This is a genomic window from Mesorhizobium sp. BHbdii (genome assembly GCF_053848045.1).
In genome coordinates this window covers 107,891-162,941 of sequence record NZ_JBSPKX010000006.1, presented here as the reverse complement: position 1 = coordinate 162,941, position 55,051 = coordinate 107,891, and the positions used below count along the sequence as shown (strand labels likewise).

Sequence of the window (55,051 nt, the reverse complement as noted above, 5' to 3'; positions counted from 1 at the left end):
TCGGCGACGACGGCGACCATATCCTGATCCACGATCCCTGGGTCGAAGACGAGAGACAGGAGACCATTCTTGATGCCGCCAATATTCCCGTGCCTTACGGCATCTTTATGAACATGGCGCAGTTCGGCCGCGACGGATTGCGTGCCGCCATTACCCTCGGAAAGCGCGACAGACAATGACCTGGGTCATCCTTACCGGCCGGCAGAACGATCTCGATCAGGTGGCGACACCGCACAAGATCATCACCAATCGCGACTACCTTGCCCATCCGGCGCTGTTTCGCGGCCAGCGGCCGAAGGTCATCAACCTGTCGAACAATTACGGCTATCAAAGCCGCGGCTACTACGCCTCGCTGCTCGCCGGCTCGCGCGGACACAAGGTCATCCCGACGGTCGAGACGATGATCGACCTGTCCGAGCGCAAGCTCTACGATCACGCGCTGCCGGAGCTGGAACTCGCGCTCAACAAGTGCCGCAAGGATCTGGGCGGCGCCTTTCCGCAAAAAGTCTGCATCTTCTTCGGCATCGGCCCGTCGAGGATATGGGATCGCTTTGCCAAGCTTTTGTTCGATTGGTTTCGCGCGCCGGCACTGGAAGTCCACATCACGGACAGCTCCGAATGGGCGTCGATCCGCAAGATCGGCTTCCATCCGCTGGCCAGGATGACCGAGGAGGAAGAAAAGCGCTTCCTTCAGTGCCTCGAGACCTACACCAACCGCGAGTGGCGTGACACCAAAGGCCGCACGCCGGCGCGCTACACCTTCGCCACGCTGGTCGATCCGCACGAGGAGTTGCCGCCATCGGAGATCTCGTCGCTGCGCTACTGGGCCAAGATCGCCGAAAAGATGGGCGTCGAAATCGAGCCGATCACCAAAAAGGATTTGGCCAAACTCGCCAACTACGACGCGCTGTTCATCCGCGAGACCACTTCGATCTCCAACCACACTTATCGCTTCGCGCGCCGCGCCCAGCAGGAAGGCATGCCTGTCATCGATGATCCTCTGTCGATGATCCGCTGTACCAACAAGGTCTACCTTAACGAGCTGATGACCTACAACAAGGTTCCGGTGCCACCGACGGTGATGATCGCCGGCACCTCGGATCTCGAAGTCGCGGCGCAGACGCTGGGCTTTCCGCTGGTGCTGAAGATCCCGGACTCGTCGTTTTCACGCGGCGTCAAGAAATGCGCCACCTTCGAGGAGCTGAAGACGCTAGCCACCGAATGGCTGGAGGATTCCGATCTCTTGATCGCGCAGAAATTCATTCCGACCGAATATGACTGGCGCGTTGGCGTGCTCGGCGGCCAGCCTCTGTTTGCGGTGCACTATCTGATGGCCAAAAAGCACTGGCAGATCGTCAACCATAAGGCCAACGGCAAGCCCGACCAGGGCGGCATCAAGACCTTTACCTTGAAAGAGGCGCCGGCCCATGTCATCGAGACGGCGGTGAGCGCCGCGCGCTGTATCGGCGATGGCCTCTACGGGGTGGACCTCAAGGAGACCAAGGACGGTGTTTTCGTCATCGAGGTCAATGACAATCCCAACCTCGACCATGGCTGGGAGGATTCCGGCGAAAAAGATGAGGTCTGGGTGCGGCTGACGCAGTGGTTCCTGGAGCGGCTCGACCGGCCGGGGCGATAATCATCCGAGTGGGGGACAGAGATGCTGTTTTTTGTGACCGAGGATTTTCGCGGCTGTGATCGCAAGGAGATCTACCGTCGCTTCCGCGACCAGGGTCGCCTGAAGCCGGACGCGCTTCTTGTGCACCACAGCTGGATCGCGGCGGATATGAGCCGCTGCTTCCTGCTGGTAGAGGCCGATGACGTCACGCTCCTGCAACAGTGGGTCGTCGAATGGGCGGATCTGGTCGAATTCGAGATCGTTCCTGTGGCGACGAACAAGGACATGGTAGAGGCATTGCGCGGACACCTTTGACTGGCTCGTCTGGCCTGTCGCACTCAGCCGGATTGCCTGATCGCGGCGCGCGACTTCGGCAGGGGATTGATGTCCGCCGCCTTCGACGGTGCGCCGATCAAATAGCCCTGGGCCTCGACGCAGCCTTCCCTGCTCAGGAACTCCAGCTGAGCTTCGGTTTCGACGCCCTCGGCGGTGACGGTGATCCCAAGTTGGGCACCGAGGCCGATGACCGTCCGCACGATCGCGGCCGTGTCGCGCTTGTCGATGTCGCGAATAAAGGAGCGGTCGATCTTGATCTTGTCGACCGGGAAGCGGCGGAGATAGCTGAGCGACGAATAACCGATGCCGAAATCGTCCAGCGCGATACGGATGCCGAGGTCGCGCAACTGGCTGAGCGTCTTGAGCACGGTATCGCCCTCATCCATCAGCACTGTTTCGGTGATTTCCAGTTCAAGCCGATCGGCCGGCACGCCGGAATATGCCAGCGCGGAGATCACGCTGCGGGCAAAGGTGCCGCTTTTGATCTGCACAGCCGAGACATTGACCGCGATACGCAGCCCATGCGGCCAGCCCGCCGCAACTGTGCAGGCGTTCCTCAGCGCCCATTCTCCCAGCGGCACGATCAGCCCAATCTCTTCGGCGACCGGGATGAAGTCGTCTGGCGGCACCAAGCCGCGTGCCGGCGAGTGCCACCGCATCAGGGCTTCGGCGCCGACGATTTCGCTGGAAGCGATGTTCATGATGGGTTGGAAGTCGAGCTCGAATTCCTGCCGCCGCAGCGCTGCCTCCAGATCGGTTTCGAGTGCGCGTCGTGCCCGCACCATCGCATCCATGCCTGGCTCGAAGAAGCGATAGACGTTGCGTCCTTCGCTTTTCGCCCTGTAGAGGGCCATGTCGGCGTTTTTCAGCAGCGTGTCGGCATCCCTGCCGTCATTGGGGAAAAGGGCGATGCCAAGGCTGATGCCGATATGCATGTCGCGGCTTTTGTCGCGAAACGGCCTTCCGATGATGTCGACAATGCGTCTTGCCAGTTTTTCCGCGTCGCCGGCACCTTTGGTATTGGACTGGATGATGACGAACTCATCGCCGCCGAAACGAGCGACTACGTCCGTTTCGTTGCGTAGGGAACGTTGCAGCCGCTCGGCCACGCATTTCAGCAGCCAGTCGCCGGCCGGATGCCCCCAGGTGTCGTTGACGGCCTTGAAGCGATCGAGGTCGAGCGAGAATATCGCCAGGTCCGTGGCCTCATCCAAGGCCTGATCGAGCCGCTCGCGGAACATTGAGCGATTGGGCAGGTTGGTCAGCGTGTCGTGATGCGCAAGGTGGGTCAGGCGCTCTTCGACGCGGCGGCGCTCGGTAACGTCGTCGAAGGTTGCGACCCATCCGCCGCCACTCATCGGCCGTCGCACGACCAAAAGGGTTCTGCCATCGGCAAGATGGCGGTAGGTCGACCGCATTTCTCCGGCTTGAAGGCAGGCCGCGGTTTTCGAGATTTCGCTGTCGATGTCGATCTCTGCATAGAGACCCAGGCGGACGAGTTGCTCGAGTACGTCGCGGTGGCCCATGCCAAGCGGAATGTCGGCCGGCGACACGTGGTAGAGTTCCAGGAAACGTTCGTTGCGCACGATCAGCCTGCCGTCCGAGCCATACATCAAAAGGCCTTGCGACATGTTGGCGAGTGCTGCGTCGAAACGGCGGTGCTGCTCCTTCAGTTCCTGTTCGGCACGCCGTTGCTCGGTGATGTCCTCATAGATCGACACCCAGCCCCCTGAAGCAAGCGGCCGGTGCGAGATGTTAACTATGCGCCCATCCGACAGCGTTTCCTCATAGGTCGAAGGTTTCGCCTGGTCGATATAGGGCTTGCGGATGGCATAAAGTTCTTCGGCGCTGTGCGAGGCGACGCCGATGTCGACGCTGTGCTGGAGAATGTCGAAAAACCGGATGCCGGGCCGCACGATCTCGGCGTTGAGGCAGAAGATGCTGATATAATTGCCGTTGCAGATGATCATGTGCTCGTCGGCATCGAACATGGCCAAGCCATGCGACATGTTCTCGACGGCGGCCGAAAAACGATCATTCTGTTTGCGCAGTTCGTTTTCTATCCGTCGCGGCAGGCCTATGCCTTCGGCCCTCCCTCCGCGGACGGGCGAACCAGCCTTGGCATGAGTGACGGACATGAGGCGCGCCTGCAGACCGTGATCGAACACGGTACTGTTGTCCTTTCCGGTTAATTTACCGTTTTTTCAGTCGGCCGGCTGCACCGTTTGGCGCCGCGATTTCTCGATCGCCGCATACCGTTCGAGGAACGCGTTTTGCGCCCAGGTCACCGAACGCGGTGTGAAATCGAAGCGGTCGGCATTGAAGCCGCGCGGCCGGCCGAAGAATTCGGTCGCCTCGGCGGTCGAAAAGCCGGCAAGCAGCGTCGCCTCGAAATAGGCGGCGATCTGGTCGGCGCGCTTGATCTCCTTGCGCAGGCCCGCGCTAGGTTCGACCTGCAGCGAAAAGCGCAGATGGATGGCGCGCTGCAGCCTCAGCTCGCACTCCTTGTAGCTGCCGCCCATCACCGATTTGAACGGTGAGATCATGTCGCCGATGACATATTCCGGCGCGTCGTGCAGCAAAGCCGCCAGCCGCGCGTCGGCCGGGGCGTCTGGCACCAGCTCGCCGAAAAGCGCCTCGACCAGCAGCGAATGCTGGGCGACGGAAAAGGCGTGGTCGCCGCTGGTCTGGCCATTCCAGCGGGCGACGCGGGCAAGCCCATGGGCGATGTCCGAAATCTCGATGTCGAGCGGCGAGGGGTCGAGCAGATCGAGCCGCCGGCCCGACAGCATGCGCTGCCAAGCGCGCGGCGGCGCGCCGGCACGGTCGGCCGCCATCAGGTCTCCTCCGCGCCGGCAGGTTGCTGCGGGAAGGTGAACTTCGCCCAGGCAGGGATGGCGAGCGACACAGGGACGTCTTCCGCCATGATCGGCTGGCCGGCGTCGAGCGCTGCCTTGACGCGGTCGATACGGGCTATGGCGAGGCCTGCCGTGCCGGCGGCAGTGCCAAGCGTGCCGACCGGTCGCCCGGAAACTGTCAGTTCGGCGCCAGGAGCGGGCAGGGGCCGTTCGGCCGAAACGATCAGCACCCGCCGTCTGGCGGTGCCGCGATGCTGCATGCGCGAGACCACCTCCTGGCCGACATAGCAGCCCTTCCTGAAGCCGACGCCGCCGGTCTCGTCGAGCAGCACATCATGGGGGAAGGCGTCGCCGAGCGGATAGTCGCAGCCGCTTTCGGCAATCCCATGGGCGATGCGCAGAGCCTGCCATGCGGCCGGGTCGCCGCCCTCACCCGTGCCGCCATAATAGCGCGTCACGGACGCGTCGCGAAACCGTGCATCGGCAACCGGCGTTGAATCAGATTGCGAAGTGGTTGAATCACTTCCCCACGCGACGGTGACAAGCCCCTGATCTAACTTGGCGATCTCGACCTTGGCGCGCAATTTGTAGAGCATCAGCCGGCGCATGAAGTCGTCTGATATATCGGCTCGGCATTCTAGGCGGAAGGAATTCTCGCCAGCGCGGGAGATCAGGAAGTCGAACAGGATCTTGCCTTGCGGCGTCAGCAAGGCGCCAGGTTTTGCTTCGCCCGCAGCCAGTGCGTCGAGGTCGGTGGTCAGAATGTTCTGCAAAAAAATCTCTGCATCCGGGCCTGACACGGAAATGAGGGCGCGGTCTTTCAACTGGGCAAAGGGCATGGGCGGAAAAAGAACCTGATCTTGCAAAACAGTCGGCCATTACGTAAGCCGCTGACACTCCCCCCGCAAGAGACCGGATCAGCATGGCCACGACCTACAACCTCATCCTGACAGGCGGCACGGTGGTCAACCACGATGGCGAGGGCCGGCGCGACATCGGCATCAACGGCGGGCGCATCGCCGCCATCGGCGATCTCGGCCAGGCATCAGCCGGCGAGACGGTCGACTGTCGTGGCCTGCACATCCTGCCCGGCGTCGTCGACAGCCAGGTGCATTTCCGCGAGCCAGGGCTGGAGCACAAGGAAGATTTGGAGACAGGCTCGCGGGCAGCGGTGCTGGGCGGCGTCACCGCCGTCTTCGAGATGCCCAACACCAACCCGCTGACCACCAGCGAAGCAGCCCTTGCCGACAAGGTTCGGCGCGCCACCGGCCGCATGCATTGCGACTTTGCCTTCTGGGTCGGCGGCACCCGCGACAATGCCGGGGATGCCGGCGAACTGGAGCGGCTACCCGGTGCTGCCGGCATAAAAGTATTCATGGGCTCGTCCACCGGCGACCTTTTGGTCGAGGACGATGAGGGCGTCGCCTCGATTCTGAGGAATACGCGCCGTCGGGCCGCCTTTCATTCCGAGGACGAGTTCCGGTTGCGCGAGCGGCTGAGTGAGCGCATCGAGGGTGATCCGTCCTCGCATCCGGTGTGGCGCGACGAGATCGCCGCCTTGCGCTGCACCGAGCGCCTGGTGCGCATCGCGCGCCAGGTTCGCGCCCGGATTCACGTGCTGCACATCTCGACCGCAGAGGAGATCGCCTTCCTCGAACAGCACAAGGACGTCGCGACCTGCGAGGCGACGCCACATCACTTGACGCTGAGCCTGGACGATTATGCGCGGCTTGGCACGCTGATCCAGATGAACCCGCCGGTGCGGGTGGTGCGCCACCGCGACGGCATCTGGCACGGCATTGCGCAAGGCATTGTCGATGTGCTGGGTTCCGACCATGCCCCGCACACGCTGGCCGAGAAGGCAAAACCCTATCCGGCCTCGCCGTCCGGCATGACCGGCGTGCAGACGCTGGTGCCGATCATGCTGGATCACGTCAATGCCGGCCGGCTGACGTTGCAACGTTTCGTCGACCTGTCCAGCCACGGCCCGCAGCGTATCTTCGGCATGGCCAGGAAAGGCCGCATCGCCGCCGGCTACGACGCCGATTTCACCATCGTCGATCTGAAGCGCCGCGAAACCATCACCAATGCGCAGGCCGGCTCCAAGGCCGGTTGGACGCCGTATGACGGCAGAGAAGTAACCGGGTGGCCGGTCGGAACAGTCGTTCGCGGCCGCCGCGTGATGTGGGAGGGCGAGATCGTCACGCCAGGGCAGGGCAAGGCTGTGGAGTTTTCCGAGGCGCTGCCGGTCTAGAGCGGCGGACTTTCAAATCGATCGGACCGCCGGTCTATCTCTTTCTTTGAGCATCGGCTTTCCCAAAGCGGGGACCACTCCGATGCTCTAAGCGGGCTTGAGGGTGGGAAAGGGCAATGCCGCTCAATCCCCGGCGACGAAGAATGTCCACTGTCCGTCCGGCGTGATGCCGACGCGGTAGAAGATGTAGGCGCCGAACTGCTTCATGCTGTCATAGTCGCCGGCGGTGACGATCTTGAACAGCTCGACCCGTTGCCTGGCGTCGAGCTTGTCCAGCGGCAGCGCGAAGAAATATGGCCAGACATAGAGCTCCTGCGGCGTGCCGGCATCGACATGGACATAGCCGGCACTGATCACCTCTTCCAGGATGGCGAGGATCTCCTGGCCTTCCGTGTCGCCCGAAAGACCTTTCAGGAAGGTGATCGGGTCGCCTTCGATCTCGCTCAGCGACAATTGGGTCATCGTATCGCCCTGGCCGATCAGCGGCCGGAGCTTTTCGATGTCGCCGCTCTTGCACGCCTCGAGGATCAAATCGTGCATGCGCTTGACCGGCTCCGGCAGCTTGCCGAGATCGTAGACGACCTCGGGCAAAGGTTCATCCGGATCGGCTTGCGGATTGGCCATGCCACCATCGTCTTTTGGCCCCTCCGGTTCGACCTGTTCCCGCTCGTCGGGGGGCCTCGGCTGGTTGGTCGCAGGCGGTGTCGTGCCGAGCGGATCGGGCATCGGCACGGCGGTTCCGGGCTGCGACATGTCGTCATCGGCGGGCGGCGTGACTGGCGAGGGCAGGTCCTCGCGCTTGATTTCACTCAGCGCATAAGCAGGGCTGCTTGCGAGGCAAAAAGCCAGAGGGACCGCGGCGCAAAAAGCGACGAGCCGGATGCTGAGAGCCAAGCCACGCGGCTGGCCTGACGTCGAAAAATTCACCGCCTGCCTCTCCATGATTCCGTCCAGATGCCCAGGCCCGCCCAGGTGCCCCGGCCCTTACAGGTGCCCGGGGCATGACCGCCCAAGCGGCACGTCGTCGTCAAAGAGCCTGATGCCGCTTCAGTGCCGCAGCCGTCCTGGTTCGAAGGCCCCGGCTATCACCTTTTCACGCATGCGGTCGAGCAGGGCAAGGGCCGAGGTCTCGCCATTGGCGCGCAGCATTTCACCGAACGCCGTTTCAAGGGCCGCCTCAGCGATGATTTCCGGCTCGATTCCAGCCGAAAGCCCTTCCGCCCAGGCCTCGCTGTGGCTTTCCACGGCGGTCAGGCGCTTTTCTTCCCTGACCAGCGCGTCGATGTCGTTGACGGCATGTTCCATTGCGATGTCCACCCTTTTTCAAGCGGCGATCCGGCAGATGCGGATCAGGCTTGGGCTGTCCCTTTTACACGCAGGTTAAGTAAGTACTTGTAAATACGACATTTCTAGGGTCGTTTCGACAAGGGCTCGTCACGTTTTGCAAACCTGCGTTCGATCCGATTCAAACTTAGCCGATTAGGCCGGCGAGCGGGATGAAAACCTTCAGTTTGAGTTAATTCCGCATCCGCGCCGTAACGTTTCGTTAATACCGTTGCAAAAGTGCAACACAAGTATTAAGGCGCCACCGGACAAGCAGCGAGGTGTCAAGGTCAGTTGCCGTAGCGCGAGGCGATGTCGCGCGAGAGCGTCTCGCCCTCCTTCATATAGCGGCTGATGGCTTCGGTCGCCGAGGCGGTACACTGCGTGTAGGTGCCGCCGAAGGAGCGGTAGCCGCGGTTGAAGCTGGCGATGAAGCGGGCGCGCCGCTCCGAGTCCGGATTTTCCGAAGCAATCAGCTTCTCCATCTCGACCCGCCACTGGTCGCCCTTCTCGCCGCACAGATTACGCAGGAAATGCAGCGATCCAAGCACCTCCGCCAGCCGCATCAGCCCCGGCTCGAACGGCGACTCGGCGGCCAGGGCCGGCCGCGCCCCGAATGCCGTACTGGCGGCGAGGCAAGCTGCAAGGAAAAGCGATGCGCGGATCATGAGTCTATGTGGCCAAACAATCTGTCGCCTGCAAGGCGATTTTGGAGGTTACGCCCCTGCATTCCTGAGCAATTCTTCGGCAACGGCAAACACCGAAGCGGCAAGCGGCAGCGCCGTCATTTCGCTGAGCGTATAGAAGGCGGCGTTCTCGGCGTCGTCGCTGGCCACGGGCTCGCCGCCGGCATAGGTAGCGCCGAACACCGTCAGCAGATAGTCGACCGGGTGCCCGTCGCTGCCGCCGTCGATGTGGATTTCCCGAAGTGCGCGGTAGTTGTGCGCATGCAATCCGGTTTCCTCCAGCAATTCGCGTTGCGCGGCTTGTTCCAGCGTTTCGCCGACCTCGACCTTGCCGCCTGGAAACGCGTAAAATCCTTGCGAAGGCTGCCGCGCCCGCTTGACCAGCAGCACCGTGTCGCCGCGGACAATGGCGACCGAGACAGCCGGGAGAATCTTGCGCATTTCGTCCATGGATCTCCGATCGTCATTCGCTGCAGCCGGTTGTGGACCGGTCGGCGTGAAGAAGCATTAGCGGTTGCGCAACGCCGGTTCCATCGCCACCTCGCATCCGACCGTTTCAACGAGTTTAGCTTATGTGCGGACGCTTTGCCTTGACCGCCACGCCGGACCAGACTGCCGCTTTTCTCGGTCTGGCGGAGCTGGAGGATTTTCCGGCCCGCTACAACATCGCGCCGACGCAGCCGGTCGTGATCGCGATTGCAGGCTTGCCGCAGGCGCCAGGCTCGAACCAGCCCGACCGGCAGTCGATGCTGGTGCGTTGGGGGCTGATCCTGGCCTGGGTGAAGGACACGCGTGAGTTTCCGCTGCTGTTCAACGCGCGCTCGGAGGGAGCAACGGAAAAGGCCTCGTTTCGCACCGCCATGCGCCATCGCCGCGCTTTGGTGCCGGCTTCCGGCTTCTACGAATGGCGTCAATCAGGCGGCAAGAGGGCAGCCCTATTGGGTGCGGCCGAGGCATGGCGGACTTGTCGCCTTCGCCGGGCTGATCGAGACCTATGCCGAGCCGGGCGGTTTCGAAATGGACACCGGCGCCATCCTGACCGTCAACGCCAATACCGACATCGCCATAGCCATGACCGGATGCCGGTAGTGATAGATCCGCAGGATTTCGCCCGCTGGCTGGATTGCCGCACCCTGGAGCCGCGCGATGTGGCGGACCTGCTCAGACCGGCACAGCTCGACTTCTTCGAGGCTGTCGCGGTTTCCGACCTCGTCAACGAGGTCGCCAACACTGGACCGGAGATTCAGGAAAGGGGCGTCGTGGGGCCGGAGCCCGAGAAGGCCAGGCGCCAGAATCCCGGCGCGGACGACAGTCAGATGACCTTGTTCTAGCAGCTATTTTCCTGGCACATTCGGCGCCTCATTGCCGGCGCATGGCGTCGGCTGAGGTCGCATCAGGCAGCGCGCGGCGATGTGATCTTTTGCGCCGGCTTTTTCTTCTTCGCGGTATGGAGAAGGGCGGCGACGATCGCGGCCGGGCCGATCGCCCGGTATTGGCTGGCGAGCGCCGGTTGCTTCGCGCTGCTGGAGTCCTGCTTGGTTCGGGGCATTTTTCTCTTCCCTGGTAACGTCTTCGTGTCCGCGTTTGCTGGTCGAATCCGACCAAATCGTGACATCTGGTGATCTAGCCGGCGAATGTTTCATGACTGTGCCGAGATGTTTAATAAAATGTTTCACTGCGTCATCCGGCGACTCTTTTGCCGAAAGTTGCGACTTGACGGCAACACTGGGTGAGGCGATAAAGCCGCTCATGAGAACGTCTTTCGCCATTTGTGGCATTTGCATTATTGGCTAGCTTCGCGCTGGTCCGGACGTTTTCGCCTATCTTCCTTCTAGAGTGGACAAACGCCCCGGCCAGCAGGCTGGTGCCTGATTTGCGTCTCAGCGCAAGTGGCCCCAACCAAAAGGTAACGCACCGGGAAGGCACGAATGTCTGACGCATCGAAGGGCCTGCGCCTCTACAACACGCTGACGCGGACGAAGGAGGATTTCTTCCCGATCGATCCGCGCAATGTGCGCATGTATGTCTGCGGCCCGACGGTCTACGACTTTGCCCATATCGGCAACGCGCGGCCAGTGATCGTCTTCGACGTGCTGTTCCGTCTGCTGCGCCATCTCTACGGGCAAGCGCACGTCACCTATGTGCGCAACATCACGGATGTCGACGACAAGATCAACGACCGCGCACTGCGCGATTTCGGCGGCGAAATTGCCTCGGGAAAGCTGTCGCTGAACGAGGCGATCCGGCGCGTCACCGAAAAAACCGCCGACCAGTTCCACAAGGATGTGGCGACGCTCGGCTGCCTGGAACCGACGGTCGAGCCGCGCGCCACCGAATTCGTCGAGCCGCGCGCCGATGGAAAAGTCGACATGATCTCCTTGATTCAACGGTTGATCGAACGCCGCCATGCTTATGTTGCGGCAGGCGAAGTTCTGTTCGACACGGCCTCGATGCCGGACTACGGCCAATTGTCGAATCGCAATCTCGACGAACAGCAGGCCGGCGCTCGCGTCGCCGTCGATCCCCACAAGAAGAACCCTGGCGATTTCGTGCTGTGGAAGCTGTCCTCGCCGGAAGAGCCGGGCTGGGACAGCCCGTGGGGCAGAGGCCGGCCGGGCTGGCACATCGAGTGCTCGGCGATGTCGGCCGCCTATCTCGGCGAGGTCTTCGACATCCATGGCGGCGGGCTCGACCTGATCTTCCCGCACCACGAAAACGAGATCGCCCAGTCGCGCTGCGCCCACGGCACTGACGTGATGGCCAAGGTATGGATGCACAACGGCTTCCTGCAGGTCGAGGGGCAGAAGATGTCCAAGAGCCTGGGCAACTTCTACTCGATCAACGAGTTGCTGGAGACGGATACCTTTGGCGGCCGCAAATGGCCGGGCGAGGTGCTCAGGCTGGCGATGCTGATGACGCATTATCGCGAGCCGATCGACTTTTCCGTGCGCAAGCTGGAAGAGGCGGAAAACACGCTGCGCAAATGGAAGCGGGCGGCGGATCTGGCACCGGCGGCGGCAAAGCAATTGCCGGTGGAAGTGGTGGAAGCCCTGTCGGACGATCTCGCAACCTATTCTGCGTTCCAGGTGCTGACGCAGCTGGCCGGTGAGGCTGTAGATTTCAGTGCCGCCGGTGGCGGCAAGGCTGCCGCAGCGGGCAACGATGCTGCCGCTTCGCTGAAGGCGGCGTTGCCGTTCCTCGGCTTCGACGTCACGCCGACCAAGGTCGATGAAGACGCCATCGCCAGGGCGATCGCCAAACGGCTCGCACTGATCGCCGCCGGAAATTGGGCCGAGGCCGACCGCATCCGTGCCGACTTGCTGGCGCAAGGTATTCAGTTGAAGGACGGCAAAGACCCCGTCACCGGCGCCCGCATCACCACCTGGGAGGTAAAAAGATGATCGATCATCTTGGCATCACCGTTTCCGATTTCGACGCTTCCAAGGCGTTCTATGACAAGGCGATGGCGCCGCTCGGTGCCGCGCTCCTCTATATGGTGCCGCAGGAATATACCGGCGGCGCCAAGGTCGGCGGCTATGGCCGGGACCGGCCGGTGTTCTGGCTGCATGCCGGCAAGGACAAGCCGAAGGACCGTCAGCACGTCGCCTTCACTGCGCGCAGCCGCGCCGAGGTCGACGCCTTCTACGCAGCCGCAATCGCCGCCGGCGGCAAGGACAATGGCGGGCCAGGCCTGCGTCCGCACTATCGCGCGAACTACTATGGCGCCTTTGTCTTCGACCCCGACGGCAACAATATCGAAGCCGTCTGCCATGCCGCGGAGTGAAGCAATGAGTCTAGACAACAGACCGGTCTACACAGGCGGTTGCCAGTGCGGCGCCGTGCGCTTCCGTGTCGAAGGCGCGCTGGGTGATGCCTCCGTCTGCCATTGCCGCATGTGCCAGAAAGCAAGCGGCAATTTCTACCTGCCGCTGGTGTCCGTGCGTGGCGCAAAATTCGACTGGACGCGCGGCGAGCCCAAACGCTTCCGCTCGTCCAACGCCGCATTGCGCGGCTTCTGCGCCGATTGTGGCACCCCGCTGACCTTCGAGGCGCCCGAGGGTATCGCGCTCGCCATCGCCGCCTTCGACGCTCCGCAGGAGATCGCGCCGACCATCCAGTGGGGTACCGAAGCAAAGCTCCCCTACGTCGACCGCATCCACGAATTGCCCGGCGAGGACACGATGGCCGATATCTCCTCAGCCTCCTATCTCGCCGATCTCGTCTCCTACCAGCATCCCGACCACGACACCGAACAATGGCCGCCGGAGGAAAGATCATGACCGAAACCGTTCGAACCGGCGGCTGCCAGTGCGGCGCCGTGCGTTTCCGCATCCGTGGGGCGCTTGGGCGCCCGTCCATCTGCCATTGCCGTATGTGCCAGAAGCAGTTTGGTTCCTTCTTCGGCGCACTGGTGACGGTGCCCAAGGACGGCGTCGAATGGGTCCGTGAGGAGCCGAGCTATTTTCAGTCGTCGGTCAATATCGATCGCGGGTTCTGCGCCCGCTGCGGCACGCCGCTGACCTATCGGCAGCCCGGCGGGCTTGAGATCGCCATCGGCGCTTTTGACGATCGCTCCGACCTCGCGCCGCAGATACAGGTCAACTACGCCGCTCGGCTGCCCTGGGTGGAGAAGATCTCGAGGCGCCGGTCCATGACGATCCTGACTACTACACCCGGCAGGAGCAGATCATCTCCTTCCAGCATCCGGATCACGAGACGGCCAACTGGCCGCAGCAGGGCCTGAAATTATGAGCAGTGAACTCCGCACCCTCTACCCAGAGATCGAGGCTTTCGAGTCAGGCATGCTCAATGTCGGCGACGGCCATCAGGTCTATTGGGAGCGGTCCGGCACCAGGGGTGCCAAGCCGGCTGTGTTCCTGCATGGCGGACCGGGCGGTACCATCTCGCCAAAGCACCGGCGTCTGTTCGATCCGAAGCTTTACGATGTCATACTGTTCGATCAGCGCGGCTGCGGAAAGTCGACGCCCAACGCCTCGCTCGAGGCCAACACCACTTGGCATCTGGTCGCCGACATCGAGCGCCTGCGCGACATGTGCGGCTTCGACAAATGGCTGGTGTTCGGCGGCTCGTGGGGATCGACACTGGCGCTGGCCTATGCCGAGACACACCCCGAACATGTGAGCGAGCTGGTCGTGCGCGGCATCTATACGCTGACACGTGCGGAACTCGAATGGTATTACCAGTTTGGCGTCTCGGAAATGTTCCCCGACAAATGGGAGCGCTTCCTGGCGCCGATCCCCGAGGCCGAGCGCGGCGACATGATGGCCGCCTATCGCAAGCGGCTGGTCGGCAGCGACCGCAAGGCGCAGGTCGAGGCCGCCCGCGCCTGGAGCCTGTGGGAGGGCGAGACGATCACGCTATTGCCCGATCCGGAAACCAGCAGCCGGTTTGGCGAAGACGACTATGCCGTGGCCTTCGCCCGCATCGAGAACCACTATTTCGTCCATGCCGGCTGGCTGGAGGAAGGGCAACTGCTGCGTGATGCCTTCAAGTTGAAGGACATCCCCGGCACCATCGTTCATGGCCGCTACGACATGCCGTGCCCGGCGCGCTATGCCTGGGCGCTGCACAAGGCGTGGCCGAAAGCGGATTTCCACCTGATCGAGGGCGCCGGCCATGCCTATTCGGAGCCGGGCATCCTCGACCGGTTGATCCGGGCGACGGATCGGTTTGCGGGGAAATGATCATGGGCCGCGAGCGCCTCTATCTCTTCGACACGACACTGCGTGATGGCCAGCAAACACCGGGGATCGACTTTTCAGTCGAGGACAAGATCGCCATCGCCGGGCTGCTCGACGAGTTCGGCATGGACTATGTCGAGGGCGGCTATCCCGGCGCCAACCCGACCGACACCGCCTTCTTCGCCGAGCCCCGCACGGCCAGTGCCAAATTCGTCGCCTTCGGCATGACCAAGCGGGCCGGGGTGTCGGCTTCGAACGATCCAGGCCTTGCCGCATTGGTCCAGTCGAAGTCGGACGCCATTTGCTTTGTCGCCAAGAGCTGGGACTACCATGTCCGCATCGCGCTGGGCTGCACGAACGAGGAAAACCTCGAAGCGATCAAGGCCTCGGTCGAAGCGGCGATTGCCTCGGCCAAGGAAGCACTGGTTGATTGCGAGCATTTCTTCGACGGCTTCAAGGCTAATACCTCCTATGCGCTGGCCTGCGCAAAGACCGCCTACGAGGCCGGCGCGCGCTGGGTGGTGCTATGCGACACCAATGGCGGCACGCAGCCGTCGGAAGTGCGCGCCATCGTCGAGAAGGTCATCGCCTCAGGCATTCCCGGAGACCATCTCGGCATCCATGCCCATGACGACACCGGCCAGGCGGTGGCGAATTCGCTGGCCGCCGTCGAGGCCGGCGTGCGCCAGATCCAGGGCACGCTGAACGGCATCGGCGAGCGCTGCGGCAACGCCAATCTGATCTCGATCGTGCCGACGCTGGCGCTGAAGCCGGCCTTTTCCAACCGCTTCGAGACAGGCATTTCGGCCGAAGCGTTGGCCGGAATATCGCGCCTTTCTCGGGCCTTTGACGAATTGCTGAACCGCGCGCCGGAAGCGCAGGCGCCCTATGTCGGCGCTTCCGCCTTCGCCACCAAGGCCGGCATCCATGCCTCGGCGCTGGCCAAGGAGCCGGCCACCTACGAGCATGTGCCGCCGGAAGCGGTCGGCAATCGCCGCCGCGTCATGGTCTCGGACCAGGGCGGCAAGGCCAATTTCCTCGCCGAGTTGAAGCGGCGCGGCATCGACATGCCGAAAGACGACCACCGGCTCGACGCACTGATCGCTGTGGTCAAGGAGCGCGAGGCCGAAGGCTATGCCTATGAGGGCGCCGATGCCAGCTTCGAGCTTCTGGCGCGCAAGATGCTGCACGGCCTGCCGGAATTCTTCAGCGTCACCTCGTTTCGCTGCATGGTCGAGCGCCGCTTCGACGCCAACGGCCAGCTGAAGACGGTTTCAGAGGCGATCGTCAAGGTGATGGTCGACGGCGAGGAGAAGATGTCGGTGGCCGAAGGACACGGCCCGGTCAATGCGCTCGACATCGCGCTGCGCAAGGATCTCGGAAAATTCCAGAACGAGATCGCCGACCTCGAACTTGCCGACTTCAAGGTGCGTATCCTCAATGGTGGCACCGAGGCGATCACCCGCGTGCTGATCGAATCGCATGACGCAACCGGCGCCCGCTGGTGGACGGTCGGCGTCTCAGAAAACATCATCGACGCCTCGTTCCAGGCGCTGATGGATTCGATCGTCTACAAGCTGATGAAGAACCGCGAGATGGCCGGGCTGGTCGCGGCGGAGTAGGATTGAACCATCAGCGAAAGTCCATTGATCCATCAGAACTTTGCGATGGTCTTGGCCCGGCGGCTGGCGCATAGCGTTGGGCCATGCCCACGCAAGCAATCCAGCTCGAAGCAGACTCAAAGGCCCGGCGTGGCTTTCTGTTGGCCCTGGGCGCCTATCTCCTGTGGGGGTTGCTGCCCTTTTACATGAAAGCTGTCGCGCATCTGCCGCTGGCCGAAGTCATCGCGCACCGCATCGTCTGGTCGGTGCCGATTGCCGCCGCCGTTTTGGTCTGGGCCGGCCGCACCGCCGACTTCAAGGCCGCAATCCGTTCGCCGCGCATCATTTCGATGGCGGCGCTGACGGCGGCGCTGATTTCGGTTAACTGGGGCATCTATGTCTGGGCGATTGCGGTCGACCGCACAATCGAGACCGCGCTTGGCTATTACATCAACCCGCTCGTCAGCGTCGTTGTCGGTGCGCTGCTGCTTAGCGAGCGGCTCGACAGGCTGCAAATCGCGGCGGTGGTGCTGGCGGCCATCGCGGTCGCGGTTCTGACGATCGACGCCGGCAAGCTGCCCTGGGTGTCGCTGGTGCTGGCGTTTTCCTTTGCCGCCTATGCCTTTTTCCGCAAGACGCTGCCAATCGGTCCCAGCCAGGGCTTTTTGCTCGAGGTGCTGTTGCTGTCGGTGCCGGCGCTCGGCTACATCGTCTTCCTCATCGTCACAGGGCAGGACCATTTCGTCTCCAGTTCCCTGAACGATACCGCATTGCTGATCGGCTGCGGCCCGGTCACCGCCATACCGCTGCTGCTGTTTGCCTTCGGGGCCAAGCTGTTGCGTCTCTCCACAATCGGCATCATGCAGTATATCGCGCCGACCATTGTGTTCCTGATCGCCGTGCTGATTTTCGGCGAACCCTTCGGCAGCACCCAGGCCATCGCCTTCGGCCTGATCTGGACGGCGCTGGCGATCTATTCCTGGTCGATGTTTTCTTCGGCGCGCAAGGCCGGCGCTACATCCCGCGCCCCAGCCGCCTGACGAACAGATAGACGACCGCCGCGACGACCAGCGATATCGCCGACGCCACCCAGAAGCCCACTGGCGTGTCGACCAGCGGCAGCCCCCCGACATTCATGCCGAACAGGCCGGAGATGATCGTCATCGGCAACAGCACCGCGGTCATCACCGACAGCATGTAGAGTAACTGGTTCGACTGCGTCGTCAGCTTGGCCATCAGCTCGTCCTGCAGGAGCCGGGCACGTGCCTGCAATTGCTCGCCGTCATGATGCAATGTATGGGCGCGGTGCGAAAGTCGTGCCGCCATGTCGTTGATTGTATCAGGCAAATCGGCGCGGTGAGAATGGTCGAGATGGCGGAACAGGCTGGTCAGCGTCGCCATCTGCCGGTGGATCACTACCAATTGCCGGCGCGCATCGACCAGCGCCTGCCGCTCATTGTGCCATGCGTCGCAGACGATGCGGTCCTCGATGCCGTCGAGCGTATCGCCCAGGCTCCCGAGTTCCGTCGCCATGCCGTCGAGCGACTGGCCCATGACAGCCTCGATCAGCTCCGCCGGAGAGCGGAACTTGCGCGAACCGTTGTCGATCGCCTTGCGGATATTGTCGACCGACCGTAGCGGTTGCTTGCGGCCGCCGATCAGCATCGTGTCGTTGAAGGCGAAACGGAAATGGCCGAGCCCGCGCGCCTCCGCCGAATAGTCGTGGCGCAGGTCCGGCAGGTCGCCATGGAGCCAGTCGCCCTCGAGGTCGATATGGCAGCCATGGCCGACCGACAGGAAGGCATCGCGCACCGGCGGCGGCAAAGCCGGCTCGGTGGCGATCTCGTGGCGGGCGCGCATGTCGGAAAGCTGGTAGCTGCGCCAGGTCCAGTGTGTGGCGGCCGGGTCTTTGGTTCTCGCGCCTTCGGCGGTGAAGTGATAGACGAAGAACAGCCCGTGCTCGTCTGGCAGATAAGGCGACAGGTCGCTGCCTTCCGGGTTGAGAGTGATGTTCATGGTCGCGTCGCCAGTGTCTCGAAAACGCCGCCGCGCGGCGGCGACCAGACTGTGATCACTAGCACGGGCGAACCGGTTTCGTGTGACGCTTTTGACGGTCATCCGAGGCGCACCTACGAACGCCGTTATTGGAGCCAGTTTGGAATAATAAGTCGTTGACTCGCGTTTGCGTAAAGAGCACGACGCAAATCTGTGCGGAGGACGTCCGATGCATGCCGGCTTCCCTCGAAGCGTACTCATAGCTGTATTAGGATCCGTCATGGCGAGCTGCGCTGGCTTTTCGGCGCAGAAAACGGGGGCAATGACCGGCTATGGCCCCAACCCCACTTTACCGAAACCAAGACCGACGCTGATCCCGACCGTCAACATCGCCGAGGCGAAGGGCTGGCAGAAAGGTGGCATGCCAACCCCGGCTCGGGGGCTGATGGTGAACGCCTTCGCCACCGGCCTCGACCATCCGCGCTGGCTGCACGTGCTTCCGAACGGCGACGTGTTGGTTGCCGAAACCAATGCCCCTGCCAAGCATGACGAAGGCTTCAGCCTTAGAAAGGTCTTCATGGACCTGGCTATGAAGCGCGCCGGGGCCGCGACCAAAAGCGCCAACCGCATCACGCTCCTGCGCGACACCAATGGCGACGGAATTGCGGATGGGCGCATGACGTTCGCGGAAGGCCTCAATTCACCCTTTGGTATGACGCTTTCCAAAGGCAAGCTCTATGTCGCGAATACCGACGCCCTCATCGCTTTCCCCTACTCCAATGGCCAGACCCGAGTCACAACGCCGCCGGAAAAGATCGTCGACTTACCGGCCGGAGATATCAACCATCATTGGACCAAGGACGTGATCGCAAGTCCGGATGGACGCAAGCTCTATGTCACCGTCGGCTCCAACAGCAATGTTGGAGAAAATGGCATGGCCGCGGAGAAGAATCGCGCCGCCGTCCTTGAAGTGGACCGGTCGACCCGCCGCACCCGGGTCTTCGCGTCAGGGCTGCGCAACCCGAACGGGCTGTCCTGGAACCCTGAAACTGGCGAGCTTTGGGTCGCCGTGAATGAGCGGGACGAGATCGGCGACGATCTCGTCCCGGATTACATGACCTCGGTTCGTGACGGCGCTTTTTACGGCTGGCCCTACAGCTATTTCGGGCAGAACATCGACGAACGCGTCAAGCCCCAGCGCCCCGATCTCGTGGCGAGGGCGGTCAAGCCCGATTATGCGCTGGGTTCCCATACCGCCTCGCTGGGACTGACCTTCTCCAAAGGCACGTCGCTCGGCCCGGCCTACGGCAATGGCGCCTTCGTCGGCCAGCATGGCTCGTGGAACAGAAGCGTGTTCAGCGGTTACAAGGTGATCTTCGTGCCGTTCCGCGATGGTAAACCGAGCGGTCCTCCAAAAGATGTGCTCGCTGGCTTTATCGGGCGTGATAGCAAGGCGATGGGCCGTCCGGTCGGCGTTGCTATCGATCGGACCGGCGCACTGCTCGTCGCCGACGATGTCGGCAATGTCATCTGGCGGGTCCGCCGGGCAAGTCGCCGACTTGCGGGGGGAGTAGGGGAGTAGGATCGCGCTTCATAAGCGCGGCATTCACTACATACTGCCCTACTGCCTTTACTCCCCTAAAGCTTGTCGATTACCGACTGCACACCTTCGGTCGGTGCGTCGACCGATGATCCGGCGACTATGATGGCGGCGACGATCGCTTCCGGATCGTCGACCACCAGCGGCTTGACCCGCTGCGCGGTGTGGATGAAGCCTTCGGCCATCATATGGTCGAGCAGCGCCAGCATCGGGTCCCAGAATCCCCCGACGTTGCCGAAGACGATCGGTTTGCGATGATGGCCGAGCTGGCCCCAGGTCATGATCTCGATGATTTCCTCGACCGTGCCGATGCCGCCCGGCAGCGCCACAAAGGCGTCGGATTTCTCGAACATCGTATGTTTACGCTCGTGCATGTTGTCGGTGATCACGAGCTCGTCGAGCCGGTTAAGCGCGGTTTCGGTGGCCTCCCTGTTGATCAGGAAGCGCGGAATGATGCCCGTCACCTTTCCGCCGGCCCGCAACGCCCCTTCGGCAACGGCTCCCATGATGCCCTTGGTGCCGCCGCCATAGATCAGACGCAGGCCGGACTTGGCGATCGAACGCCCAAGCAGGTGTCCGGCCTTGGCATAGGTTTCATCGCGGCCTGGAGACGAGCCGCAATAGACGCAGATGGATCGAATCGTGTTCATGAGATGATTGGTGATTGGGTCTTTATTCGCGGTCAAGCCCGGGCGGGCTTTTTCTTGCTGGCCTCCCTTTTCTTGTCGGCCCCCTTTTTCTTGTCGGTTTGGGCAAAACAGGCTAGACCGGCATTAGGTGGCTAAGGGCAGGGAAATATGACAATTAATCCAGTAAAGGCGCTTTTGTTCGCCGTCGGCGGCTCCGTCGCCGCGGCGGGAACCGCCTATGTGTCGGGCGCGCTCGACCCGTATCTCAATCGCGCGCCACCGGCGGAAGTGGCATCGCTGGCGCCGCCGGCGGAGAAGCCGGCCGAGCCGGGGACCGATGGATCGGTTTCGCCCGCGCCGGCCACAGATGCGATGGCACCGGCAGCGCCGGCCACGGCCGATGCGATCGCTCCGACCTTCGATATTGTTCGGGTCGAGATCAAGGGCTCTATCGTCGTCGCCGGCAATGCCGCACCCAACGCCAAGGTCGAGATTCTCAACGGTTCGACGGTTCTCGGCTCGACGGTCGCCGGCGCCGATGGTGCTTTTGCCATCGTTCTCGACGATCCGCTGAAACCCGGCGATTACACGATCGCGCTGCGCTCAATGACCGGCAATGTCGTGACCCCCTCGGCGCAGACAGCCGTCGTCTCGATTCCCCAGAGTCCTGCTGGCCAGGTGCTGGCGATGATCGAGGAGCCGGGCAAGGCCTCCGAATTGCTCACCGTTCCTACACCCGAGAAGAAGCCTCAAGCGCCTGTTGGCGACAAGGCGGCCGCCCCGGCTGCCGAGGACTCCGCTGCCGGGGACACCGCTGTCGCAGCACCGGCTGCCACGGCGCCGGCCACTGCCGAAGTCGCCCCCGCGCCGGCTCCGGACATGCCTGTCGCACCGGCGACACCAGCTGCAGGGCCAAAGATCGTCGTCGAAGCCATCGAGATCGACGGCAACAAGATCTTCGTCGCCGGGCTCGCCGATCCCGGCCGCAAGGTGCGCGCCTATGCCAACGATATCTTGCTCGGCGACGCGAAAACTTCGCCAGACGGCCACTTCCTGGTCGAGGCGACGCGCAGCATTCCCGTTGGCACCTACACCATCCATGTCGACGCACTCGATGCCGACGGGGCAAAGGTGCTGGCCCGCGCCGCCGTACCGTTCGAGCGCGAGCCGGGCGAGTCGGTCGCCGCCGTGGCGCCCGCCGAGCAGAAGCCTGCCACGCCATCCTCCGCCGCTGGCGCGCCTGCTGCAATCGCAGCCGAAGCGCCCGCAGTTGCCGCCACATCGGCTGAAATTCCCGAGACCGCGGCGCCGAAGCTCGAACACGCCGACAGCGCCGTTATTATCCGCCGCCACGATACGCTGTGGCAGATCTCGCGGCGCGTCTATGGCCAAGGCGTGCGCTATTCGACCATCTACCTCGCCAATCAGGATCAGATCAGGAATCCCGACCGCATCTGGCCGGGGCAGGTGTTCAAGGTCCCGGAAAAATCGCAGGAAGGCGAAGCCGCCAACCTCAAGGCGATGGGCGACCAGATGACGACGGCCCCGACGAAGGCTGATTAGAAATCTTTTTCTTCTTTCCGCGCTCTTGCGGAAAGCTCGTTCATCGTCTATCGCCGATAAACGATGAATGCTCCCTTGACCGAGAAGACTTGCGGCTTCGCCGACAGCCAGTCCGTGGCCGCGAAGCTCGCCGCGCTTTCGCATCCGGCCCGGATCGAGATCCTCAGGCACCTTTCGGCCAGCCGCTCCTGCTGCTGCCGGGAGGTCGTCGACCATCTCGACCTGGCGCAGTCCACGGTTTCACAGCACCTGAGGGTATTGGTCGACGCCGGGCTCGTCCGCTACAAGCCGGACCGGCAACGCTCGCGCTATGAAGTCGACAGCGATGCGCTCGCCGATGTTTCCGCATCGCTGGCCGCGCTCGTCAATTCGTGCTGCTCCGGCCGCTAGATCATGGTCCCGAATCGAAGGACCGCGTCAGCGAAAAGTGGAAGCCGGTTTTCGGAAAAGATGGCGGTCAAGCAGTAAGATATAAGAAAAAGGCGATAAAAATGGCCGAAAAAACCGTTTCCGCTGAATCCGGTTCGACCTTCAAGACATTGCGCAATCTTTGGCCATACATGTGGCCGGCCGACCGTGGTGACCTCAGGGCACGGGTGGTGTGGGCGACCGTGCTTTTGGTCGTCGCCAAGCTGACACTGGTTGCCGGCCCCTATTTCTTCAAATGGGCAACCGATGCGCTGGCTGGTGACGCCAAGTCGGTGCCGCCGCTGCCGGCTTTCCTGCTGGCGCCGGTCATGCTGGTCATTGCCTACAATGTCGTGCGGCTGGTGCAACTCGGTTTCAACCAGTTGCGCGACGCGCTGTTTGCCCGCGTCGGACAATATGCGGTGCGACAGCTCGCCTTCCGCACGTTCATCCACATGCATCAACTGTCTCTGCGCTTCCATCTCGAGCGCCGCACCGGCGGCCTGTCGCGCATCATCGAGCGCGGAACCAAGGGCATCGAGACGATCGTCCGCTTCACCGTGCTCAACACCTTGCCGACCATCCTCGAATTCGCGCTGACAGCGGGCATCTTCGCCGTCACCTATGGATGGAAATACGTGGCTGTGGTGGCGGTGACGGTCTGGCTCTACATCTGGTTCACCATCAGGGCGAGCGACTGGCGCATCGTCATTCGCCGCGACATGAACGACAGCGACACCGACGCCAGCACCAAGGCGATCGACTCGCTGCTCAATTTCGAGACGGTTAAATATTTCAACAACGAGAGCATGGAAGCCGAGCGCTTCGACCGTTCAATGGCGCGCTACGAGGCCGCCGCCACCAGGATATGGACCTCGCTCGGCTGGCTGAACTTCGGCCAGGGCGTCATCTTCGGTCTCGGCACGGTTATCGTCATGTGCCTTTCGGCGCTGGAGGTGCAGGCTGGTACGCAGACGGTTGGCGACTTCGTCTTCATCAACGCGATGCTAATCCAGCTTTCGGTCCCACTCAACTTTATCGGCTTCATCTATCGCGAAATCCGCCAGGGCCTGACCGACATCGAGCAGATGTTCGATCTGCTCGATGTGCCGCAGGAGATCGTCGACAAGCCGGGTGCCAAGCCGCTGGTCGTCGGCGCCGGCAAGGTCGAGTTCCGCGACGTGCACTTTTCCTACGATCCCAACCGCAAGATCCTGAAAGGCATCAGCTTCGAAGTGCCGGCCGGCAAGACGGTTGCCATTGTCGGGCCATCGGGCGCCGGCAAGTCGACCATTTCGCGGCTCCTGTTCCGCTTTTACGACATCCAGGGCGGCAAGATTCTGATCGATGGCCAGGACATTCGCGACGTGACGCAGGAGAGCCTGCGCGCGGCGATCGGCATGGTGCCGCAGGATACCGTGCTGTTCAACGACACCATCGCCTACAACATCCGCTACGGCCGCGTCGATGCCAGCGAGGAGGATGTGCGCAAGGCGGCAGAACTCGCTCAGATCGGGCCGTTCATCGAACGTCTGCCCGACGGCTACCGGTCGATGGTCGGCGAGCGTGGGCTGAAACTGTCCGGTGGCGAGAAGCAGCGTGTGGCGATCGCCCGCACCATTTTGAAGGCGCCGCCGATCCTGATGCTCGACGAGGCGACCTCGGCTCTCGACAGCCATACCGAACAGGAGATCCAGGCGGCGCTCGACCTCGTCAGTAAGGGCCGCACGACCATCGTCATCGCCCATCGACTGTCGACGGTGATTTCGGCCGACGAGATCATCGTGCTGCAGGACGGCCAGATCGCCGAGCGCGGCACGCATGCCGCCTTGATGCGCAAGGCTGGTCTGTACGCGTCGATGTGGGACCGCCAGCGTGAGGCAACCGAGGCCGAGGAGCGGCTGCGCATTGCTCGCGAGCGCGACGAGTTCGGCGTCGTTGTCCGCCGCCGCCCCTCCGAGGTGTCGTAGCCCTTATGGCCAGCCGGCGCCCGGCGCGGAAGCCTCGATGCTGAGCACCTGGCCGGTGCGGGCATCGCTGATCATGTGTTCGAAGCCGCGCCATTCGGCGGCGACGATGAACAGTGTCTTGCCGTCGGCACCGCCGAGCATGCAGGCAAAACAGCCGCGATCGGCATCGACGCTGTCGAGCATTGCGCCGCCTTCGCGCACGCGCACGCAGTGCCGGTTGGGGATCCGGCAGCCAGTCGATCGAATAGGGCAGGGTGGCCGGCACGGTGAGCATGACTTGACTGTTGCCGTCGGCATCGACGGCGACGATCTGACCGGTCCCCCAGTTGCAGAACCAAAGCCTGTCGTCATGCCAGCGCGGCGACTCGCCGAACGCCAGACCGTTCATCACGACATTTACTTCTTTGGCTGCTGATTTCTGCATGGACCGAGAACCTCCAGGTTGCGCGAATCGTCACGGCTGACGGGCCGACGAGAAAGCGCTGTCCTGCCAAGGACGGGCGAGAGTGCTCCGTCCCGACAGGTGAGGGCCGGCGACGGCGGTTTTTTGCGTCACCAGATTAGGATTGGCCGCGTGAACCGGCTCAATGCGCCGTACGCGTCGATCCACCTCTCTCATCGTCCGCGTAACGGCGGCGTCGTCCTCGGCTGTTGTGCGTCCCATCGACGGTGAACGGGATCAATAGCCGAGCCGGCCTTTCTCCATTGTTGCGTTGCGGCCACAGGGTGTTTCCGCTATTGAGGCCGGACCTGAAACTAGGCTGTTCCCACTCATGGACCTCGTCGACACGATCAAGAAAACGTTCGTTCCGATCCATCGCGAAGGCTATCCGTTTATCGCTGCGTTCGCAGCGGTGACGCTTTTCCTCGGCTATTTCTCGTCGATCCTGTTCTGGGTCTGCCTCATCCTGACGGCCTGGTGCGTCTATTTCTTCCGCGATCCCGAGCGCGTCACGCCTGTCGACGACCGGCTGGTGGTGAGCCCGGCCGACGGCATCATCACGGCGGTCGGGCCGGCGGTGCCGCCGCGCGAACTTGGCCTCGGTGGCGGCGAGATGACCCGCATCTCGGTGTTCATGGACGTCTTTTCCTGCCACGTGAATCGGGCTCCGGTGCGCGGCCGCATCACAAGGATAGAGCATCGGCCGGGCCAGTTCCTCAACGCCGCACTCGACAAGGCCAGCGCCGACAACGAGCGCAACGGTCTGGTCATCGAAGGCCCCAACGGCACGGTGGCCGCAGTGCAGATCGCCGGTCTGGTGGCGCGGCGCATCGTCTGCTGGGCCGAAACCGGCGGCACGATCGGCATCGGCGAGCGCTTCGGGCTGATCCGCTTCGGCTCGCGTGTCGACGTATTCCTGCCCTCGACCGCAACGCCGCGTGTCGCCGTCGGCCAGACCGCAGTCGGCGGTGAAACCATACTGGCCGAATTCGGCGGCATTGCTGCAACGCCGCTCGTGCGGGTGTCCTGAGCCGTGGGCGCGCCGTTCAAAAAATTCGAGGCGCATGGCAGCGGCGGTCCGCGCATCCGTGAAATTCCGATGCGTATGGTGCTGCCCAATCTCGTCACAGTGCTCGCCATCTGCGCCGGCCTGTCCGGCATCCGCTTCGGCTTCGAAGGCCGTTTCGAGCCGGCAGTGGTGATGGTGTTGCTCGCTGCCTTCCTCGACGGCATCGATGGCCGCCTGGCGCGGATGCTGAAGGCGACGTCCAAATTCGGCGCGCAGATGGATTCGCTGGCCGACATCGTCAATTTCGGCGTCGCACCCGCGCTGGTGCTCTATGCCTTCCTGCTCGACCAGGCCGGCTCGCCGGGCTGGATTGCCGCGCTCCTGTTCACCATCGCCTGCGGGCTGAGGCTCGCTCGCTACAACGTGCTCGACGAAGAAACTGATCGCCCGCAGTGGCAGACCGAGTATTTCGTCGGCGTGCCAGCGCCGGCGGGCGCCGTGCTGGTGATGCTGCCGCTTTATCTCTTCTTCCTGCGGCTTGGCGTGGAGCCGTCCCGCCCTGCCGCCTTCATCGCCGCCGGTTTCACCGTTCTGGTGGCCTTCCTGCTGGTCAGCCGGCTGCCGGTCTATTCCGGAAAAAGCCTGAAAGTCCCGGGCGACAAGGTGCTGCCGATCATCCTCGGCGTCGTTCTCTACATCCTGCTGTTGATGACCTATCCCTGGTACACGCTGACGGCGTCGGTTGCCGGCTATCTGCTGTTCCTGCCGTTCAGCATCCGCGCCTATTCAAAGCGCGCCAAGCGCGAAGGCGAGAAGGTGCCGCCTTCAGACATCGGCTGACAGACCTGCCGCCAATTCGCTCCGACGGTCACCTCAAGCATTTTGCAGCAAGTGGAATCACTTGGCGTCGCAGAAATGCGGCTAAAACAAATAAATGGAGCGGGATTTCCGGTTCAATTTGGACGCATCCCGCTTTAGCGGGAACCTGCCGGGTATCTTGACCGTTCTGTCTCAGCGGGCGACCTCGCGAAACGTCTCGCTAACAACCTCTCAAGTTGCCGTGCCCGGCGCAGGAGCCGAAGAAGAGTGAGGAGAAATGGCTGTCGTCCTCATTGGTGCGTTGCTCATTGTCGCTGGCGTTGTGTACATGGCTGGCGCGGCCTTAAGGCGTGGGCGGCTCAGCGATCCGGCACCTGTTCGCGCGGCGCCGGGTCGCTCGACGCCAGAGCTCGCAACGCCAGGTCCGACACTTGAGCCGCGGCGGCGCGGGCTCGGTTTCCTCGGCCTGTCGCAGAACTGGCCGGGCCTGCTGATGATAGCGGTCGGGTTCATCCTGCTGTTGTCGGTTGTGGTCCTCTAGAGCATTTGCAGCCAAACGTGTTCGTTTGGCGTCCGGTAAATGCGTTAAAACAAAGAGTTAGAACGCGGTTTTGGGTCCACCACCAAAACGCAAAGCGCTCTAAGCGTTAAGCTGCCGCGCTGAGCCCCAGTCGTTCAATCGCCAGTTTACGGGACGCGACATAGTCGGTCTTGCCTGAACCCAGCACCGGGATTGCCTCGACCTTGACGATGTCGTTCGGCACCATCAGATCGGCGGCACCGGCTTGTCTGCCGAATTTGCGCAATTCATCGGGGTCGGCCTCATCAGCGGTGGTGACCAGCACGATGCGCTCGCCGCGGCGCCTGTCCGGCACCGCCACCACAGCGTGGTGCTCTTCCGGCCATAGCGACTGCACCAGCATCTCGACTGCGCCCAGCGACACCATCTCGCCGGCGATCTTGGCGAAGCGCTTGGCCCGGCCGCGAATGGTGATGAAGCCTTCGCGGTCGACTGAAACGATGTCGCCGGTATCGTGCCAGCCGTCGAGCGGTTGCAATTCGCCGGGCCGATCTGATGTCATGTAGCCCATCATCAAATTCGGTCCGTCGAGCCACAACCGTCCGGCGCCGCTAATGCCCTCGACCGGCTCGAGCTTCATGCGCATGGCCGGCAACAGCCGCCCGACCGTGCCGTCGCGCCCGTGGATGGCGGTATTGACGGCAACGACTGGTGACGCCTCGGTCAGCCCGAAACCCTCGATGATCTCGGCCTGAAAGCGCTCCCGATAGACGCGGCGTGTCTCCGGTTTCACCGCCTCGGCGCCGGCGACAATGAAGCGCAGGCTGGAAAAATCGCCGTCCTTGGCGGTGCGCGCATAGTTGGCGAGGAACGTGTCGGTTCCGAACATGACGGTCGGCCTTGCTTTGCGTGCGACCTCGGGGATCAGCTTGTAGTGGAGCGGCGAGGGATAGAGGAATAGTTTCACTCCGGTGACCAGCGGCAGGATGGTGCCGCCGGTGAGCCCGAACGAGTGGAACACCGGCAGCACGTTGAGCAGGATATCGGCCGGCGAGATAGTGATGCGGGCTTCGGCCTGCATGGCGTTGACAAGAAGGTTCCTATGCGACAGCACCACCGCCTTCGGCGTGCCTTCCGAGCCTGAGGTGAATAGGATCACTGCTGGCTTGGCCGCATTCTGCGGCTGCAGCGGCCAGCGCCACAGCAAGGCGGCAGCGAGCTTGTCCAGCACGGTTACGCTGGCCCGGACGTCCTCCAGCCATAACAGTTTGGCGCCGCCTTCTTCCACCGCCGCGACGATCTCAGCGAGGTTGGCCTTGTCGATAAAGGCTCGCGACGAGACCACGGTGCGGACTTCCGCCGTGCGCACGGCGGCGGTGACGCTGGCCCGGCCTGCGGTGTAGTTGATCATCGCCGCCACCCGGCTCGCCGACAACAGGCCAATGAGCGAGAGCACGACACCGTTGGCGTTGGGCAGCAGCACTCCAACCGCTTCGCCCGGCGCCGTCACCGCCTCGAAGCGGCGGCCCAACACCCGCGCGCCGATGAACAGCTTTCTGTAGTTCAACGTGCCGCTGACCACGTCTTCGACGATAGGATGCGAGGCGCCGACTCGGTCGGCGGCGTCGCGCATGGCGAGGAACAGGCCGCGATTAAGATCGCTGCCGAAAAGCCGGGCTTCCGCGAAACGGTCGAACAGCGCATTGGTGTTCGAGGACTGATCAGGGTTTCGCGCCACCAGCTCGGCGATGGTCATCGACTCCAGCACGCTGATCGACAGGCGCGGAAACCAGCGCCGCGGCGCCTTGTCCGCCGGCGTCAGCGACACCGGCAGAGTGCGCGCGCCGGCGACAAAGATCGGCACGATGCGGGCATCGGCCTGCATGGCAATGCGGGTAACGGCGCGAAACAGGCGAAATGTCTTGATATCCGGCTCGACCGCGTCCGGCAAATAGACGGCAAGGCGGCCCTTGCCCTTGAGCACCCGCACCAGCCGGCGGCTGACGAAGATATGCTCGGCGTTGAAGGCGATGGTGCGGCCAAGCTCGCGCCATGGTTCGAGCCAGGGTGACTTGGCGGAGGCCTGGTCGAGAATGTGCAGCGTATCTTCCGGCAGCAGTGACAGCATCAGCGCCGGTTCGAGGCGCGACTGGTGCGAAATGACGTAGATGACCGGGGCGGCTGCGTTGCGGGCGATGTTGATGCGGCCGTCGGCAACCCGATAGGCGAGCTTGAACGGTACATAAAGCAGCGCCTGCGTGAAGCGCAGGCCGAGGCGGAATTTTTCCACCACGCCGATCAGCAGCCAGGCCGCGACGAGCCCCGCAAGCAGCGCCAGTGTCAGGATCATGCCGCGTCTCTCCCAACAGATTTTCACGTCGCGGCTCTTTCTGACCGCTTCGATGAGAACCTAGACGAAGTGGGCTCAACGTCAATGCGGAGGCTCTCGCAAAAGAAAAGCCGACCTTGCGGTCGGCTATAGGTTAGACGGGCCGAGGGGTTTGGGGGACTTGGGATGACCCGTCGGCCTAAACAATGCCTGAACCCGATGATGGTTCCATGACTTTATAAATTTATTTCAGGGGCATTTTTCACCCGCAGAACGCTGCCTCGCCGCCTGCCAGTCGCGCCCGGCATGGGCGAACACCGCGCAGAGCACGATGGCGCCGCCGATCATGCTGGCGGCAGGCGGGACCTCGGCCAGGAACGCGAAGGCGAACAGGATCGCGAACGGTACCTCAGCCGAGCCCAGCAGGCCGGATTCGGCAGCCGGGATGAGCCTCGCGCCCTCCGTCCACAGAATAGAGGCCAGCGCGAACGACATGCCGAAGGCGACGAGCAGCGCTGCGTCTCTGGCTGAGACCGCCAATGGATCGGTGACGAACCAGCCGAGCACGAACAAAAGGAATGCCGACACTGCCCCGGCCCACACCACAGGCGTGTCGCGGAAAGCGCGCACCATGATCATGTAGAGCGCGCTGCCGATTGTCATCAGCAGAGCCAGCCCGTCGCCGAACAGATGGCCGGTGCCGAAGCCGGACCAGACCATGATCGCCACACCGCAGAGCGACACGGCGGCGGCGGCAAGCGTCTGCAGCCGGAAGCGCTCACGAACCAGCACGAAGGCAAGCAGCGCGGTGACAAAGGGTGCGGTGGCGTAGATGATCGCGACATTGGCGACGAAGGTGAACTTGAACGCCGAGATGAAGGCGATGCTGGCGAGTGCGCCCTCGACCGCCAACAGCCAGCCGCGCCAGCCGAGGCGCAGGCTTTCACGCCTGCCGGAGCGGCGGCGCCGCCAAAGTACATAGAGGGTGATCAGGATCGAGCCGACAAAGCCGCGCCAGCAGGTGATGGTCAGCGGGTCGGCATGGATCGACTTGGTGAACACGCCGGTGAGGCCGAACACTGCCGCCGACGCCGAAACCAGGATGATGCCAAGGGTGCGCTCGGCGGCGGTGTCGGTGGTGCCTGGCATGCTTAGGGATCCCGTCATTTCGCCAGACTATGCTGCCTTGTCCTGACACCGTACCGTCAGCAGTGGTTGCCGCATCGCTGCCGATGATCAGCACGGCGGCCGCGACGATCAGGGCCACGGCGTACGCTACACGGGCGAAACCCTGCGCGGCGCTACGCCAGCGGTGAGCTTGCGTTAGGGCAGGGTTGGCGGCTGGGTATCCCGTCCGGCCGATGCGGCTGAACAGGACTTAGTTGCGCAACTCGATTCATCTCATCAAGCCGATGCGTCAGTTCGATACGAAGTGACCATCGCACGGCTCCCTGCGGAGCACGCCGTGAACATCACTGTTGACTCGGCCCCTGAGTCAGCCCCGTTAGAAAGGCGGTCAAAAGCAACAAGGTGATTCATGGGCTCTTCCGCCCAGTTCCTGAACGCGTCCGAAGCCGCCGGCCGGCTCGGTGTCGGCCATTATCGCGCAGGCGCGTGCCATCCTCTGCCCGCCAATCACAGCCCGCCAACGTACGTTGCCCTGTACCCCGGCACTCTCGGCTACGAAGCCGTCGCCACGTGCCTGGCCTCACCCGAGGTACGGGCTCGGACGGACGGCGTCATCGCGTGGGCGCCCCCAGGTCGCATGAAAAGTCATCAGGTCTGACGACGCAGCAATGTCTGGACAGCTTGTCACTCCGATCCAAATGTCGTGAAATCGAGGTTTAGCCCGTACCGGTTCCATTCGAGTATCGTGACGAGCGATGAAAATGACGGTCGAAAGGATTCGAGATGGACGCCACCGGACTGAAGGCCATGCAGGCGCCGCTCAAGGAGGCCTATCGCGATGACGCATCGCGCGCGCTGATCACGCTTCGGGCCAAAGGCTCGATCGACGACCAGTCGATCGCCTGTAACGTCGAGACGGGCAGGGCGGTCGCCGTTGCCGGTCTGCATCCGGCTACCGGCGGTTCGGGGCTCGAATTGTGCTCGGGCGACATGCTGCTGGAGGCGCTGGTCGCTTGCGCCGGCGTGACGCTGAAGGCAGTGGCAACGGCGCTGGAGTTCAAGCTCGGCGCCGCCACGGTGGAGGCGGAAGGCGATCTCGATTTTCGCGGCACCTTAGGTGTGGCAAGAGATGCGCCGGTCGGCTTCCGCGCCATCCGGCTGAATTTCGGCCTCGACACCGACGAGCCACAAGAGCGCGTCGACTCGTTGCTCAAGCTGACCGAACGCTACTGCGTGGTGTTTCAGACCATCAATACCAGGCCGGAACTGACGGTCAGTGCGAAGTGCTGAAACGCGCGCCGCCGGCTACTCACTTTCGCCCTCGTCGGCGAACGGCGAGGCGCTCGGCACACACTGCACCGACCAGCCGGCCGGCGTCGGCTGCTTCTGATATTCGGTGATGGCGGAGGTGCACTGTTCGCGGGTGTCGAACGTGCTGGGCAGCACCACCATGCCGCCTTGCGGACCGGCAATCACCAGATACCAGACCAACGCTACGCTCGAAGCCATGGAAATTTCCTCGCTTATTGTGGCAGTCGGGCGATCCTATCAACTCCGGGCGATCGGCGAAAGCGCGGCCGGGCGCGGCGGTTCGCATCACAGCCGTGCGATGTCCTGTGTTTGTTGGAACAGCTCAGTTCACGGCAAAGCAGTAGAACAGGCCGTCGCCGCCGGTGCTCCTCAGCGCCTCCTGACTGCACCCGCCGCGTGAAGCGTGCGAGGAATTCCACGATTTGGCTGCGGCCGAATCGTCGAGACCCATGCGGTCGTGATGGCCCGTCATTGCCGCACCTTCTGCTCCGCTGAGCGTCCAGTCGCCGCAGGTTTGGTCGGCGATTTTCGTGCCGTCCGGATTGGAGCCGGTCAGCACGTCGTGCCGGTTGGGCTTATCGCCGCGGCCGTTTACCACTTCACCCTTTTCGTCGAGCGCCGTCTGCTTGGTGATGGCGTTGGCATCGCTATGCAGCGAAGCGATATCGTCGGCGATCTTGACGCCCTTGGCGTTGAACCACGGTCCCTTGCCGATGCGATCGCGTGCGTCGGTGTCGCTGGTCGAGAGATAGGCGCGCCATGTTTTACCGGTAATGCCGGCGGCTTCGGCTAGCGACCCGCAATGCGCATCGGCACCCGCAAGGCCGCCGAGATCTGCGCCCTTGCCAGAGCCGACGCTGGTGACGAAGAAGCTCATTGTCGCATCCTGCGAGGATGCAACGCCGATGGCTGCTAGCGATGCAGCGGCGGTGACGAGAAGCAGTTTGCGCATGGTGGTCCTCCGTTTGCGAACGTTTGGCATTCCAACAAGGTCGGTGGCGGTGCAATTCTTCCGCCAAATTGCGCGATGCGTCTACTCCGGCTGCCGGTAGGCAACAAAGCGGTTGTGCTTGGCCTGGAAGATCAGCCCGGTTTCCCTAAGCGCAGGGCTGGCCAGCGGCAGGATGCGTTTGGCGATCTCCTGGGGATGCGGCAGCGTTTCCGGGTCCTCGCCGGGCACTGCCTGCGCCCGCATGGCGGTGCGGGTGGCGCCGGGGTCGGCGGCATTGACCCTGAGGGCCAAGTTTTCGGTCTCATGCGCCCAGGAACGCATCATGGTCTCGACCGCCGCCTTCGAGGCCGCATAGGGCGCCCAGAAGGCTCGCGCCGAATGGGCGGCGTTGGAGGAAAGCACAATGGCGCGGCCGGCATCGGAGAGCCTGAGCAACGGATCGACCGAGCGGATCAGTCGCCATGTCGAGGTGACGTTGATGGTCATCACCTTTTCGAAGGTCTTGGCCTCGACATGACCGATCGGCGAGATGACGCCGAGCACCGCCGCGTTGGCGACCAGGACGTCGAGCTTGCCCCAGCGCTCGTGGATGGCGCCGCCCAGCCGGTCGATGCCGGCCATGTCGGCGAGATCGAGCGGCACAAGGGTGGCTTGTCCGCCCGTTGCCTTGATCTGGTCGTCGAGTTCCTCTAGTCCGCCGACGGTGCGGGCAACCGCGATGACATGCGCTCCGGCGGCGGCAAGTTCCAGGGCGATGAAGTAGCCGATGCCGCGCGAGGCACCGGTGACGACCGCGACGCGGCCGGAAAGGTCGAGGGCAGGGGTCACCGGGCAGCTCCGAAGGTTAGCGCTCTATGATGTCCAGCAGGACAGAGGGGCGCGACACAGCAATCGCGACGAAATTTGCAAACCGGCGAAATTCGCGGGTCCAGCTAGACCTACGCCCCGCCCGCCGCCAGCAGCGACAGCGTGCGCACATTGTCCGAACCTTCGAAGTCGGCGAGCCGGGTCGGATATTGCCCCGTGAAGCAGGCGTCGCAGAACTGCGGCTGCTCATTGTCGCGACCGGCCTCGCCGACGGCGCGGTAAAGCCCGTCGATCGACAGGAATCCAAGCGAATCGACGCGGATAAACTCGGCCATCTCTTCCACCGACATGCGCGACGCCAGCAGCTTTGACTTTTCCGGCGTGTCGACGCCGTAGAAGCAGGAGGCGCGCGTCGGCGGCGAGGCGATGCGCATGTGCACTTCCTTGGCGCCGGCATCGCGCACCATCTGCACGATCTTCTGGCTGGTGGTGCCGCGCACGATCGAATCGTCGACCAGCACCACGCGCTTGCCTTCGATCATGCGGCGGTTGGCGTTGTGCTTGAGCTTGACACCCATGTGGCGGATCGAATCGCCAGGCTGGATGAAGGTGCGGCCAACATAGTGATTGCGGATAATGCCGAGCTCGAACGGGATGCCCGCGGCCTGCGAAAAGCCGATCGCCGCCGGGGTGCCGCTGTCCGGCACCGGCACGACGATGTCGGCATCGACTGGGCTTTCCAGCGCCAGCTCCGCGCCGATGCGCTTGCGCACCTCGTAGACGTTGCGGCCTTCGACCGATGAATCCGGGCGTGCGAAATAAACATATTCGAAGATGCAGAAGCGGGTCTTCTGCGGCTCGAACGGAAACAGGCTCTCGATGCCCTTTGTGGTGACGACGACCATCTCGCCGGGCTTCAGATCGCGCACGAAACGGGCGCCGATGATGTCGAGCGCGCAGGTTTCGGAAGCCAGGATCCAGGCGCCGTCGAGATCGCCGAGCACCAGCGGGCGAATGCCGAGCGGATCACGGCAACCGATCATCTTCTTGGAAGTCATCGCCACCAGCGAGAAGGCGCCTTCGACCTGGCGCACCGCATCGATGAAGCGCGAGTTGAGATCGCGTTCCCTGCTGGTGGCGACCAGATGCAGCAGCGTCTCGGTGTCGGAGGTCGACGAGAAGATCGCGCCTTGTTTCTGCAGCGCGCGCTGCACCGTCATGGCGTTGGTGAGGTTGCCGTTGTGGGCGACGGCGAAGCCGCCGTCGGCGAGCTCGGCGAAAAACGGCTGGATGTTGCGCTGGCCGGCGCCGCCTGTGGTGGCGTAGCGCGTGTGGCCGATCGCGCGGTTGCCTTGCAGGCTGTCGATGACGCGCTGCTTGGTGAAGGTGTCGCCGATCAGGCCGACATGATGTTCGACATGGAACTGGGTGCCGTCATAGGAAACGATACCGGCCGCTTCCTGGCCGCGATGCTGCAACGCATGCAGGCCGAGCGTGACGATAGCCGCGGCGTCCTGCCGGCCAAAAATACCGAACACACCGCATTCGTCATGGAAATGATCGTCAGCTTCGGCGGAAAGCACGTCGTCTGCGTCTGCCATCTTCAGCTCCGCTAAAGTCGCTATATAGTGTGATGACTGCCCGAGAGCAACGTAGAGTTTGCGGCTTTCACATGATCGTCAGTTTGCCGGCGCTGGATTGGCCGGTGCATTGTCGGCCGGTGGCGCGTCGGTCGCGCTCCCGTCGAGCGCCGGAGCATCGTCGCCGGCTGCCGGTGCGTCCGCCGCCGGCGCGTCGGCCGCCGGAGGCGTCTCGGCTCCGGTCTCGGGTGCCGGCTGATTCGGATTGAGCCTGTTGAGGATCGCGTTCTCCGGATCCTCGGGCAGCAGGCTTTCGAGCTTGGCGCCGATCGATTCGAGTAGCGGCCGCGACTTGGCGTTTGCGACCCAGCCCGGAGCCTTGGGGCCGGCCAGCCAGTTGAAGAACAGCAGGGCCACCGCGACGACCAGGATGCCGCGCGCCGCGCCATAGAGGAAACCGAGCGTGCGGTCGAGCGCGCCGACCCTGGAATCGATGATCCAGTCGGCGAGTTTCATGGTGATGACGGAGACGACAATCAGCGCGACAATGAAGACGATGCCGGCGGCCACCACCATGGCAATCTTCTCATTGTCGACATAGGGCTGAACGTAAGGCAGGACCGGTTGGTAGAAGAAGAACGCCGCAGCCGCCGCCGCTATCCAGGAGACGACGGAGAGGATTTCGCGCGAAAAGCCGCGAACCATGGCGAGCATCGCCGAGACCAAGGTGAAGCCGACGAGAATTCCGTCAAGCAGCGTAATCGGCATGTCTTTTGCCCCACTTCATGAGCCGCGTCACTCTTGCTCGTCGGCGCGGCTGCGCCGTGAGCCGGCTATGCGCGCCACGAGATCGGCAAGCTCGGTGGGCTGGAAAGCGCCGGCCCCTATCCCCCCGGCAAGTTCCTCGCTGCCCAAGGGCAGAACCGCGCTTCCAAAACCCAGCTTTTCGGCTTCCTTCAGGCGCTGCTGCGCGTGCGCAACCGGCCTCACGGCGCCCGAAAGGCTGATTTCGCCGAAATAGACGCAATCGGCGGGAAGGGCAAGACCGGTGAGCGAGGAAACCAGTGCGGCCGCTACCGCCAGATCGGCAGCCGGCTCCGAGATACGGTAGCCGCCGGCGACGTTGAGATAGACGTCATGGGTGCCAAAGCGGACGCCGCAATGAGCTTCGAGAACGGCGAGGGTCATCGACAGCCGGGCGCCGTCCCAACCGACGACAGCGCGGCGCGGCGTGCCCAGCGACGACGGCGCCACCAGCGCCTGGATCTCGACCAGCACCGGCCTTGTGCCTTCCATGCCGGCGAAAACCGCGGCGCCCGGCGCTTTCGCGTGGCGTTCGCCGAGAAAAAGCTCGGACGGGTTGGCGACCTCGCGCAGGCCCATATCAGACATTTCGAAGACGCCGATCTCGTCGGTCGGTCCGAAGCGGTTCTTGACCGTGCGCAGGATGCGGTAGTGGTGGCCGCCTTCGCCCTCGAAATAGAGCACTGCGTCGACCATATGCTCGACGACGCGCGGCCCGGCGATCTGGCCTTCCTTGGTGACGTGACCGACGAGCACGATCGCCGCACCCGTGGATTTCGCATAGCGGATCATCGCCTGGGCGGCGGCACGCACCTGGGTGACGGTGCCGGGAGCCGAATCGGCCATGTCGGTCCACAAGGTCTGGATCGAATCCAGAATCACCAAATCCGGCCGCTTGCCGTCGGCGATGGTGGCGAGAATGTCCTCGACATTGGTTTCGGCGGCAAGCTCCACCGAAGTATCGGCGACGCCGAGCCGCTGCGCACGCAGTCTGATCTGGGCAACCGCCTCTTCGCCCGAGACATAGACGATGCGGTGGCCCTTGGACGCCAGCGCTGCGGCAGCCTGAGTGAGCAGCGTCGACTTGCCGATGCCGGGATCGCCGCCGACCAGCAGGGCCGAGCCGCGCACGAAACCGCCGCCGGTGGCGCGGTCGAGTTCGCCGATGCCGGAGACGATGCGCGGCGCATCCTCGATATCGCCGGACAAAGTCGTCAGCACCACGGCACGGCCCTTGCGCGCATTGCGGGTGTTGGCTGGACCCGAGCCGATGCCGCCGGACGTGCCTTCCTCGACCAGCGTATTCCACTCGCCGCAGGCATCGCATTTGCCGGCCCAGCGCTGATGCACCGAACCGCAATTCTGGCAGGTGAACTGGATGCGCGACTTGGCCATTAGTTTATTGATTCCAAGAGGTATTTGGAGCGATCCCAATAAACCGGCAAAGCCTCTTCGATCGCATTGAAGTGGACGCGACGTTGTCCGTTGCTCTGGGCCCAACGGTCCTGTGCCGACCAACATGCATAAATGAACAAATCGAGAGCAAATTCATTCTCTCGCCTGACCTCTTCGTGCAGCGTCTCTAGCAAGCTCATAAGTCCTGTCGAAAGGCGGCGATCGTTCCGCTGATGCATCAAATGAAAAGCGCACCCGATCGCAGCCACTGAGGTGTCATGCCGAGACCCCACCGACCAGAGAGCCAAAAAGCTCAGCAGATCGTTGACATCGGAAGCTGTTCCCAAACCCCAAATTCGATAGAGGCCGTCCACTGCGGCACTGCGGGCATAGTCATCAGTATCTTCGGCAAGGAATTTCCTCACCAATTTAACGTTTTCGACCGTCGAATCGTTAGAGTAACAAAACACCAGGATCGCGGCGTGTGATTCTGGGCGAGAAACCGAACCCCTCGATTTCAAATAGTCGGTGAGTTGTACGCGTTCGTCCTCAGAGATTTCGTACCCTTCAAATTTCATCCTCTGATAGATATCGCTAAAATCCAACCGGTTGCTCCGAAACCAAGCGCTTACTCAAACCTCTCCGCAATATGATGCTCCTCGGCGAGATCGGAGAAGCGGGTGAACTCGCCCTGGAAGGCGAGGCTGACCGAGCCGGTCGGCCCGTGGCGCTGCTTGGCGACAATGACTTCGGCCTTGCCGCGCATCTCGTTCATCTCGTTTTCCCATTTGATGTATTCGTCGGTGCCGGGCTTCGGCTCGCGGTTCTTCAGATAGTATTCCTCGCGGTAGACGAACATCACCACGTCGGCGTCCTGCTCGATCGAACCGGATTCGCGCAAATCCGAGAGCTGAGGGCGCTTGTCGTCACGGCTTTCGACCTGACGCGACAGCTGCGACAGCGCGATGATCGGCACGGCAAGCTCCTTGGCCAGCGCCTTCAGGCCGGTGGTGATCTCGGTGATTTCCTGCACACGGTTCTGTGAGGACTTCGCGCTCGATCCCTGCATCAGCTGGATATAGTCGATGACGATGACGTCGAGACCACGCTGGCGCTTCAGCCGCCGCGCCCGCGCTGATAGCTGGGCGATCGAGATGCCGCCGGTCTGGTCGATGAACAGCGGGATCTTCTGCATGGTCTGCGAACAGGCGACCAGCTTTTCGAAGTCCATCTCGCTGATCTCGCCGCGGCGGATTTTCGACGACGGGATTTCGGTCTGTTCGGAAATGATGCGGGTGGCGAGCTGTTCCGACGACATTTCGAGCGAGAAGAAGCCGACGACGCCGCCATTTGCCGCCTTGAACGAGCCGTCGGCCTGTTGCGCCGGCACATAGGCTTCGGCGATGTTGAAGGCCATGTTGGTGGCAAGCGAGGTCTTGCCCATGCCGGGGCGGCCGGCGATGATGATCAGATCGGAGGGCTGCAGGCCGCCCATGCGGCGGTCGAGATCGCGCAGGCCCGTGGCGACGCCCGACAGGTGCCCGTCGCGCATATAGGCGGCATTGGCCATGTCGACGGCGGTTTTGACCGCATCGGTGAAGCTCTCGAAGCCGCCATCGTAGCGGCCGGTCTCGGCCAGTTCGAACAGGCGCCGTTCGGCATCCTCGATCTGCTCGGACGGCGACATGTCGACCGGCGCATCGTAGGCGATGTTCACCATGTCCTCGCCGACGGTGATCAGTGCGCGTCGCGTGGCGAGATCGTAGATGGCGCGGCCGTAGTCAGCGGCGTTAACCACGGTGACCGCCTCGACGGCCAGCCGCACGACATATTGCGCAACCGTCATGTCGCCGACCTTCTCGTCGGCAGGCAGGAAGGTCTTCAGCGTGATCGGTGTCGCAATCTTGCCCATACGGATGAGTTCGGCGGCGACTTCGAAGATTTTTCTATGCAGCGGCTCGTAAAAATGGCCGGATTTCAGGAAATCCGAGACGCGGTAGAAAGCATCGTTATTGACGAGGATGGCGCCGAGCAGCGCCTGCTCGGCTTCGATGTTGTTCGGTGCCTCGCGATAGAGCGGTGTTTCCGCCACGCCGAATTTTCGTGCTGCCTCTGCCATGATGTCCCCGATTTCGATCCCGGCTCCTCGATATCAGAATGGGAAAAATCAGTGCTGACTTATCTGCAACAGTACCTGTCCAACCGGCTTTGATGCCCACTGTTCACAGGAACGATAAACCGTCCACAGGACGGAATTCCGGGGTTCTGATTCTATTTGACTCGGCAAGGTCGCGATTCTACGCAATGCATTGAACAAATCAAGAACAAAATTGAAGAAAGAAGCTGTGCCGAGAATCGACACTGATCTTAGCCGGTGTCGCCCCAGTCGAGCCGTCGCGCCAGCCTGAACGCATCGCCGTCGCGCTTGGTGAACAGTTTTTCGCCAGCGCTGCCGTCCTTTTCGCAAAGCTTGAGCAGAACTTTACCGGAACCGGATTTCGGCGGCGCGATCACCCGCGCGGCGCGGGATGGGGCAGCTTGCCGTGAGGCAGCGACGTAGATGAATTTCTCATCCTCCCATGGCACGTCGGCGTCTTTGGCCAGCCGGTGCAGGCGCGAACGCGCGACACGGCGCGAAAAATGGCACCAGTCGGGCGGCACGAGCGGGCAGGGAGCCTCATGCGGGCAAGGCGCAAGCACATGCGCTCCCGCCTCGACCAGCTGCCGGCGCACGGCAAGGAGGCGCTGCCATCCGGCCGGCGTGCCCGGCTCGACGACGAGCAGCGTGTTGTCGGTCAGGTGCCAGAGCCGGTCGATGAGTTTTGGCAGCGACGCCGGTCCGATCTCGTCCAGCACATAGGCGCAGGTGACCAACTCGGCCGGCTTGAGATCGGCGAGATCGAGGGTGACATCTCCGGCCTGCCAGGCGATCCTGGCCGTCATCGCCTCAGTGGCAAGCGCCTCGCCGACCCGGCGCACCGCGGCGCTCGCCTCGATGAGCACCGCCTGCTGGAGGTCGGGCCAGACATCGAGCGCGGCCCAAAGCACCGTACCAGGGCCGGCGCCTATATCGAGCAGGGTTTTCGGAGCATAATCGGGTCTTGCCTCGCTGAGCGCATCGAGGCTGGCACGGACGGCGGCATAGGTCGCCGGCAGACGCGTCGCCAGATAGGCCTTGACCGCCATCTCCTCGGCCATATGCAGGCGGCCGTCGCGCAACTCGGCGCGGTAGCGGTCCGACAGCGTTTTTGCCGCTTGCTTCAGCGCCGGCAGCGGCACTTTTTCGAGGAGACGCTCAACGCCCTGTCGAAGTGGGATAGGCAGTTCCATAGCTCACGCCCCCCGAGGCGCGAGCAGGATGACTGAGGCGCCAAGGATGCAGAGCGCGGAACCGGCAAGGTCCCAGCGGTCGGGGCGCACGCCTTCCACCAGCCACAGCCATCCGAGCGAGGCAGCGATGTAAATGCCGCCATAGGCGGCATAGGCGCGACCCGCCGCACTGATGTCCACCAGCGCCAGCAGGAAGCCAAACAGGGCGAGCGAGGCCAGGCCTGGCACCAGCCATAGCGGCGACTTTTCCAGCCGCCACCACCCCCAGACCGAAAAGCAGCCGGCGATCTCGGCAAGGGCAGCAACGATGTAGATGAGATAGGTCATGAAAAAAGGTCTCGCGGCGACGACGAGACCTTTTCAGCATGCAGGCCGGCAATGGCAAGCGGCAATGGCGTGTTGCCGCCAGTCTATTCTGTATCCGCCACTTTGCGGCGCCGCGCGGGCTTGGCGGCAGGGGCTTTTGGGCGATGTCCCATGTCGCGCATCTCCAGCGCCTTCTCGCATTTGGCCATATAGTCGCGAGACATCGGCAGCGTGTCGTTCTTCTTGGCGATCTGGATTTGGAAGATCACCAGATCCTGCCAGCGGAAGGCGGCTTCCGAGGCTGCTAGGTAGAACTCCCACATGCGGCAGAAACGCTCGTCGTAAATCGCCTTGGCCTTGTCGCGGTTGGCGGCGAAGCGCTCGCCCCAGTGCTTCAGCGTGTCGGCATAATGCAGCCGCAGGATTTCGATGTCGGTGACGATGAGGCCCGACTTTTCGATCGCCGGCATCACTTCCGAGAGCGAGGGGATATAGCCGCCCGGGAAGATGTATTTGCGGATGAAGGCGCTGGTTGCCCACGGCACGCCGGAGCGGCCGATCGTGTGCAGCAGCATGACGCCGTCCGGCTTCAAGAGCGTCGCCGATTTGTCGAAGAAGGTGCGGTAGTGATTGACGCCGACATGCTCGAACATGCCGACCGAAACGATGCGGTCGAAGCGCTCGTTGAGCTCGCGGTAATCCCTCAATTCGAAATGCACGCGGTTTTCCAGGCCTTGCGCATGGGCGCGGTCGGTGGCGACGCCATGCTGCTCGGTCGACAATGTCACACCTTGCACGTCTACGTCGAAGGACTTGGCGAGATAGAGGCCGAGCCCGCCCCAGCCGGAGCCGATGTCGAGCACCGTCTGACCGGCCTTCAGCCTGAGCTTGGCGGCGATGTGGCGCTTCTTGGCGGCCTGCGCCTCATCGAGCGTCATGTCCGGCTGCTCGAAATAGGCGCAGGAATACTGCATGTCCTCGTCGAGGAAGAGCCGGTAGAGCTCGCCCGATAGATCATAGTGGCGCTGCACGTTGCGGCGCGCGCGCGCCGCCGTGTTGATCTGCTGCAGGCGGCGGAAGGCGTGGCGCAGGCCCTCGATTGCCTTCGACCAGGTGGCATCGATGCCGCCGCTACCCATGTTCTGGAAAGCGATACGCATCACCCCCAACACGCCACCCTCGAGTATGTCGAGTTCGCCGTCCATGTAGGCCTCCGGCACCGCCAGCATCGGATCGAAGGTGATGGCGCGCTCGGCATGCGCGGTCTTGATGTGCATGTGCACCGGATCGCCGGTGCCATCGCCGAAAATCACCGATAGGCCTTTCGGTCCGGTGACTTTGAGGTTGCCGGTGCGCACCAGGCGGTCGAGAATGCGTTTCAGCAGAATATTCATGACCAATATCCCCTCTCGGCCAGACACGCTGTCTCGGCGCACGACCCCGAAAATCGGATTCGATTTTCGGAAAGGATCATGCGCCAAACCGAAGCTCTACAGCTTCATTTGCGCGTCCAAAGGACGCGCGGCGCTGTAGTCTGCCTCAACATATAGGGGTTCGAAAAGTTCCTTTTGGCACAAAAATGCCCAGGCGAGGGGCCCGGGCATTGGTCCAGAAATGACTGGAAGCCGACGAAACGTTTTAAAGCGCCGCTCTGACGCCTTGTGACGTGCAATCAGCCGTTGTCTTCGCCGCCTTCGAACTCGGCATTGGGATCGAAGAAGTTGTCCGGGCGCGCATTGTCGTTGATGTCGTCGCCATAGATAGCTTCGGCCGTGGTCAGCGTCTCGCCCTTGGCCTGGCGCTCGGCTTCGTCGGCGGTGCGGGCGACGTTGAGCGTAATGGTGACCTCGACTTCCGGATGCAGCGCGATCGCCACATTGGTAAGGCCGATGGTCTTGATCGGCTGGTTGAGCAGGATCTGGTTGCGGTTGACCGAAAAGCCTTCCGCCGTCAAAAGCTCTGCGATGTCGCGGGTCGACACCGAGCCGTAGAGTTGGCCGGTTTCGCCGGCCGAACGTACGGCGATGAAGCTCTTGCCGTCGAGCTTTTCCGAAATCTGCATGGCCTCGGACTTGCGCTCGAGGTTGCGGGCTTCGAGCTGGGCGCGCTGGCCTTCGAATTTCTTCTTGTTGGCTTCGTTGGCGCGCAGCGCCTTGCCCTGCGGCAGCAGGAAGTTGCGGGCGAATCCATCCTTGACCTTGACGGTATCGCCCATCTGACCGAGGCGGGAAACGCGCTCGAGAAGAATGACGTCCATAGTTTTGTTCCTTCGTTTGGGCGCCAATCACTGGCATCGACGCCGAATTGTCTGGAACAGGTCAGGAAGCTGAGGGCGTTGCCGCCTATGTCGCTGTCCTGCCTGTCGCGGCAGTTAGAGGCCTTCACCTCAACCCGGGATTTTCAATGCATGTCGCCCAAAAGTGGCCCCGGTTTTTGGACAACGACATGCGTCAATCAAGTTCAACCCTGCGGCGCCCGTCGCCGTTGGGAAGAGCGGGCGGCGAACCGCCCGCTGAAAGAGTGTTAGCGAACCACGTAGGGCAGCAGTCCGAGGAAGCGGGCGCGCTTGATCGCCTTGGCGAGTTCGCGCTGCTTCTTCTGGCTGACGGCGGTGATGCGCGACGGCACGATCTTGCCGCGCTCGGAAATGTAGCGCTGCAGAAGACGTACGTCCTTGTAGTCGATCTTGGGCGCGTTGGCTCCGGAGAACGGGCAGGTCTTGCGGCGGCGATGGAACGGGCGCCGGGTCGGGATCTGGTTGATGTCGACCATTATTCTGCACCCCCTTCAACACCTTCGCGCGGACGGCGCGGACCACGATCTGTACCGGCATCGCCGCCGAAGCTGCGCGGCGGGCGATCGCCACGGTCGCCGCGATCGCGATCGCCGAACGAGCGTGGGCCGCGGTCACGGTCGCCGAAGCCGCCGCGTTCCGAGCGCTCTTCGCGCTTCTGCATCATCGCCGACGGGCCTTCCTCATGTGCATCGACCTTGATGGTGAGGAAACGCAGCACATCCTCGGACAGGCCCATCTGGCGCTCCATCTCGTTGAGCGCGGCCGGCGGGCAGGTGATATCCATCAGCGTATAGTATGCCTTCCGGTTCTTGTTGACCCGGTAGGTGAGGGACTTCAGTCCCCAGTTCTCGACCCGGCCGACGGACCCGCCATTCGCGGAGATGACGCCCTTGTACTGTTCGACAAGCGCATCGACCTGCTGCTGCGAGAGGTCCTGCCGGGCAAGAAACACATGTTCGTAAAGAGCCATATTGTTCTTTGCCTTTCTTCGTTTCTCTCCCGGTTCCCGCGGCAAAAGCCTCTGCAACTTCTCTGACCCGCCGATCCCTAGAAGGGGGCGGGGAAGAAAGGAGCATGACGAGACGGTCGAGAGCGGAGACACGGGAGGCGGAAGCGCCTCTGGCTCCGCACGAAGGTTTTCGAAAAACCTCCGGCCCTCCGTTCAGCCCCCAGCAAGGACCGGCAGATTGCGGGCGTCTATACAGGAATTTGACCGCAAGGCAAGGGCGAGCCGAAAACCCGCCGCTACAAGGACGATACGTCACGGCATCTTCAGCTTGTATGCGGGACGCGCTTGTTCACCGTTTCCGGGAAGAAATCGGGCGCCGCATGGCGCTTGCCGAACATCATGTCGTATTGCAGCAGACGGAAATCGCGAATGGCCGGATCGATCTTCTTCTGTCGCGCCCAGTCGGGCGTGTCCTCGCCCGTCGGCTTCATCAACAAATTACGATCGACGACGCTGTAGCGCTCGCGCATCTGGCCGAGGAAGCCGGTGTAATAGGGATGGCTGATCCCGGCCGTGGTCAGGATATGGTAGGGCAGGAAAGCCGGACTTACCGCGCCCATGTCCGCGGCCGGCCCGGTGCGGTTCGACCATACGACCAGCGGCGTCTGGTGATGCAGCAGCATCTGGTCAGGCGGCTCTTTGCGCGGCGCGACATTATCTTTGAGGAAGCCGGTCTCGACATAGACCGGGCCGAGCGGCGGCAGATGGTCGCCGAAGAAGGCGATGACTGTCGGCCGTTGGCGGTTCTTCGCCCATTCGACAAGGCGCTCGAGGCCCTTATCGGCGTCGGATGCACCCTCGGTGAAGCTCAGCAGTGAATCCTTTGCCCACTGGCTGGTCGGCGCCTGCACCTTGTGGGTCGGATTGTAGTAGCGATTCGGCTCGTAGGGTCCGTGATTCTGCAGGCTGACGGCGAAGAAGAAGAGCGGATCGTCGGTGGCATCGGCCTCGCGGATGATCTCGTCGGTCATCGCCGCGTCCGAGGCCAGCGGACCGCGCTTTTCGAGATATGGCATATTTTCTTCCGACTTGAAGTCGTCGAAGCCGAAATCCGCATAGACCGGCGTGCGGTTCCAGAACCAGCTCGTGCCCGGATGGATGGCGCGCGTCTCATAGCCCTGGCTCTTCAGGAACGTCGCCATCGACGGCACCGGCGCGCGGACATATTGCTGGTAGGGGATGCTGCCGGCCGGCAGGAAGGCGTTGGAAAAGCCGGTCAGCGCCTCGAATTCGACATTGGCGGTCATGCCGCCGAATTCGGGTGAGAACATGTAGCCCGAGCGCAGCGCCCGCACAGTGGGAATCGGATCGGGCGTGATGTTGACGCCGGGCAGTTCGGTCGGATCCCAGAAGGATTCGCTCATGACGATGATGATGTCGGGCTTCTCGGCCGGCACCGAGGCCGTCACGTCAGGCCTGTCGATCGCTGCGATCGACTTGTCGGAGTAGCCGGCAGGCGCCGAGACATGCGCCATCGGTACGTTGAGCGCGAAGGCGAGCGCGAAACCATTGGAGGCGTAGTTTTCCTTCTGGTCCCACATGATCGGGATGATCTGCAGCCGGTCCCGCGTCCACGAGAAGGTCGCGTAATCCATGATCGAGACGAAGAAGGCGAGCAACGGCACGGTCAGCGTCAGCCGGGCCAGGCGACCCTTGCGGCTGAGCGCCGGTACCCGGCGGCGCCAGAGCCGCCAGCCATAAACGAGCAGCGACAGGCTGCCAACGATTCCGATCGCCAGAGCGATGGCGGTTCCCGGACGTTCGCGCACCAGCAGCGGCATCAGCGCCACGATCTGGCGTGAATAGAGGAAATCGGTCGGATAGAGCGGATCGCCGAGATAGAGCGATTTCTGATGGCCGACAAAGGCCAGCGCCAGCGTCAGCGGCGCGACGATCATCAGGCTCTGGTGGCTGCGGCCGAGCACGGCGTCGAGGCCGATCAGGATCAGCGCGAAGATGATGATGGTGGTCCAGCCCGGCTTGAAGGGCTGCAGGAAGAAGGCGACGGTGCCGGCAAAGTCGCCGCGCACGATCAGTTCGATCGCAAAAACCAGGATGGTGGCGGCGAGAAGGCTGACGAGGCCATAGCGGATAACAGGCCATTTCCGGCCCGGCAGATAGCCGGTGGCCGGATCGCCTTCCAGAAACTGTGGCGCGGCTTTGCCAACGCCTTTCCTAGTCCTTGCCACCTTACAATTCCCCCGACCATACACAAAAGTGTCATTGAGCTGTCATCGATATGTCACGAAAAGCTAACGCCTGTGGCTGAAATAAGAAGAGCCAGCAAACGAATCGTGAGCGATTTTCATCATGAGTGATCGAAAAAAAGCCTTTTGGAACAGGTACTCGGCCAGCGATACCGAGCCGGAGCGACCCGCGTCGGGCTGCCAGCGGACTTGACTTGCCCGCCCGCCTTGCGTCACAGGCAGGAAAAATCAGCCGCTTGGGAGCCACACATGGCCGTCGCATTCACCTTTCCGGGACAGGGCAGCCAGGCTGTCGGCATGGGCAAGGACCTCGCGGACGCCTTTCCGGAATCGCGGAATGTCTTCGAAGAGGTCGACGAGGCGCTTGGCGAAAACCTGTCGAAGCTGATCTGGGAAGGGCCGGAAGAGAGGCTGACGCTGACCGCCAATGCCCAGCCGGCGCTGATGGCTGTGTCGCTCGCCGCGATCCGGGCGCTCGAATCGCGCGGCCTCTCGCTGAGGGACAAGGTCGCCTATGTCGCCGGCCACTCGCTCGGCGAATATTCGGCACTTGCCGCCGCCGGTTTCGTTTCGGTGGCCGATGCGGCCCGGCTCTTGCGTATCCGCGGCAATGCCATGCAGGCGGCTGTGCCGGCCGGTGAAGGCGCCATGGCGGCGATCATCGGGCTGGAACAGGCCGATGTCGAAGACGCCTGCGCTGAAGCGGCCAAAGGTTCAGTTTGCCAGATCGCCAACGACAATGGCGGTGGCCAACTGGTGATCTCCGGCGCAAGCGCGGCGGTCGAACTGGCGGCGAGACTGTGCATGGAAAAGGGCGCCAAGCGGGCGCTGATGCTGCAGGTCTCGGCGCCCTTCCATTCGGCGCTGATGGCACCGGCGGCCGAGGTCATGCGCGAGGCATTGGCCGATGTCACGAAGAACGCGCCGTTCGTGCCCGTGGTCTCCAACGTGTCGGTCACTCCGTCCAGCGATCCGGACGCAATCGCCCGCCGTCTGGTCGAACAGGTGACCGGCCGCGTGCGCTGGCGCGAAACGGTGGAATGGTTCGGCGCGAATGGCATTGCGACGCTTTACGAGGTGGGCGCCGGCAAGGTGCTGTCGGGACTGGCGCGGCGCATCAACCGCGATATGGCTACCGGCGCCGTCGGCACGCCGGCGGATGTCGACGCGGCGCTGGCGGCGCTCGCATAACCAACCGAGATTCGACCCCGCCCGTGGAGGGTGTTCTCTCTTAGATCAGGAGACAAGACATGTTCGAATTGACCGGCCGCAAGGCCCTCGTCACAGGCGCATCGGGAGGCATCGGCGAGGCGATCGCCAGGGTGCTGCATGCGCAGGGCGCCGTCGTCGGCCTGCACGGCACCCGCGTCGAAAAGCTGGAGACGCTGGCGACCGAACTCGGCGACCGGGTCAAGCTGTTCCCGGCGAACCTTTCCAATCGCGACGAGGTCAAGGCGCTCGGCCAGAAGGTCGAGGCCGATCTCGAAGGCGTCGACATTCTCGTCAACAATGCCGGCATCACCAAGGACGGTCTGTTCGTACGCATGGCGGACGCCGACTGGGATACGGTGCTCGAGGTCAATCTGACCGCCGTGTTCCGGCTGACCCGCGAACTCACCCATCCGATGATGCGGCGCCGGCATGGCCGCATCATCAACATCACCTCCGTGGTTGGCGTCACCGGCAATCCCGGCCAGACCAATTACTGCGCCTCCAAGGCCGGCATGATCGGCTTTTCCAAGTCGCTGGCGCAGGAGATCGCCACCCGCAAAATCACGGTCAACTGCGTCGCCCCCGGCTTCATCGAATCGGCGATGACCGACAAGCTCAACGACAAGCAGAAAGAGGCGATCATGGCGGCGATCCCGACACGGCGCATGGGCACCAGCGCCGAAGTCGCTTCGGCCGTCGCCTATCTCGCTTCCAACGAAGCTGCCTATGTCACCGGCCAGACCATTCACGTGAATGGCGGCATGGCGATGATTTGACAGTTGCGGGAAAACACCCCTTTTCGCCTTGGACCCAGGCCGATTTTCGTGTAATGCGGCCCGCAACCCGGCGGTTCGGGCAAAAACCGGTCCGGTGCCGTTGCGTTTCCGACAGGACCATCTTTCAGCTTGATTAGCGGCATTCCGCCCGCTAACGAAGACAGACAAACAAAAGACGAGGATGCCCAAATGAGTGACACCGCAGAGCGCGTCAAGAAGATCGTTATCGAGCACCTTGGCGTCGATGCCGACAAGGTGACGGAGCAGGCGAGCTTCATCGATGATCTGGGCGCGGACAGTCTCGACACGGTCGAACTCGTCATGGCGTTCGAAGAAGAATTCGGCGTCGAGATCCCGGACGATGCGGCCGAAACCATCCTGACTGTTGGCGATGCGGTGAAGTACATCGATAAGGCTTCGGCCTGACGCTATTTGCAGTCACCAACGAGGAGGACCTGCGATGAGGCGTGTCGTCGTCACGGGCCTTGGGCTGCTTTCGCCGTTCGGCGTGGGTTTCGAGCATGGCTGGAAGGAGCTTCTGACCGGCCGCAGCGCAGCCAAGCGCATCACCGAGTTCGAGGTGGAGGATCTTGCCTGCAAGGTCGCCCACGTCGTTCCCCGCGGCAATGGTGAGAACGCCACCTTCAATCCCGAGGCCGTTCTCGAGCCGAAGGAACTGCGCAAGATCGGTGACTTCATCCTCTACGGGATCGCGGCCGCCGACGAGGCGCTGAAGGATTCGGGGTGGGCGCCGAAGTCCCATGAGGAGCAGTGCGCCACCGGCGTGCTGATCGGCTCCGGCATCGGCGGCATCGAAGGCATCGCCGAGAACGCGATGATCCTGAAGGAGCGCGGTCCGCGCCGCATCAGCCCGTTCTTTATCCCCGGCCAGATCATCAATCTCGTCTCCGGTCAGGTTTCGATCCGGCATGGGCTGAAAGGCCCCAACCACGCCGTCGTCACCGCTTGCTCCACCGGCGCGCATGCCATCGGCGATGCAGCTCGGCTGATCATGTGGGGCGATGCCGACGTGATGGTCGCAGGCGGCGCGGAAGCGCCGGTGACCCGGCTGTCGATCGCCGGTTTCGCCGCTTGCCGGGCGCTGTCGACCGACCGCAACGAAGCTCCGGAAACGGCCTCGCGTCCCTATGACCGTGACCGCGACGGCTTCGTCATGGGCGAGGGCGCCGGCGTCGTCATTCTGGAGGAGCTGGAACACGCCAAGGCGCGCGGCGCCAAGATCTATGCCGAGGTCACCGGTTACGGCTTGACCGGCGATGCCTATCACATCACCGCGCCGGCCGAAGATGGCGACGGCGCCTTCCGCTGCATGGTTGCGGCGCTGAACCGTGCCAAGCTGACGCCCGCAGACGTCGACTACATCAATGCGCACGGCACCTCGACCATGGCCGACACGATCGAGCTCGGCGCGGTCGAGCGGCTGGTCGGCAACGCTGCGTCGAAAATATCGATGTCGTCGACGAAGTCGTCGATAGGCCATCTTCTGGGTGCAGCGGGCGCCGCCGAGGCGATCTTTTCGATCCTCGCCATTCGCGACAACATCGCGCCGGCCACCATCAATCTCGACAACCCGGAGCGAGAGACGGCGATCGACCTGGTGCCGCACAAGCCGCGCTCCCGCCAGATCGACGTGGCGCTGTCCAATTCCTTCGGCTTCGGCGGCACCAACGCCTCGCTGGTCTTCCAGCGCTACAATGGCTGACCGGTTCCGCCGGCCGGCACGGCGTATGCGTGCCGTCAATTTTGCCATATTCGCCCCTACTCTGCCCAAGGGGATTCGTTGCAAGACCAAACGGTAGGGCGCCATGAACACGAATGCGGCGGACAACGGGGAATTCGGGCAACGGTCCACACCGTCGAGTCCGATTGTGCCGAAGACGGCCAGCGAGGCATTGCGGCCCGAAGCCGGCACGCCACCGCCCAAGCGCTCGCGCGCCTCGCGCAGCCAGTTCGTTGTGTTCATGAACTTCGTCATCTCCTTGGTGATGCTGTTGATTCTGGCGGCCGGTTTTGCATTGTATTTCGGCAAGCAGGAATTCAACGGGCCCGGCCCGTCTGCCAATGCCGACACCTTTCTGGTCAAGCCGAACACCGGCGTCCAGGAAATTGCAGAGCAGCTCGAGCGGCGCGGACTGATCAGCGACGCGCGCATCTTCCGCCTTGGCGTGCGTGCCTTTGGCAATGATTCTGCCCTGAAGGCCGGCGAATACGAGATCAAGCCGCAGGCCTCCATGCGCGACATCATGGAGTTGCTGAAGAGCGGCAAGTCGGTGATGTATTCGCTGACCGTCCCCGAGGGACTGACGGTCGAGCAGGCGCTGCAGCGCATCGCCGAGCAGGCAGCGCTCGACGGCGATATGCCGGCGACCATTCCACCCGAGGGCAGCCTTGCTACCGACACGCTGCGTTTCACCCGCGGCGCGACACGCCAGCAGATGGTCGACAAGCTTTTGGCGGATCAGAAGAAGCTGGTCGAGGAAGTCTGGCAGCGGCGCGCCCCCGATCTGCCTCTGGCCAGTGTGGATGACTTCGTCACCCTGGCTTCGATCGTCGAGAAGGAGACGGGCAAGGGCGACGAACGCTCACGGGTCGCCGCCGTCTTCCTCAACCGGTTGGCCAAGGGCATGCGGCTGCAGTCCGATCCGACCATTATCTACGGCCTGTTTGGCGGCAAGGGCAAACCCGCCGACCGCCCAATCTATCAGTCGGACATCAAGAAGCCGACGCCCTACAACACTTATCTGATCAACGGCTTGCCGCCGACGCCGATCGCCAATCCCGGCCGTGCGGCACTGGAAGCCGTCGCCAATCCGTCGAAGACCGACGACCTGTATTTCGTTGCCGACGGCACCGGCGGTCATGTCTTTGCCGCGACGCTCGCCGAGCACAACGAGAACGTCGCCCGCTACCGGGCGCTGCAGAAGAAGCTGGCCGATGACGCTGCCAAGGCCGGAACTGCCAAGGCCGACGCCGCCAAGGTGGAAGGTCAGACCGATGCGCCGGTGGACGGCGGCGACGATGGCGACGCGGGAGCGGCGCAGTAGCGCCGGACGGTTCTGGGATCGTCCCTCCGTTTGACGGCAGGGACGTGCTGATTTTGTGATCAGGAGCGCCTTGCGTCCGATTCGGCGCGAAGGGCGCTCCGGCATTTTGAAGCCGCGCATGTCTGGCCGGAACCGCTTCCGGGACCATGCGCCAGGGGAAGCAAGGGCATCATGAATTTGCAGAGCATGACCGGTTTTGCACGGGCCGTCGCCGAACATGACGGCACGTCGATCGCCTGGGAGGTCAAGTCGGTCAACGGCAAAAGTGTCGAGGTCAGGCTGCGGCTGCCGCAGGGCCTCGAGCGGCTGGAGCCGGCCGTCAGGCAGACAGTGCAAAAGCGCTTTGCGCGCGGCAATTTCCAGGCAACGCTGACCGTCAGCCGTGCCGCCGGCCAGCAGGCGCAGCCCGTGGTCAACGAGGCCTTCCTTAGGGATCTGGCCGGGTTAGCGAAGCGGCTGCAGGAGCAGTTCGGCGCAGCGCCTGCGACAGCCGATGGGCTGCTTTCGCTACGCGGCGTGCTCGACATCCCCGAAACCACCGAAACCGAAGAGGCCCGGGCGGCGCTCGACAGCGCGATTTTCTCGGCGCTCGAAGTGGCGCTGGGCGGGCTGGAGCAGGCACGCCAGGGCGAAGGCGCCGCCCTACGCTCGCTGCTGTCCGGCCATATCGACGCTATCGAGGCGCTGACGGTGCGCGCCGAGGCCGATCCGTCGCGCGAGCCGACGGTGATCCGGGAACGGATTGCCGAGCAGGTTCGGCTGCTGATGGATGCCTCCGCCAATCTCGACGCCAGCCGGTTGCATATGGAGGCGGCGTTCCTAGCCACCAAGGCCGACATCCGCGAGGAGATCGACCGGCTGAAGACGCATGTGGCGTCCGGTCGGGTGCTGCTGGCAGGGGGCGGCGCCATCGGCCGCAAGCTCGATTTTCTGGCGCAGGAATTCAACCGCGAATCGAATACGCTGTGTTCGAAGTCGAACGCCGCTGCGATCACCGCCATAGGGCTGGAGCTGAAGGCGGTCGTCGACCAGCTTCGCGAACAGGTCCAGAATCTGGAGTAACCCTGATGGTCGCCAAGGAGCCTATGGTTGTCAGGGATTTGGGTTCCCGCATTCGCCGCCGGGGTCTGATGCTCGTGCTGTCGTCGCCGTCCGGGGCCGGCAAGTCGACGATCGCGCGCAATCTTCTGGAAAGTGATTCCAGTCTCGAACTGTCGGTCTCCGTCACCACGCGGCCGCGCCGCGGCAGCGAGATCGAAGGCGTCCACTATCATTTCCGCACCATGCGCGAGTTCGAGCGGCTGCGCGATTCAGACGAATTGCTCGAATGGGCCGAAGTGCATGGCAATTGCTATGCGACGCCGCGTGAACCGGCCGAACTGGCGCTGGCACAGGGCCGCGACATGCTGTTCGACATCGACTGGCAGGGCGCCCAGCAGCTCAAGGAGAAGATGCGCGCCGACATCGTCTCGATCTTCATCCTGCCGCCCTCGATGAAAGAATTGAAGGCGCGGCTGAAGCGCCGCGCCGAGGACCAAGAATCGGTGATCGAGACGCGTCTTAAAAACGCCCGCAACGAGATCGAGCACTGGAAGGAATATGATTTCGTCATCATCAACGACGATCTCGACCGCGCCTTCGCCGAAGTGCGTGGCATCGTCATCGCCGAACGGCTCAGACGCGACCGCCGGCCCGGTCTATTCGATTTCGTCTCGGGGCTGCTCGACGAGAAGACGGATTAGGGGCGCGCCCGCGCAGTTACACTGCGTTGGCCAGTCGTACGAACTCCTCGACGTCAAGCGTTTCGGCGCGCCGGGTCGGATCGATGCCGGCGCGAGTGAGCAGGGCTTCGCCGCCGAGGCTCTTGACGCTCTGCCGCAGCATTTTGCGGCGTTGGCCGAAGGCCGCTTCGGTGACGCGGCCGAGCTTCTTGACCTCGGTGGGCAGGGGACTTGCCCGCGGCACCAGATGCACCACCGACGACACCACCTTGGGCGGCGGCGTGAACGCTTGCGGCGGCACGTCGAAAGCGATTTTTGCCTCCGTCCGCCAGCCTGCCAGCACGCCCAGCCGGCCATAGGCGTCGCTGCCGGGGCGGGCGACGATGCGCTCGGCCACCTCGCGCTGAAACATCAGCGTCATCGATGCGTAGAAGGGCGGCCACTCGGCGACGGTCAGCCAGCGTATCAAAAGTTCGGTGCCGATATTGTAGGGCAGGTTGGCGACGATCCTCACAGATCCGTTGCCCCCATGTGGCCCTTTGGCAAGCGCCGCAAAATCTGTCTTCAGCGCATCGCCGGCAATGATCTCGAGCCCGCCCGGATAGTGGTCCGACACCTCCGCAAGCGCTGCCAGGCAACGCTCGTCGCGCTCGATTGCGATGACCCGAGCAGCGCCGTGGGACAGCAGCGCCCGGGTCAGGCCACCGGGACCCGGACCGACCTCGATCACCGTGGCGCCCGTCAGGTCGCCGGCGGCGCGCGCGATCTTGCCGGTTAGATTGAGGTCGAGCAGAAAATTCTGACCGAGCGCCTTCTTCGCCTGCAACCCATGGCGTTCGATCACCGCGCGCAACGGCGGCAGCCCGTCGATGCTCATGCGGCCGCTCTCATGCAAAGCCTCATGCGGCGGCAGCCTTCGTCCCGATGTCGGCAAGCCTGCGGGCGAGCCTGAGCGCCGCGATCAGACTGTCGGCACGGGCTATGCCCTTGCCGGCGATATCGAAAGCGGTGCCATGATCCGGTGAGGTGCGGATGAAGGGTAGGCCGAGCGTAACGTTGACCGCCTCGTCGAACGCCAGCGCCTTGGCCGGGATCAGCGCCTGGTCGTGATACATGCACAGCGCCACATCGTAGCCGGCTCGGGCGCGGGCATGGAACAGCGTGTCGGCCGGCAGCGGCCCGAAAGCGTCGATCCCCTCCGCCGTCAGCCTGTCGATCGCCGGGCGGATGATGCGCTCGTCCTCGGCGCCCATCGCGCCGCCTTCGCCGGCATGCGGATTGAGGCCGGCAACGGCAAGCCGCGGCTTGGCAATGCCGAAGCGATGTTCGAGGTCGGCGGCGATGATGCGGGCTGTCGCAACGACCAACTCCGTGGTCAGCGCTTTCGGCACCTCGCGCAGCGCAATGTGGATGGTGACCGGAACCGTGCGCAACTCGGGACCGGCAAGCATCATCACCGGCATCGCTTCTGCGCCGGTGTGGAGTGTCGC

57 protein-coding genes and 1 pseudogene (2 of these 58 cut by a window edge) are annotated in these 55,051 nt (G+C 63.1%); 28 read left to right on the top strand and 30 right to left on the bottom strand.

What is annotated here, in order from left to right; genetic code table 11:
• The 3 genes in view from ACWTU8_RS26780 to ACWTU8_RS26770 are tightly spaced (at most 21 nt apart) and all read left to right on the top strand, a layout consistent with a single transcriptional unit that may run on beyond the window.
• On the top strand, window positions 1-179 hold the 3' portion of the coding sequence (locus ACWTU8_RS26780; RefSeq protein WP_029354463.1) for a peptidase C39 family protein. 928 nt of this gene lie to the left of the window's left edge; only the last 179 of its 1,107 coding nucleotides appear in the window; its start codon lies beyond the left edge, outside the window; the stop codon is at window positions 177-179.
• Window positions 176-1,639 carry a RimK family protein gene (locus tag ACWTU8_RS26775; protein ID WP_455850507.1) on the top strand — a complete coding sequence of 488 codons (1,464 nt, stop codon included), beginning with the start codon at window positions 176-178 and terminating at the stop codon, window positions 1,637-1,639. Before ACWTU8_RS26780 ends, ACWTU8_RS26775 begins: the two co-directional genes overlap by 4 nt.
• Before the next feature lie 21 nt (window positions 1,640-1,660).
• A complete protein-coding gene (locus ACWTU8_RS26770; RefSeq protein ID WP_455850506.1) occupies window positions 1,661-1,933 on the top strand; it encodes a DUF3303 domain-containing protein in 273 nt (90 codons plus the stop codon).
• 23 nt (window positions 1,934-1,956) lie between these two features.
• Here ACWTU8_RS26770 and ACWTU8_RS26765 read toward each other — a convergent pair whose 3' ends face one another.
• The 3 genes from ACWTU8_RS26765 to ygfZ form a co-directional block, all read right to left on the bottom strand.
• Entirely contained in the window at window positions 1,957-4,092 is a 2,136-nt protein-coding gene (locus ACWTU8_RS26765) for a putative bifunctional diguanylate cyclase/phosphodiesterase (RefSeq protein ID WP_455850505.1), read from the bottom strand.
• 66 nt (window positions 4,093-4,158) lie between these two features.
• Window positions 4,159-4,791, bottom strand: a complete 633-nt coding sequence (locus ACWTU8_RS26760; RefSeq protein ID WP_455850504.1) for a hydrolase — start codon at window positions 4,789-4,791, stop codon at window positions 4,159-4,161.
• A complete protein-coding gene (ygfZ, locus tag ACWTU8_RS26755) occupies window positions 4,791-5,651 on the bottom strand; it encodes a CAF17-like 4Fe-4S cluster assembly/insertion protein YgfZ (protein WP_455850503.1) in 861 nt (286 codons plus the stop codon). Before ygfZ ends, ACWTU8_RS26760 begins: the two co-directional genes overlap by 1 nt.
• An 83-nt stretch (window positions 5,652-5,734) precedes the next feature.
• Between ygfZ and ACWTU8_RS26750 the strand changes: the two genes are divergently transcribed.
• Window positions 5,735-7,066 (top strand): dihydroorotase, encoded by a 1,332-nt coding sequence (locus ACWTU8_RS26750; RefSeq protein WP_455850502.1) that lies wholly within the window; start codon window positions 5,735-5,737, stop codon window positions 7,064-7,066.
• 123 nt (window positions 7,067-7,189) lie between these two features.
• On the opposite strand, the gene ACWTU8_RS26745 is transcribed toward ACWTU8_RS26750, so the two are convergent.
• The 4 genes from ACWTU8_RS26745 to ACWTU8_RS26730 form a co-directional block, all read right to left on the bottom strand.
• Window positions 7,190-7,993: a hypothetical protein gene (locus ACWTU8_RS26745; RefSeq protein WP_455850501.1), complete on the bottom strand. Its 804-nt coding sequence runs from the start codon at window positions 7,991-7,993 to the stop codon at window positions 7,190-7,192.
• A 120-nt stretch (window positions 7,994-8,113) separates the two neighbouring features.
• Window positions 8,114-8,371, bottom strand: coding sequence for a hypothetical protein (locus ACWTU8_RS26740; protein WP_029354447.1), 258 nt, complete (start codon window positions 8,369-8,371; stop codon window positions 8,114-8,116).
• Between the two features lie 308 nt (window positions 8,372-8,679).
• Entirely contained in the window at window positions 8,680-9,057 is a 378-nt protein-coding gene (locus ACWTU8_RS26735; RefSeq protein ID WP_029354446.1) for a TIGR02301 family protein, read from the bottom strand.
• A 48-nt stretch (window positions 9,058-9,105) separates the two neighbouring features.
• A complete protein-coding gene (locus tag ACWTU8_RS26730; protein ID WP_095519635.1) occupies window positions 9,106-9,525 on the bottom strand; it encodes an NUDIX hydrolase in 420 nt (139 codons plus the stop codon).
• A 122-nt stretch (window positions 9,526-9,647) separates the two neighbouring features.
• Here ACWTU8_RS26730 and ACWTU8_RS26725 point away from each other — a divergent pair, with 122 nt between their 5' ends.
• On the top strand, window positions 9,648-10,406 hold the full coding sequence (locus ACWTU8_RS26725; RefSeq protein WP_455850500.1) for an SOS response-associated peptidase: 759 nt from the start codon (window positions 9,648-9,650) through the stop codon (window positions 10,404-10,406).
• Between the two features lie 3 nt (window positions 10,407-10,409).
• Here the strand turns inward: ACWTU8_RS26725 and ACWTU8_RS26720 are convergent, their stop codons facing one another.
• The gene (locus ACWTU8_RS26720; protein WP_455850499.1) at window positions 10,410-10,844 is read right to left on the bottom strand and encodes a hypothetical protein; all 435 of its coding nucleotides are present in this window, start codon (window positions 10,842-10,844) and stop codon (window positions 10,410-10,412) included.
• 159 nt (window positions 10,845-11,003) lie between these two features.
• Here ACWTU8_RS26720 and cysS point away from each other — a divergent pair, with 159 nt between their 5' ends.
• The 7 genes and pseudogenes from cysS (at window position 11,004) to rarD (ending at window position 17,418) form a co-directional block, all read left to right on the top strand.
• Window positions 11,004-12,476 carry a cysteine--tRNA ligase gene (cysS, locus tag ACWTU8_RS26715; RefSeq protein WP_455850498.1) on the top strand — a complete coding sequence of 491 codons (1,473 nt, stop codon included), beginning with the start codon at window positions 11,004-11,006 and terminating at the stop codon, window positions 12,474-12,476.
• The gene (locus ACWTU8_RS26710; protein ID WP_455850497.1) at window positions 12,473-12,859 is read left to right on the top strand and encodes a VOC family protein; all 387 of its coding nucleotides are present in this window, start codon (window positions 12,473-12,475) and stop codon (window positions 12,857-12,859) included. Before cysS ends, ACWTU8_RS26710 begins: the two co-directional genes overlap by 4 nt.
• Window positions 12,860-12,863: 4 nt before the next feature.
• On the top strand, window positions 12,864-13,355 hold the full coding sequence (locus ACWTU8_RS26705) for a GFA family protein (RefSeq protein ID WP_287091640.1): 492 nt from the start codon (window positions 12,864-12,866) through the stop codon (window positions 13,353-13,355).
• Window positions 13,352-13,827 (top strand): annotated as a pseudogene (locus tag ACWTU8_RS26700) (GFA family protein). The gene ACWTU8_RS26705 and the pseudogene ACWTU8_RS26700 overlap by 4 nt, the downstream one beginning before the upstream one ends.
• The gene (gene pip / locus ACWTU8_RS26695; protein WP_029354441.1) at window positions 13,824-14,780 is read left to right on the top strand and encodes a prolyl aminopeptidase; all 957 of its coding nucleotides are present in this window, start codon (window positions 13,824-13,826) and stop codon (window positions 14,778-14,780) included. The pseudogene ACWTU8_RS26700 and the gene pip overlap by 4 nt, the downstream one beginning before the upstream one ends.
• 2 nt (window positions 14,781-14,782) lie before the next feature.
• Window positions 14,783-16,399, top strand: coding sequence for a citramalate synthase (gene cimA / locus ACWTU8_RS26690; protein ID WP_128345128.1), 1,617 nt, complete (start codon window positions 14,783-14,785; stop codon window positions 16,397-16,399).
• 83 nt (window positions 16,400-16,482) lie between these two features.
• The gene (gene rarD, locus ACWTU8_RS26685) at window positions 16,483-17,418 is read left to right on the top strand and encodes an EamA family transporter RarD (protein ID WP_455850496.1); all 936 of its coding nucleotides are present in this window, start codon (window positions 16,483-16,485) and stop codon (window positions 17,416-17,418) included.
• On the opposite strand, the gene ACWTU8_RS26680 is transcribed toward rarD, so the two are convergent.
• Window positions 17,393-18,394, bottom strand: coding sequence for a transporter (locus ACWTU8_RS26680; RefSeq protein WP_455850495.1), 1,002 nt, complete (start codon window positions 18,392-18,394; stop codon window positions 17,393-17,395). The genes rarD and ACWTU8_RS26680 overlap by 26 nt on opposite strands.
• Before the next feature lie 208 nt (window positions 18,395-18,602).
• On the opposite strand from ACWTU8_RS26680, the gene ACWTU8_RS26675 reads away from it, so the two are divergent.
• A complete protein-coding gene (locus ACWTU8_RS26675) occupies window positions 18,603-19,955 on the top strand; it encodes a PQQ-dependent sugar dehydrogenase (protein WP_455850494.1) in 1,353 nt (450 codons plus the stop codon).
• Between the two features lie 56 nt (window positions 19,956-20,011).
• Here the strand turns inward: ACWTU8_RS26675 and ACWTU8_RS26670 are convergent, their stop codons facing one another.
• Window positions 20,012-20,623, bottom strand: coding sequence for an LOG family protein (locus ACWTU8_RS26670; RefSeq protein WP_455850493.1), 612 nt, complete (start codon window positions 20,621-20,623; stop codon window positions 20,012-20,014).
• Between the two features lie 147 nt (window positions 20,624-20,770).
• On the opposite strand from ACWTU8_RS26670, the gene ACWTU8_RS26665 reads away from it, so the two are divergent.
• The 3 genes from ACWTU8_RS26665 (at window position 20,771) to ACWTU8_RS26655 (ending at window position 24,543) form a co-directional block, all read left to right on the top strand.
• Window positions 20,771-22,165, top strand: a complete 1,395-nt coding sequence (locus ACWTU8_RS26665; protein ID WP_455850492.1) for an Ig-like domain-containing protein — start codon at window positions 20,771-20,773, stop codon at window positions 22,163-22,165.
• 63 nt (window positions 22,166-22,228) lie between these two features.
• Window positions 22,229-22,555, top strand: coding sequence for an ArsR/SmtB family transcription factor (locus tag ACWTU8_RS26660; RefSeq protein WP_455850491.1), 327 nt, complete (start codon window positions 22,229-22,231; stop codon window positions 22,553-22,555).
• 101 nt (window positions 22,556-22,656) lie between these two features.
• The gene (locus ACWTU8_RS26655; RefSeq protein ID WP_029354429.1) at window positions 22,657-24,543 is read left to right on the top strand and encodes an ABCB family ABC transporter ATP-binding protein/permease; all 1,887 of its coding nucleotides are present in this window, start codon (window positions 22,657-22,659) and stop codon (window positions 24,541-24,543) included.
• A 3-nt stretch (window positions 24,544-24,546) separates the two neighbouring features.
• Here ACWTU8_RS26655 and ACWTU8_RS26650 read toward each other — a convergent pair whose 3' ends face one another.
• Window positions 24,547-24,726 (bottom strand): hypothetical protein, encoded by a 180-nt coding sequence (locus tag ACWTU8_RS26650; RefSeq protein WP_455850490.1) that lies wholly within the window; start codon window positions 24,724-24,726, stop codon window positions 24,547-24,549.
• A gap of 94 nt (window positions 24,727-24,820) precedes the next feature.
• Between ACWTU8_RS26650 and ACWTU8_RS26645 the strand changes: the two genes are divergently transcribed.
• The 4 genes from ACWTU8_RS26645 to ACWTU8_RS26630 all read left to right on the top strand — a co-directional run bounded on the left by ACWTU8_RS26645 (window position 24,821) and on the right by ACWTU8_RS26630 (window position 27,354).
• On the top strand, window positions 24,821-24,958 hold the full coding sequence (locus tag ACWTU8_RS26645; RefSeq protein WP_455850489.1) for a hypothetical protein: 138 nt from the start codon (window positions 24,821-24,823) through the stop codon (window positions 24,956-24,958).
• Between the two features lie 358 nt (window positions 24,959-25,316).
• Window positions 25,317-26,015, top strand: coding sequence for a phosphatidylserine decarboxylase (locus ACWTU8_RS26640; RefSeq protein ID WP_455850488.1), 699 nt, complete (start codon window positions 25,317-25,319; stop codon window positions 26,013-26,015).
• Between the two features lie 3 nt (window positions 26,016-26,018).
• Complete coding sequence (locus tag ACWTU8_RS26635; protein WP_455850487.1) at window positions 26,019-26,834, top strand: CDP-alcohol phosphatidyltransferase family protein; 816 nt, start codon at window positions 26,019-26,021, stop codon at window positions 26,832-26,834.
• A 256-nt stretch (window positions 26,835-27,090) separates the two neighbouring features.
• A complete protein-coding gene (locus tag ACWTU8_RS26630) occupies window positions 27,091-27,354 on the top strand; it encodes a hypothetical protein (protein ID WP_455850486.1) in 264 nt (87 codons plus the stop codon).
• Between the two features lie 106 nt (window positions 27,355-27,460).
• Here the strand turns inward: ACWTU8_RS26630 and ACWTU8_RS26625 are convergent, their stop codons facing one another.
• Window positions 27,461-29,683, bottom strand: coding sequence for an AMP-binding protein (locus ACWTU8_RS26625; protein ID WP_455850485.1), 2,223 nt, complete (start codon window positions 29,681-29,683; stop codon window positions 27,461-27,463).
• A 228-nt stretch (window positions 29,684-29,911) separates the two neighbouring features.
• On the bottom strand, window positions 29,912-30,811 hold the full coding sequence (locus ACWTU8_RS26620; protein ID WP_455850484.1) for a DMT family transporter: 900 nt from the start codon (window positions 30,809-30,811) through the stop codon (window positions 29,912-29,914).
• A 762-nt stretch (window positions 30,812-31,573) separates the two neighbouring features.
• Between ACWTU8_RS26620 and ACWTU8_RS26615 the strand changes: the two genes are divergently transcribed.
• Window positions 31,574-32,080 (top strand): OsmC family protein, encoded by a 507-nt coding sequence (locus tag ACWTU8_RS26615; protein ID WP_455850483.1) that lies wholly within the window; start codon window positions 31,574-31,576, stop codon window positions 32,078-32,080.
• Window positions 32,081-32,095: 15 nt separating this feature from the next.
• On the opposite strand, the gene ACWTU8_RS26610 is transcribed toward ACWTU8_RS26615, so the two are convergent.
• From ACWTU8_RS26610 to ACWTU8_RS26540, 15 genes are all read right to left on the bottom strand, one after another.
• Complete coding sequence (locus tag ACWTU8_RS26610; protein ID WP_029354411.1) at window positions 32,096-32,299, bottom strand: hypothetical protein; 204 nt, start codon at window positions 32,297-32,299, stop codon at window positions 32,096-32,098.
• A 124-nt stretch (window positions 32,300-32,423) separates the two neighbouring features.
• A complete protein-coding gene (locus ACWTU8_RS26605; RefSeq protein WP_455850482.1) occupies window positions 32,424-33,053 on the bottom strand; it encodes a hypothetical protein in 630 nt (209 codons plus the stop codon).
• 81 nt (window positions 33,054-33,134) lie between these two features.
• Complete coding sequence (locus tag ACWTU8_RS26600) at window positions 33,135-33,881, bottom strand: SDR family NAD(P)-dependent oxidoreductase (RefSeq protein ID WP_127313505.1); 747 nt, start codon at window positions 33,879-33,881, stop codon at window positions 33,135-33,137.
• Window positions 33,882-33,991: 110 nt separating this feature from the next.
• Window positions 33,992-35,461 (bottom strand): amidophosphoribosyltransferase, encoded by a 1,470-nt coding sequence (purF, locus tag ACWTU8_RS26595; protein ID WP_029354408.1) that lies wholly within the window; start codon window positions 35,459-35,461, stop codon window positions 33,992-33,994.
• A gap of 78 nt (window positions 35,462-35,539) precedes the next feature.
• Window positions 35,540-36,208: a CvpA family protein gene (locus ACWTU8_RS26590; RefSeq protein ID WP_029354407.1), complete on the bottom strand. Its 669-nt coding sequence runs from the start codon at window positions 36,206-36,208 to the stop codon at window positions 35,540-35,542.
• A gap of 27 nt (window positions 36,209-36,235) precedes the next feature.
• Window positions 36,236-37,639: a DNA repair protein RadA gene (radA, locus tag ACWTU8_RS26585; RefSeq protein ID WP_455850481.1), complete on the bottom strand. Its 1,404-nt coding sequence runs from the start codon at window positions 37,637-37,639 to the stop codon at window positions 36,236-36,238.
• On the bottom strand, window positions 37,639-38,244 hold the full coding sequence (locus tag ACWTU8_RS26580; protein WP_455850480.1) for a hypothetical protein: 606 nt from the start codon (window positions 38,242-38,244) through the stop codon (window positions 37,639-37,641). Before ACWTU8_RS26580 ends, radA begins: the two co-directional genes overlap by 1 nt.
• A 23-nt stretch (window positions 38,245-38,267) precedes the next feature.
• Window positions 38,268-39,758, bottom strand: a complete 1,491-nt coding sequence (locus ACWTU8_RS26575) for a replicative DNA helicase (RefSeq protein WP_065009846.1) — start codon at window positions 39,756-39,758, stop codon at window positions 38,268-38,270.
• A 248-nt stretch (window positions 39,759-40,006) separates the two neighbouring features.
• Window positions 40,007-40,969: a small ribosomal subunit Rsm22 family protein gene (locus tag ACWTU8_RS26570; protein WP_455850479.1), complete on the bottom strand. Its 963-nt coding sequence runs from the start codon at window positions 40,967-40,969 to the stop codon at window positions 40,007-40,009.
• A gap of 3 nt (window positions 40,970-40,972) precedes the next feature.
• Window positions 40,973-41,296, bottom strand: a complete 324-nt coding sequence (locus ACWTU8_RS26565) for a YnfA family protein (protein WP_455850478.1) — start codon at window positions 41,294-41,296, stop codon at window positions 40,973-40,975.
• A gap of 83 nt (window positions 41,297-41,379) precedes the next feature.
• The gene (locus tag ACWTU8_RS26560; RefSeq protein WP_287330594.1) at window positions 41,380-42,669 is read right to left on the bottom strand and encodes an SAM-dependent methyltransferase; all 1,290 of its coding nucleotides are present in this window, start codon (window positions 42,667-42,669) and stop codon (window positions 41,380-41,382) included.
• Between the two features lie 278 nt (window positions 42,670-42,947).
• Complete coding sequence (rplI, locus tag ACWTU8_RS26555) at window positions 42,948-43,532, bottom strand: 50S ribosomal protein L9 (RefSeq protein ID WP_455850477.1); 585 nt, start codon at window positions 43,530-43,532, stop codon at window positions 42,948-42,950.
• Between the two features lie 266 nt (window positions 43,533-43,798).
• Window positions 43,799-44,047, bottom strand: coding sequence for a 30S ribosomal protein S18 (gene rpsR, locus ACWTU8_RS26550; protein ID WP_006203718.1), 249 nt, complete (start codon window positions 44,045-44,047; stop codon window positions 43,799-43,801).
• Window positions 44,047-44,541: a 30S ribosomal protein S6 gene (rpsF, locus tag ACWTU8_RS26545; protein ID WP_455850476.1), complete on the bottom strand. Its 495-nt coding sequence runs from the start codon at window positions 44,539-44,541 to the stop codon at window positions 44,047-44,049. Before rpsF ends, rpsR begins: the two co-directional genes overlap by 1 nt.
• 302 nt (window positions 44,542-44,843) lie before the next feature.
• Entirely contained in the window at window positions 44,844-46,769 is a 1,926-nt protein-coding gene (locus ACWTU8_RS26540) for an LTA synthase family protein (RefSeq protein WP_127211342.1), read from the bottom strand.
• Window positions 46,770-47,036: 267 nt separating this feature from the next.
• Between ACWTU8_RS26540 and fabD the strand changes: the two genes are divergently transcribed.
• From fabD to gmk, 7 genes are all read left to right on the top strand, one after another.
• Window positions 47,037-47,978 carry an ACP S-malonyltransferase gene (gene fabD / locus ACWTU8_RS26535; protein ID WP_455850475.1) on the top strand — a complete coding sequence of 314 codons (942 nt, stop codon included), beginning with the start codon at window positions 47,037-47,039 and terminating at the stop codon, window positions 47,976-47,978.
• Between the two features lie 59 nt (window positions 47,979-48,037).
• Window positions 48,038-48,775 carry a 3-oxoacyl-[acyl-carrier-protein] reductase gene (gene fabG / locus ACWTU8_RS26530; protein WP_455850474.1) on the top strand — a complete coding sequence of 246 codons (738 nt, stop codon included), beginning with the start codon at window positions 48,038-48,040 and terminating at the stop codon, window positions 48,773-48,775.
• Window positions 48,776-48,964: 189 nt separating this feature from the next.
• Window positions 48,965-49,201 carry an acyl carrier protein gene (locus ACWTU8_RS26525; protein ID WP_006203723.1) on the top strand — a complete coding sequence of 79 codons (237 nt, stop codon included), beginning with the start codon at window positions 48,965-48,967 and terminating at the stop codon, window positions 49,199-49,201.
• A gap of 34 nt (window positions 49,202-49,235) precedes the next feature.
• Window positions 49,236-50,498 (top strand): beta-ketoacyl-ACP synthase II, encoded by a 1,263-nt coding sequence (fabF, locus tag ACWTU8_RS26520; RefSeq protein WP_095519610.1) that lies wholly within the window; start codon window positions 49,236-49,238, stop codon window positions 50,496-50,498.
• A 103-nt stretch (window positions 50,499-50,601) separates the two neighbouring features.
• Window positions 50,602-51,840, top strand: a complete 1,239-nt coding sequence (mltG, locus tag ACWTU8_RS26515) for an endolytic transglycosylase MltG (protein ID WP_455850473.1) — start codon at window positions 50,602-50,604, stop codon at window positions 51,838-51,840.
• Window positions 51,841-52,011: 171 nt separating this feature from the next.
• A complete protein-coding gene (locus ACWTU8_RS26510; RefSeq protein ID WP_455850472.1) occupies window positions 52,012-52,902 on the top strand; it encodes a YicC/YloC family endoribonuclease in 891 nt (296 codons plus the stop codon).
• Window positions 52,903-52,907: 5 nt separating this feature from the next.
• The gene (gene gmk / locus ACWTU8_RS26505; protein ID WP_455850471.1) at window positions 52,908-53,582 is read left to right on the top strand and encodes a guanylate kinase; all 675 of its coding nucleotides are present in this window, start codon (window positions 52,908-52,910) and stop codon (window positions 53,580-53,582) included.
• Between the two features lie 16 nt (window positions 53,583-53,598).
• Here gmk and rsmA read toward each other — a convergent pair whose 3' ends face one another.
• Window positions 53,599-54,438: a 16S rRNA (adenine(1518)-N(6)/adenine(1519)-N(6))-dimethyltransferase RsmA gene (gene rsmA, locus ACWTU8_RS26500; RefSeq protein ID WP_029354385.1), complete on the bottom strand. Its 840-nt coding sequence runs from the start codon at window positions 54,436-54,438 to the stop codon at window positions 53,599-53,601.
• Window positions 54,439-54,460: 22 nt separating this feature from the next.
• A protein-coding gene (gene pdxA, locus ACWTU8_RS26495) for a 4-hydroxythreonine-4-phosphate dehydrogenase PdxA (RefSeq protein ID WP_455850532.1) crosses the window boundary here: on the bottom strand, window positions 54,461-55,051 show its 3' portion. 444 nt of this gene lie beyond the right edge of the window; 591 of the gene's 1,035 nt are visible here — the last part of the coding sequence; the start codon falls outside the window, past its right edge; it ends in the stop codon at window positions 54,461-54,463.

Bases quoted from the DNA above. Each gene is read 5' to 3' on its own strand.
- ACWTU8_RS26775 (WP_455850507.1), top strand. From the start codon at position 176: ATGACCTGGGTCATCCTTACCGGCCGGCAGAACGATCTCGATCAGGTG.
- ACWTU8_RS26770 (WP_455850506.1), top strand. From the start codon at position 1,661: ATGCTGTTTTTTGTGACCGAGGATTTTCGCGGCTGTGATCGCAAGGAG.
- ACWTU8_RS26765 (WP_455850505.1), bottom strand. From the start codon at position 4,092: ATGTCCGTCACTCATGCCAAGGCTGGTTCGCCCGTCCGCGGAGGGAGG.
- ACWTU8_RS26760 (WP_455850504.1), bottom strand. From the start codon at position 4,791: ATGGCGGCCGACCGTGCCGGCGCGCCGCCGCGCGCTTGGCAGCGCATG.
- ygfZ (WP_455850503.1), bottom strand. From the start codon at position 5,651: ATGCCCTTTGCCCAGTTGAAAGACCGCGCCCTCATTTCCGTGTCAGGC.
- ACWTU8_RS26750 (WP_455850502.1), top strand. From the start codon at position 5,735: ATGGCCACGACCTACAACCTCATCCTGACAGGCGGCACGGTGGTCAAC.
- ACWTU8_RS26740 (WP_029354447.1), bottom strand. From the start codon at position 8,371: ATGGAACATGCCGTCAACGACATCGACGCGCTGGTCAGGGAAGAAAAG.
- ACWTU8_RS26735 (WP_029354446.1), bottom strand. From the start codon at position 9,057: ATGATCCGCGCATCGCTTTTCCTTGCAGCTTGCCTCGCCGCCAGTACG.
- ACWTU8_RS26730 (WP_095519635.1), bottom strand. From the start codon at position 9,525: ATGGACGAAATGCGCAAGATTCTCCCGGCTGTCTCGGTCGCCATTGTC.
- ACWTU8_RS26725 (WP_455850500.1), top strand. From the start codon at position 9,648: ATGTGCGGACGCTTTGCCTTGACCGCCACGCCGGACCAGACTGCCGCT.
- ACWTU8_RS26720 (WP_455850499.1), bottom strand. From the start codon at position 10,844: ATGGCGAAAGACGTTCTCATGAGCGGCTTTATCGCCTCACCCAGTGTT.
- cysS (WP_455850498.1), top strand. From the start codon at position 11,004: ATGTCTGACGCATCGAAGGGCCTGCGCCTCTACAACACGCTGACGCGG.
- ACWTU8_RS26710 (WP_455850497.1), top strand. From the start codon at position 12,473: ATGATCGATCATCTTGGCATCACCGTTTCCGATTTCGACGCTTCCAAG.
- ACWTU8_RS26705 (WP_287091640.1), top strand. From the start codon at position 12,864: ATGAGTCTAGACAACAGACCGGTCTACACAGGCGGTTGCCAGTGCGGC.
- pip (WP_029354441.1), top strand. From the start codon at position 13,824: ATGAGCAGTGAACTCCGCACCCTCTACCCAGAGATCGAGGCTTTCGAG.
- cimA (WP_128345128.1), top strand. From the start codon at position 14,783: ATGGGCCGCGAGCGCCTCTATCTCTTCGACACGACACTGCGTGATGGC.
- rarD (WP_455850496.1), top strand. From the start codon at position 16,483: ATGCCCACGCAAGCAATCCAGCTCGAAGCAGACTCAAAGGCCCGGCGT.
- ACWTU8_RS26680 (WP_455850495.1), bottom strand. From the start codon at position 18,394: ATGAACATCACTCTCAACCCGGAAGGCAGCGACCTGTCGCCTTATCTG.
- ACWTU8_RS26675 (WP_455850494.1), top strand. From the start codon at position 18,603: ATGCATGCCGGCTTCCCTCGAAGCGTACTCATAGCTGTATTAGGATCC.
- ACWTU8_RS26670 (WP_455850493.1), bottom strand. From the start codon at position 20,623: ATGAACACGATTCGATCCATCTGCGTCTATTGCGGCTCGTCTCCAGGC.
- ACWTU8_RS26665 (WP_455850492.1), top strand. From the start codon at position 20,771: ATGACAATTAATCCAGTAAAGGCGCTTTTGTTCGCCGTCGGCGGCTCC.
- ACWTU8_RS26660 (WP_455850491.1), top strand. From the start codon at position 22,229: ATGAATGCTCCCTTGACCGAGAAGACTTGCGGCTTCGCCGACAGCCAG.
- ACWTU8_RS26655 (WP_029354429.1), top strand. From the start codon at position 22,657: ATGGCCGAAAAAACCGTTTCCGCTGAATCCGGTTCGACCTTCAAGACA.
- ACWTU8_RS26650 (WP_455850490.1), bottom strand. From the start codon at position 24,726: ATGCTCGACAGCGTCGATGCCGATCGCGGCTGTTTTGCCTGCATGCTC.
- ACWTU8_RS26640 (WP_455850488.1), top strand. From the start codon at position 25,317: ATGGACCTCGTCGACACGATCAAGAAAACGTTCGTTCCGATCCATCGC.
- ACWTU8_RS26630 (WP_455850486.1), top strand. From the start codon at position 27,091: ATGGCTGTCGTCCTCATTGGTGCGTTGCTCATTGTCGCTGGCGTTGTG.
- ACWTU8_RS26625 (WP_455850485.1), bottom strand. From the start codon at position 29,683: ATGATCCTGACACTGGCGCTGCTTGCGGGGCTCGTCGCGGCCTGGCTG.
- ACWTU8_RS26620 (WP_455850484.1), bottom strand. From the start codon at position 30,811: ATGCCAGGCACCACCGACACCGCCGCCGAGCGCACCCTTGGCATCATC.
- ACWTU8_RS26615 (WP_455850483.1), top strand. From the start codon at position 31,574: ATGGACGCCACCGGACTGAAGGCCATGCAGGCGCCGCTCAAGGAGGCC.
- ACWTU8_RS26610 (WP_029354411.1), bottom strand. From the start codon at position 32,299: ATGGCTTCGAGCGTAGCGTTGGTCTGGTATCTGGTGATTGCCGGTCCG.
- ACWTU8_RS26605 (WP_455850482.1), bottom strand. From the start codon at position 33,053: ATGCGCAAACTGCTTCTCGTCACCGCCGCTGCATCGCTAGCAGCCATC.
- purF (WP_029354408.1), bottom strand. From the start codon at position 35,461: ATGGCAGACGCAGACGACGTGCTTTCCGCCGAAGCTGACGATCATTTC.
- ACWTU8_RS26590 (WP_029354407.1), bottom strand. From the start codon at position 36,208: ATGCCGATTACGCTGCTTGACGGAATTCTCGTCGGCTTCACCTTGGTC.
- radA (WP_455850481.1), bottom strand. From the start codon at position 37,639: ATGGCCAAGTCGCGCATCCAGTTCACCTGCCAGAATTGCGGTTCGGTG.
- ACWTU8_RS26575 (WP_065009846.1), bottom strand. From the start codon at position 39,758: ATGGCAGAGGCAGCACGAAAATTCGGCGTGGCGGAAACACCGCTCTAT.
- ACWTU8_RS26570 (WP_455850479.1), bottom strand. From the start codon at position 40,969: ATGGAACTGCCTATCCCACTTCGACAGGGCGTTGAGCGTCTCCTCGAA.
- ACWTU8_RS26565 (WP_455850478.1), bottom strand. From the start codon at position 41,296: ATGACCTATCTCATCTACATCGTTGCTGCCCTTGCCGAGATCGCCGGC.
- ACWTU8_RS26560 (WP_287330594.1), bottom strand. From the start codon at position 42,669: ATGAATATTCTGCTGAAACGCATTCTCGACCGCCTGGTGCGCACCGGC.
- rplI (WP_455850477.1), bottom strand. From the start codon at position 43,532: ATGGACGTCATTCTTCTCGAGCGCGTTTCCCGCCTCGGTCAGATGGGC.
- rpsR (WP_006203718.1), bottom strand. From the start codon at position 44,047: ATGGTCGACATCAACCAGATCCCGACCCGGCGCCCGTTCCATCGCCGC.
- rpsF (WP_455850476.1), bottom strand. From the start codon at position 44,541: ATGGCTCTTTACGAACATGTGTTTCTTGCCCGGCAGGACCTCTCGCAG.
- fabD (WP_455850475.1), top strand. From the start codon at position 47,037: ATGGCCGTCGCATTCACCTTTCCGGGACAGGGCAGCCAGGCTGTCGGC.
- fabG (WP_455850474.1), top strand. From the start codon at position 48,038: ATGTTCGAATTGACCGGCCGCAAGGCCCTCGTCACAGGCGCATCGGGA.
- ACWTU8_RS26525 (WP_006203723.1), top strand. From the start codon at position 48,965: ATGAGTGACACCGCAGAGCGCGTCAAGAAGATCGTTATCGAGCACCTT.
- fabF (WP_095519610.1), top strand. From the start codon at position 49,236: ATGAGGCGTGTCGTCGTCACGGGCCTTGGGCTGCTTTCGCCGTTCGGC.
- mltG (WP_455850473.1), top strand. From the start codon at position 50,602: ATGAACACGAATGCGGCGGACAACGGGGAATTCGGGCAACGGTCCACA.
- ACWTU8_RS26510 (WP_455850472.1), top strand. From the start codon at position 52,012: ATGAATTTGCAGAGCATGACCGGTTTTGCACGGGCCGTCGCCGAACAT.
- gmk (WP_455850471.1), top strand. From the start codon at position 52,908: ATGGTCGCCAAGGAGCCTATGGTTGTCAGGGATTTGGGTTCCCGCATT.
- rsmA (WP_029354385.1), bottom strand. From the start codon at position 54,438: ATGAGCATCGACGGGCTGCCGCCGTTGCGCGCGGTGATCGAACGCCAT.